A 56142-nucleotide genomic window follows, 5' to 3' on the forward strand; every position below is an offset into this window, starting at 1 on the left:
CGCATGGCGGTGCGAATGAAGCAGCGCTCAATATGCTTGCTGAAATCGGCTCTGTTGACCGCATTCCAGAATTCATCGCACGTGCGAAAGACAAAAACGATCCATTCCGTCTGATGGGCTTTGGTCATCGCGTTTACAAGAACTACGATCCACGCGCGAAGATCATGCAGAAGACCTGCCATGAAGTTCTCGGCGAACTCGGCATCAAGGATGATCCGCTTCTCGATGTTGCATTGGAACTGGAACGCATTGCTCTGACCGATGAATATTTCATCGAGAAGAAGCTCTATCCAAATATCGACTTCTACTCGGGCATTACACTGAAGGCTCTCGGCTTCCCAACCGAAATGTTCACCGTTCTGTTCGCACTCGCTCGCACCGTCGGCTGGGTCGCACAGTGGAAGGAAATGATCGAAGATCCTCAGCAGAAGATTGGCCGTCCGCGTCAGCTTTACACTGGTGCGCCAGAACGCGATTATGTACCAACTGCGAAGCGCAAATAGTCATTGAATAAAAGAAAACCCCGGCAAATCGCCGGGGTTTTTGTTTGCCCAAATTTTCTAACGCTTAGCGTTTCCTGCCGTTCTCAGCCAGATCAAGCAGCACTCCCGCTCCGATTTCACCAGAAGGCCGATCAGTTGCCATAATCTTCGTGACCTTATCAAATCCATCAATCTGAGCCTGTCGAGATGCACTCTTCAGCAAAAGCTGTTCGATATAACGCGCCAGATTGCCGGGCCGTACGGATTCATTGAAGAACTCCGGTACTACGGGCTGATCAGCAATAATATTCGGTAGAGCTGCGCTCCAGATCGTAATTCTGGAAATCAGAAACTGACGTGCGAACCAGTCAGCCTTATAGGAAAGAACCGTTGGAATATGCGACAAGGCCAGTTCCAGCGAAACGGTACCCGAAGCGGCCAAAGCCGCATCTGCGCGCGCAAAAGCATCCCACTTGGCTTCATCGCCTGTTACGATTAGCGGTTTAACAGCCCAATCCTTCGAAAGCTCCCGGACCATTTCCTCGATACGCGGCAATGTGGGCAGAATAATTTCGAGTTTTTCAAAGCGCGTGGAAAGCTCTGCAACGGCTTTACCGAATGGCTCCATGAGCATTTCGACTTCACCACGGCGCGAGCCAGGCATCACCAACAAACAGCGTGTATCATCACTCCAACGCGTCAGCTCGAGTGCACGTTGTGCCTCTTGAACCTTTAAAATAGGCTCATAGCTGCTCAAACGATGGCCGACATAAGTCGATTGTGGGCCGTTCAACCGCTTCATCACCTCAACTTCAAACGGCAAAACCGTCAGAACATGATCGACATAGGCACGCATGGCTTTGGCCCGTTGAGGACGCCATGCCCACACGCTCGGTGCGATATATTTGACAATTGGGATTGATGGATCGGCCGCACGAATTTTCTTCGCAACCCGATGTGTAAATTCAGGGCTATCAATCAGCAGCACGCAATCCGGCTTCTCAGCAACAATGCGCCTCGCCGTCTGTCGAATATGTAAAATCAGGCCGGGGAGATTCTTTAAAATTGCACCTAGGCCCATAAGTGCAATCTCATGCGGATCGAAAAACGTCTTCAGTCCGCGCTCACTTAGATGCGCACCGCCGACGCCAATAATATCGACAAGCCGCTCTGTCTGACCACGAAGCGCATCAATCAGATCAGCACCAAGAAGATCACCAGACTCTTCTCCGGCCACGATTGCTATTTTTAATGGCCGGTTTTTTTTGCTCACCCTGTCCTATCCTTTTTGCTTCGACTGATTGTTTCGATAAAGAGGCCCTTTTCATTGGCTGCGGCAATGGTTTCCCCAAGACCCAAAATGAAAGTTCGGCCTGCTTCAATCGCAATTCCCGAAAGTCCTGCTCGTGCAGCATTCTCCACCGTTGATATCCCGATAGCAGGCAAATCAGCGCGCTCATCTTGACGTGGCTTCGCCATTTTAACAAGCACACCACCGAGTTTGGAGATGCGACCGGCCTGACGAAGCTCGTGTACACGCTCGATCATCTGGTCGGTGCCTTCGGCACCTTCGAGAGCCACAACGCGCCCACCAGCAGCGATTGCGCCTTGCCCGACATCGAGCTCTCCGAGGCGAAGCGCTGCTTCCATTGCAAGCGCTATATTTCGTCGCTCGCGAGCGTCGGGCGTCCTACGCGTTATGTTGCGCGGAGGTGTCGGCGATAACAATTCTGGCACAACCTCGTGGGCGCCAATCATGCTAAAACCATAACGCTCAAGCAACCGCATGAAAGCGCGCAGCAGAGCATCATCGCCCTGCCCCAGTGCGATCAGAACGTAGCGCGCGGCCCTCAAAGTCGGAACATTGAGCTTCAAATCACTAAGATGCGGACGATTACGAAGTCCACCGGCAAGAACAACCTGGCTAACGCCAGCGGAACGCATGGCACGAATCAACATGCCAAAATCAATCGCCGCGATTTCCTGATGTTCGTACTCGTAAAGCGAAGCATCCGCTTCGCCCCGCAACGGAAGCACAAAAGGCGGATTTCCATCCGCCTTTAAAGCTTCAGCCACTTTGATTGGCAAAAGACCGTTACCAGCAATGATGGCAGTACGCTTGCTCGTTATAGGACCAGCCCTGCTATCAATCGTCGTCACCGTCATTCATCACTCCACCTACGGATGAACCAAGCGGTGGCGTGCAATAAGCGCGCTTATTTTCCACCATAATGAACGAAATAAGATCAGCTACACCATCGGAACCCGGAAATGCGTCGAGTACATCCTGCGCGCGCTCACGCACCGGCTTGCTGCGATCAAACAGCATATGCACGGCATGGCGCAGATTATGGATATCTTTGCGCTGCATGCCGGAGCGTTTCATACCGATAATATTCAAGCCGCCAAGATAAGCGTGATTTCCGATTGCGCTCCCGTAAGGAATAAGATCGTGCGCAAGAGCTGCCATGCCGCCAACAAACGCATGATGACCAACCCGCGTAAACTGGTGAACAGCGGAACCGCCACCCAGAATAGCGTGATGACCGATTTCGACGTGACCGCCGATCATGACGTTGTTTGCAAAGGTAACGTGATCGCCCACATCGCAATCATGTGCGACATGCGCATAAGCGAGAAACTGACAGTTATTGCCGACGCTTGTGTAGCCGCGACTGCTATCAGACCCACGGTGCATGGTGACACCTTCTCGGATGAGACAATTATCACCAACTGAAAGAGTGGTGGGACCACCCTTATGCTTGCCATTTTGCGGATCGCAACCAAGGACCGCATGCGGATAGACCTTAGCTTTCGCACCAAGACGAACAGCATCGCTGATCACGACATGGCTCATCAGTTCAGAATCATCGCCAATGACGGCGCCAGACTGAACATGACAAAAAGGACCGACGGAAACGCCCTGTCCAAGTTCCACACCCTGCTCCACAAGAGCGGTAGGGTGGATAAAAGTTTCCTTCATTGAGGTACTCACGCCTTTTCTTCGGCTACGCCAACCATAGCGGCGACTTCAGCCTCGGCTACCTTTACGCCATCAACTTCCGCTACGCATTCATATTTAGAAATATTTCCGCGCTGTTTAACCTTCTTCACGTGAAGGTGAAGCTGATCACCCGGAACCACCGGACGGCGGAACTTGGCTTTGTCGATTGTCATGAAATAAACAAGGCTCGGTGCGTCAGAACCTTTGTTAAGAACGGTGATAGCGCCAGCAGTCTGTGCCATCGCTTCAATGATCAGAACGCCCGGCATAATCGGCTTTTCCGGGAAATGACCGGTAAAGTGCGGTTCGTTGATCGTAACATTTTTGATGCCAGTAGCTGATTGATCACCATCAATATTAATGATGCGGTCGATCAACAAAAACGGATAACGATGCGGGAGCGCACGCAAAACAGCCTGAATGTCTGCGGTTTCCAGCTTCTGATTAGCTTCACTCATCAGAGGATTGCTCCTTTCTTGGTTTCCCGATGCTCCGAATATTTGCGATATCGCGGAACCATTGTTTAATAGGTCGAGCAGGGACGCCCCCCCAACGCTCACCATCGGGTATGTCATTCATTACGCCGCTTCCAGCAGCAATCTGCACACGTGAACCGATAACCACATGATCCGCAAGCCCAACGCTACCACCAATCATCGTCTGATCACCAATTACAACACTTCCTGAAATGCCGCAAAGAGCGGCAACAACACAAAAGCGGCCAAAGCGTACATTATGTGCGATCTGAACAAGATTATCGATCTTGGTGCCTTCACCGATGAAAGTGTCGCTTAAAGCACCACGATCAATCGTGGTGTTTGCACCAATTTCCACATCATCCTGAATGATAACGCGACCAAGCTGCGGCACTTTTTCAAGACCACGCGGTCCCGGCACATAGCCAAATCCATCCTGCCCAATGCGAACACCCGGATGCAAAGATACACGGTTTCCGATCATGGCAAACTGAACGGTTACGCCTGGCGCTATATAGCTATCGCGACCAATCTGGCAGCCGGCACCAATAACAGCCGTTGCCGCGATCAGGGTACCAGAGCCGATGGTTACATCTTTGCCAATCGAAGCGCCTGCTTCAATGGTAGCACCATCTTCAATCTTAGCTGTCGGATGAATGAAAGCAGCGGGTGAAACACCCGTTTCACCAAGCCAGCTTTGCGGACGTACCGAAATAGGAAACAGCATCCGGCCAACGGATGAGAAATCACGCTGAGGATATCGTGTAACGAGAACAGCAACATCGGAAGGAACGCTATCAGCGACATCTTCCGAGCATAAAACGGCGGCGGCTTTTTTGCCTGCCAGTGTTACTGCATTCTTCTTGCCATCAACAAAAACAAGCGCATCAGCACTCGCATCATTGACAGAAGACAAACGCGCAACAGCACGCGGTGCAAGCTTCGGGTTGCGAAGGCTTGCACCGGTGAAATCTGCTATATCGCCGATCGTGAGTTCACGAGAAGGCTTGAAGAAATTTGGATCTGCCATCTAAGCACTTTCTTGCCCGGGGCATGTCTGCCCCGGGAAAAGGCAAATCTATTAGAACTTGGTCGAAACGCCGAAGTTGAAATTCTGAACCTTATCGGAATCAGCCTTCGAAACAGGAATCGCATAGTCGAAACGCAGAGGACCAAATGGTGATGCCCACATCAGGCTGACACCGACAGAAGAACGAATCTTCTTGTCGTCGCCAAGAACGGGAACAGGTGTATTCGTACCAGGATATACACCCAAGTTTGAACTGTTCCCATATAACATCGCGGCATCCGCAAACAACGCTCCCCGGATACCAAGGCTATCCGGAATCACTGGCATCGGGAATTGTACTTCAGCTGTTGCATTAACGTAGGTCGTTCCACCAAGCCAATAACGGTTACCATCGGCAGAATCCTGATAAGGACCAATACCATTGAACTTGAAGCCGCGAATGATGTCCGAATTATTCTTGAACATATCGAAGATACGAACACCATCATTACCAAACTCATGGATATAACCACCGCCGACACCCAACATACCGACGATATCAGCTTCCTGAGCGAGTGTTTGATAGTAATTACCCTTGAAGGTCGTCTTGATGTACTTCGCATCACCGCCAAGACCAGCAAACTCCTGATTAAACTTCGCATAAATACCATCATGCGGGTTCTTCATGTCATCTATAGAATTATAGGTGAGGGAGTAACTGATCGATGAACGCAGCCAAGGGCTATTCTCAGCAGCTTCTATCAGCGCTGGCGCATAATAGCCAGCACTGACATCATTGTACAGCTTATACTTTTCCTGCACGAGGTTGTATGCAAGACCAGCCGAGAAGTTATCGGTAATTGGAAGGCCGAAACGAATCGTTCCACCCGTCTGCTCAACATCATAGCGACCACCACTGCTGACGCGGTATGAACGACGGAACACATCAAAACCGGCCGACATGCGGTAGCCGAGGAAGTAAGGCTCAGTGAACGACAGCGCGTAGTTACGCATTGCATCCTGACCAGCACCAGCACTGATACGAATAAATTGACCACGGCCGAGGAAGTTACGCTCGGTGATCGCAGCTTCAACCTGCGCACCCGGAGAATCACCACCAGTCGTATAGCCACCACCGATGGAGAATTCACCGGTCGACTTTTCGACTACATCAACAATCAGAACAACCTGATCAGGCTCTGCACCCGGAGCGGTTGAAACATTGACAGTCTGGAAGAAATCAAGCGCTTCAAGACGACGCTTTGCGCGCTGAACCATGACCTGATTGAAGGCATCACCTTCGTTCATATCGAATTCGCGACGGATGACGTAATCACGGGTCTTGTCGTTGCCACGGATTTCAATGCGCTCAACATAAGCGCGTGGACCCTGATCAACGCTATAAACGACCGAGATCGTGTTGTTTTCGAAGTTACGATCTCCGCGTGGTTCAACTTTCGCAAAAGCATAACCGCTGCCAGCTACACTTTCGGTCATCGCAGTAACCGAGTCTTCAACTTCCTTGGCGCTGTAAGCCTTGCCTGAGCGGGTCTTTACGAGGCCATTGAGCGCCTGCGTATCAACACCGTCAACGGTGCTTTCAACCGACACATCACCGAAGTTATAACGATTACCTTCATCAACATTGATGGTGATCGTGTATTCGTTGGTCGAAGGATCAAGCGTTGCATTTGAAGACAAGACGCGGAAATCTGCATAACCGCGATTGTAGTAGAAGCGACGCAGCGCTTCTTCGTCAGCCTGCAAACGACCTTCATCGTAAACGTCATTACGGGTCAACCACGACAGCGGGTTCGAACGCTTGGTGGAGATGACATCACGCAGACGGCGCGAACCGTAAGCATTATTACCGACAAAATTAATGTCGGCGATCTTGGTGCGGCCACCTTCGGTGATCTCATAGACCACATTAACGCGACCCTGACCCAGATCAACGGTACGTGCATTCACGATCGCATCGCTGCGTCCGATATGCGCATAAGCACCCTTGATGGCTTCCTTATCGGCTTCCATGGTTGCAGCATCATAAGGCGAACGCGCCTTGAGCTGAACAGCTCGTGCCAGATCAGGATCTTTAATCTTCTTGTTGCCCTGGAACAGGACGTTATTGACGACCGAACGCTCATCAACATGAACAACGAGCGTGCTGCCGGACTGGTTGATGCGAACATCAGAGAACAGGCCCATAGCGTAAAGACGCTTTACAGCTTCATCGATGTCATTAGCGTTGAAAGCTTTGCCCGGCTGAATGCCGATATTATCGCGGACCGTCTGCGCATCAACACGCGCGTTGCCACGCACTTCAATGCGATTGACAACAGCAGCATGAGCAGCAGTGACCGATGCAAGAGAAAGCGCAGCCGAACCTGAAGCTACCAGAGCAACTGACATGGCGAGCGCTGAAGCGGCACCAAAGAATTTAGAACTTGCCGTCATGGGCTTTCCGAACCTTCGTTTTTTCTGTCCCCGGGGCGAATTTCCCAGAAATGCACGTACAGATACAACCGTAATAGCCGGTTTTTCTATACAAGCAAGCGTCGCGGTTAAAATCTGTTTACTTAAGCAACCAGCGTGGCATCCGTGCCACGCGATTTAATACTTATGGTAAACAAAACACTACGCTTTTCCAGTCCTCACTCCAAAACTTCATTTCTGATTAACACCTCTACACAGCTTTTGGCCAAAGAGGTGCTTATGCGGTAGAGAGCCTCGCCAAATTGGCAGCGCGACCCGGTTTCCCGTCAATATCCGGGAAGTGATTTAGCAGGCAAAGAGGTCATTGAAAAGTACAAACCCCATGAAGCCCATAACTACGAGGAAACCTACGCGATAAAAAAGCTCCTGCGCACGAACCGATACTGGACTGCCCTTAATCGCTTCCACAGCATAGAAAACCAGATGCCCCCCATCGAGCGGCGGCAGTGGAAACAGGTTCAAAAGCCCGATACCAATGGAGAGCATGGCAGTCAGCTGGATAAGCCAGTCAAAGCCCTGACTAGCAGCCTTACCAGCCATATTAGCAATCTTCACCGGACCACCAAGCTGACACTTGTCTTCACGGCCAACTGCGAACCGCTTAAAAAATTCACCCGTGCGGCTAATAATGTGACCAGTTTCTATAATGGCCTGCCCCACTGATTCGAGCGGTCCATACTCAATACGTCGAAAATTACCGACCGCTTGCGTCGTTTCAACGCCGATAGCGCCCATTTTAATTTTGTTGCCAAGTGGGTCTGTGCGTTCGACAAGGGATGGCGTTGCCTTAAGGTCGACCATGTTACCATCACGCTCAACGGTAAAGTGCAACTCATCACCCGAGCGACCAGACACAATCCGCTGCACGTCTGAAAATGTCGTAACTTTCTGACCTTCCACGCTGATAAAACGGTCGCCCGGCTCAAAACCTGCTGCAGCCGCAGGGCTATTCGGCTGTACGCCAGCAACAAGCGGATCAGCAATCTGCCGACCATACATTGCGAAAAATACGCTGAAGATGACGACAGTAAGAATAATGTTGAATGCAGGGCCTGCAAAAACGGTCGCCGCACGCTTCCAGACGGGCTGTCCCGGGAACGCTCTGCTCTGCTCATCAGCAGAGAGCTTTGAAACATCAACGTCGACCGGCGAGCTTGTGGCGTCTTCATCGCCGATGAACTTCACGTAGCCACCAAGTGGAATCGCCGAAAGTTTCCAGCGCGTACCATGTTTATCGGTAAAGCCAATCAGCTCTGGGCCGAAACCAATGGAAAAAGCGCTTGCGCCAATGCCGCACCATCTACCAACCAGATAATGCCCCATCTCATGCACAAAGACGACAACTGTCAGAACAAACAGAAATGGAATTATGGTTCCCACAAGCAGACTTTCGCTGCCGATAAAAAAGGCGAGAGCCTCCTGCAAATTACCACTCCTACAAATTTACGCGCGGTCAAAAACTAAAGAAGATAGCTGATGGCACATCGGGTTCTGCCATAACTGCACCGAATAGATATAAAAGCGCTGCTGCTGCCACCAGCCCATCAACGCGATCCAGCACTCCGCCATGTCCCGGCAGGAGACGGCCCGAATCTTTTGCACCAAACTGTCGCTTTACCCACGATTCCGCCAAATCGCCGATCTGAGAAATGATGGACAACAACAATGCCAATAATGGCACAATCCAACTACCTGGCGCAGCAACAAGCGATGCAACCAGAATACCACCGGCAACTGCTGCAGCTGCTCCGCCAAGCGCACCGGACCATGTCTTATTCGGCGAAAAGCGTGGTGCAAGCTTAGGGCCACCTAAAGCGCGCCCATTGAAATAGGCTGCAATGTCGGTCGACCAGACAACGGCGAAAAGAAAACAGATAGCTGTAAAGCCAAACGGCTCATCGCCACGCAACAGCGAAAGCGAAATTGCAGAGAAACCCGCGTAGAAAAGACCTGTTGCAGGCCATCCGCGGCCATTCTTCCACTGTGTAACCAGGAGGACAATCGTACCTACGGCCAACACGCCAATCGTAAGCAAGGCACCGCGATCAAGAATCAGAAGAATAGACGTTAGGATTAACCAGCCCCAGCCAAACAGGCGGGAAAATGTCGTCTGTTTCGTCCCAGTCAGCTCCGTCCACTCGTAAAACATCGCAAAACCGATAGCGATTGCAAACAAGGTGAAACCCAGCCCGCCAACCCAAGTGAGCCACAGAGCAACAGTTCCAAGAACAATCGCGGTCAGAATACGAGTTTGCAGATTTGACATTGATACCTTTCGATAAAGCGGTCGAGCCGCATCACACAGCTGCACCATTGTTCGAAGGGCATGCATATTCTTCGGATTGTTCAAGGATGTCTACGCCACCAAAACGACGTTCGCGCTGGCGAAAGACTTCATAGGCGCCTTCAAGATCAGCTGGCCTGAAGTCGGGCCAATGTCCCGGAACAAAGAGAAACTCGGCATACGCCGCCTGCCAGAGCAAAAAATTCGATAACCGCATTTCACCGCTGGTGCGGATGATCAAATCAGGATCGGGAATGCCAGCCGTATCAAGATTGGCGGAAATCAAATCAGCCGAAATAGATGATGGGTCGAGCAAGCCCGCAGCGACATCGCGCGCCAGACTTTTGACGGCTCGTGTAATCTCATCACGCGAACCATAATTGAAGGCGATGATCAGGTTTAGTCCGGTGTTCTGCCGCGTGAGTGACTCGGCCTCACCAAGCAAGCCACAAATATCTTCCGCTAATCCATCGCGCTCACCAATAATCCGCACACGGACATTGTTGCGATGAAGTTCAGCAAGGTCGCGCCGGATGAAGAGCTTCAGCAATCCCATGAGATCGCCAACTTCACCGCTGGGGCGTGACCAATTTTCGGAAGAGAATGCAAAGAGAGTGAGATAGCCAAGGCCGCGATCACCCGCGCCCCTCACCGTCTCACGCAAAGCTTCGACGCCGGCCCTATGGCCAGCGCTACGCGGCAAACCACGCGCCTTAGCCCAACGGCCATTACCATCCATGATAATGGCTATGTGGCGCGGATCAGACATGTCGAAGCTCCCCTTGATGGAAAATCACGTCAGGCCTAAACCTGCATGATTTCTCCTTCTTTGACCGAAACGATCTTGTCCATTTCTGCAATGGTATCGTCAGTCAGCTTCTGTACCTTTTCCGAGAAGCCGCGGCTGTCATCCTGGCTGATCTCACCGTCTTTTTCGAGCTTCTTCAACGTATCCATACCATCACGGCGAACGTGACGCGCAGAAATACGGCCCTGCTCTGCATATTGGTGAGCAATCTTGACCAGCTCTTTACGGCGCTGTTCATTCAGCTCAGGAAGCGGAATACGCAGCGTCATACCATCGGTAATTGGGTTAAGACCAAGACCAGAATCACGAATCGCGCGTTCAACCGCACCAACCATTGTCTTGTCCCACACAGAGACTGACAGCATGCGCGCTTCAGGCACTGTAATATTGGCAACCTGATTGATCGGCATTTCTGAACCATAGGCCGTAATCGTGATTGGTTCGAGCAAGCTTGCAGAAGCGCGGCCCGTACGCAGACCACCAAGGTCGTGCTTAAGGGAATTGATCGCGCCTTCCATGCGTCGCTTCAGGTCGTTGATGTCAAAAACATCGCTCATGCAGATTCTCCTTCAGTGCTTGGCAAAAACAACGATCATTTATCGGAAACGATCGTGCAGCGTCCCTTACCTTGCAGAATTTCGGCCAAACCGCCGCTTTCATGGATAGAATAAACTATTATCGGAATGTTGTTCTCACGCGCAAGGGCAACTGCCGTGGTATCCATGACAGCCAGTCCGCGATCCAGAACTTCCTTATGGCTAAGCGCATCGAAACGCGTCGCTGTCGGGTCTTTCTTCGGATCGGCAGTGTAAATACCGTCAACCTGCGTACCCTTCAACAGCGCATCTGCACCAACTTCGGCCGCGCGCAGTGCAGCAGCAGAATCGGTCGTAAAGAACGGGTTGCCCGTGCCGCCTGCAAAGATCACAACCTTGCCCTCATCCATATAGGCAGTGGCCTGCCGTTGTGAGAAGCTCTCGCAGATTTCAGGCATCGCTATGGCAGAGAGAACAACAGCGTCCACGCCAATCTTGTGCAATGAGGTACGCAGCGCCAGCGAATTGATCACCGTTGCGAGCATGCCCATATGGTCGCCTGTCACGCGGTCACCGCCCTTGGAAGCCACCGCCACACCGCGGAAAATATTACCGCCACCGATGACAACGCCGACTTCAACCCCCAGTGCACGCGCCTGCTTAATATCATTGGCAATGCGGTCGGCAACGGAGACGTCGATACCAAACCCCTGATTGCCCATTAATGCCTCACCCGAGGCTTTTAGCAGAACGCGTTTATAGGCGACCTTAACGGACATGGAGAGTTCTCCGCAGATAGTGATCAATGAATAATAGAGGTTGCGATACACGAAGGGCACCGCGTTGTCACGCGATGCCCTTCATAATCAAAGCATTTTCAGGTGAAAAGACGAATTAGCCCTTGGCAGCAGCAGCAACTTCAGCAGCGAAGTCACTTTCTTCTTTTTCGATGCCTTCACCGAGAGCGATACGTGCAAAGCCAGTGATCTTTGCAGGCGCGCCAATCGACTTTTCGGCTTCTTTAAGAGCAGCTTCAACAGTCAGATCTGGGTTGATGACAAAAGCCTGCGAAAGAAGAACAACTTCTTCGTAGAACTTGCGCATACGGCCTTCGATCATCTTTTCGATGATTGCATCTGGCTTGCCCGATTCACGAGCCTGCTCGATGAAGATCGCCTTTTCGCGTTCTGCAGCAGCTGGATCAACGTCAGCAGCCGTCAGAGCGAGCGGGTTGATAGCAGCAACGTGCATTGCAACCTGACGACCGAATGCGCTTGCAGCTTCTGCGTCACCGTCGGTTTCGATAGCAACGAGAACGCCGAGCTTGCCGAGACCGTCAGCAACGCCGTTATGAACATAAGTAGCAACTGCACCCTTGGAAACTTCAAGAGCTGCCGAACGACGGAAGCTGATGTTTTCACCAATGGTTGCAACTGCGTCTTTTGCAGCCTGCGTAACGGTCTTGCCGTCAATGTCTGCTTCAGCAACTGCTTCGGACGAACCGTCAGTCTTGACAGCTGCGTTTGCGATCTGACGAACGAGTTCCTGAAACGCGTCGTTACGTGCAACGAAATCGGTTTCGGAGTTGACTTCAACAACAACAGCCTTGTTGCCGGAAGCTGCAACGCCAACCAGACCTTCAGCAGCCGTACGGCCCGCCTTCTTGTCAGCCTTTGCCATGCCCTTAGCGCGCAGATAATCAACAGCGGCTTCGATGTCGCCATTGGTTTCAGCAAGCGCTGCCTTGCAGTCCATCATGCCTGCGCCAGTCAGTTCGCGGAGTTCTTTAACCTGTGATGCGGAAATGCTCATTGTGTCGCCTTTCACGAAAGCGAAGGCACACCGGATGGGTGTGCCAACTTTTAACCGACGCTGATTGCGTCGGAATGAATGAAGTTATCCACCCGTCATGTGACGGATGGATGAAAATCATAAGCGCTGATTATGCGCCTGCAGCCGGAGCTTCGAGAGCTGGCTCAACAGGAGCCTCTACCTGCGCACCAACGTCGATACCCATAGCGCCCTGCTGACGTGCAATGCCGTCAAGAGCAGCACGAGCGATCAGATCGCAATAAAGCGAAATAGCGCGAGCAGCATCGTCGTTGCCTGGAATTGGGTAGTCGATCTGGTCTGGGTTACAATTCGAGTCGATGATCGCAACAACTGGAATGCCGAGACGCTTGGCTTCCTGAATAGCAATCGCTTCCTTGTTGGTATCAACGATGAACATAAGGTCAGGAACCGAGCCCATGTCCTTGATGCCGCCGAGAGCGCGGTCAAGCTTTTCGCGTTCGCGTTCGAGGTTCAGGCGTTCCTTCTTCGAGTAGCCCTGAGCGTCGCCAGCGAGAATTTCGTCGAGCTTGCGCAGACGCTGGATCGAGTTTGAAATCGTCTTCCAGTTGGTCATCATGCCGCCGAGCCAGCGTGCATTAACATAATACTGAGCCGAACGTGCTGCAGCATCAGCAATGATGTCAGAAGCCTGACGCTTCGTGCCAACGAACAGAACACGACCGCCGCGAGCAACAGTGTCTGAAACGAGCTTCAGAGCATTGTGCAACAGAGGAACGGTCTGCGACAGATCGAGAATGTGGATATTGTTGCGGTCGCCATAGATGTATGGAGCCATCTTTGGGTTCCAGCGGTGAGTCTGGTGACCGAAGTGAACACCAGCTTCAAGAAGCTGACGCATGCTGAATTCAGGCAATGCCATCTGTATTTTCCTTTTCCGGTTTAACCTCCACGGGCTGAGGCGATTGCTCGCCACCGGAGGCTGAGGCCGGATTTCTCCCGGCAAAAGCCCAATCCCGTGTGTGGAATAGGCGCGCTGTTAAACCAACACGCCGATAAATGCAAGTCTTTCGCTAATTATAACGCATTTGGCTCTGGCTAGTGCATCACTTGCAATCTGCATTTGTGGCATTGTCATCATAAAGATCAAGTTTAACCAGCTTGCCGCGCATCGAGAAATCACCATAGTCCATCGTCAGATCACGGGTGATGCCATTTTTGTAAAGCTTGAAGTTGATACGATAAATCGGCAGGCCATCCTGCTTTTCCTTGTCGTCGAAGTATGAAATCGTCACCGGCCAGACATTGTCCTTTGTGAACTTGCCCATTGCCTTGGTTTCGTCGTTCTTGGCTTCCTGCTCTTTACCGACAACAACAGTGGTCGCAACAACACGATCTGCATCTTCGGAAGCATCATAGAGTGTCGTCTGATAGAATTTTTCGCCAGCCGTCGCTTTCGCGATCAACTCTTCCATATGCGTTGTAGGGAACTGTGTGGCTTTTAGATCAAGCTTGTCTTCTTTGGGCTTTGACAATGCGACAACAGTTTTCCCGCCTTCAACCTTGGCATCACCACGCACTTCCTTAACCAGTTCCTTGTCAACAAAAGTCTTATTGGCAAAACGGAAGTCCTTTCCGTCAGCGCTCTCAAAACTTGTCGTCTGCTGATCGGTCACACGCTGTGGCTGCTCATCCATGTCAATACGCGTTACAAAACGGAAATTCGTCGTATAGCCTTCACATGCAGAACCATTGAACTCATAGACCATGCGCCCCGTCAGTCCACTAATCCCCGACTTCTCATCCGCACGATCCAATGTGAGATCATAAACGGCGCGATGCGGAATCAGCGACACCGTCGAGGCAGCATTGGCAACGCCACCCCAAACACAAACTGCCGCTCCACTTGCCACAAACGCCATTCTGAAAAAATGCATATAAGAATCTCCCGAACTGTTGAGCAGCATGATAAAAAAACTCGTGGCGGAAGCGAGGCAAAAAACGCACCTTTCCCAAAAGCTTCACCGATTCTATCTATTACGGCACTAAGTTAGCAAGGATTAATGGAATGACCGACACCATCGACAGCCGCCTGCAAAATTTGGGTATAACTTTGCCGGAAGCTGCGGCACCGGCTGCGAACTACGTACCTTTCGCACAAACAGGCTCGCTGCTGCTGACTTCAGGTCAGCTTCCATTGGAAAATGGCAAGCTTGTTCATACCGGCCAAATCGGCGATGCGCTTACGGTCGCCCATGGTCAGGCTGCGGCACGCGCCTGCGCAGTCAACATTCTCGCACAAGCGAAAGCAGCGCTTGGTGATCTGAACAAGATCAAGCGCATCGTAAAGATCACCGTGTTCGTTTCCTCGACAGCTGATTTCGTTGAACAGCATCTGGTTGCCAATGGCGCATCTGACCTGCTCGTTGCCGTTCTTGGCGATGCTGGCAAGCACGCACGTTCGGCGGTCGGCGTCGCAAGCTTGCCGCTCAACGCCCCAGTTGAGATCGAAGCCATCATCGAGGTTGCATAATGTCATCCCCTGAATGGCTCAAAAAACAGCCGATTGCACATCGCGGCCTCCACGACCTCAACAATACACGCTGGGAAAACACGCTTGCTGCATTTGCAGCAGCTGCAAAGGCGGGCTTTGCCATTGAGTGTGATGTTCACCTGACCAAAGACGGCGGCGTGATCGTTTTTCACGATGACGATCTTGAACGCCTCACAGGTCAGAAGGGCCGCATCAGCGATCTGACGCTTGCAGAAGCAACCGCTCTGAAAATTGGCGGTACAAATGACCACGCGCCATCGTTGCGCGAAATGCTTGATCTGGTTGCCGGTCGTGTTCCGGTTGTGATTGAGCTAAAAGGCATCGAAGGTCGCGATGACGGTCTTGTCGCAGCAGTTGCCAATGAATTAGCCGGTTACAAGGGCGAAGCTGCAATCATGTCATTCGACCATCATCTGGTTCGACTGTTTGCAAGCGATGCACCGGGTATTCCGGGCGGACTGACAGCCGAAGGCACACAGATGAAGCACTTCGAAGCGCATTTCTCAATGCTCGCGCATCAGATTTCCTTCGTATCCTATAATGTGCATCACCTGCCAAACCCATTCGTCAGTTTTGTGCGCGAAAAGCTCAATCTTCCGGTCATCAGCTGGACAGTACGCAATCCTGAAATGAAAACGCATAGCGATCAGAACGTGGATCAGATCACCTTCGAAGGCTTTGATCCACGCACATTGGTCTCCTAGCAGGATACTTCGCCATGAATGACGACGAAAGGCAGACTGAACAAAGCTTCGCTCTCCGGATCGTTGAAAGCGTTGGCGAATTTTCTGAATACGAATGGAACCGCCTTGCGGGAGCTTGCCCGCAAGGCGGAAATTACAATCCGTTTATTTCCCGCGCATTTCTTCTGGCTCTGGAACAATCAGGCTCAGTCTCTCAACAGGCTGGCTGGTTACCGCACTTTCTGCGGTTGGAAGATCATGAAGGCTATTTGATCGGCGCTGTTCCCAACTACTTAAAAGGCCATAGTCAGGGCGAATATGTCTTCGATCATGGCTGGGCAGATGCTTTTGAACGCGCAGGCGGACGTTACTACCCCAAGTTTCAAGCCTCTATTCCGTTTACGCCTGCAACCGGTCCGCGTTTGCTTCATCATCGGGAGTTTGAGCCAGAAGCTATTCAGGTTGCGCTCGCGACGGGGCTGCGGCAACTCACTGATCAAACAGGCGCTTCTTCTGCTCACGTTACATTCGCGCCTCAGACCGAGATTTCATCGCTCGAAGCAGCCGGATATCTGCATCGAACGGATCAGCAGTTTCACTTTATAAACAATGGCTTTTCTAATTATGATGATTTTCTGAACGAGCTTGTGTCAAGAAAACGAAAAGCGCTCAAAAAAGAACGCCGAGAAGCGGTTTCAGAAGGCATCGAAATCGACTGGCTGACGAGCAAGGAGCTGACGGAATCGGTTTGGGATGACTTTTATGAATTCTATATAGATACAGGGAGCCGCAAGTGGGGCCGCCCCTATCTCAACCGCAAGTTTTTCTCGCTGATTGGCGAGAGCATGGCCGACGATATTCTGCTGGTCATGGCGAAGCGTAATGGTCGTTACATTGCAGGCGCGATCAACTTCATCGGCAGTGACACGCTTTACGGTCGTCACTGGGGCTGCATTGAGGATCACCCCTATCTGCATTTCGAGGTTTGCTACCACCAAGCAATCGATTTTGCGATTGATCGGAAACTGAGTGTTGTCGAAGCCGGAGCGCAAGGTGAACACAAACTTGCGCGTGGCTATGTGCCTGTTACGACCCATTCCGCGCATTACATTGCGCATGAAGGTTTCCGCCGCGCTGTCAGCGAATATCTGGTACGTGAGCGACGAGAGGTCGATTATATCCATGCAGCACTCGAAGAGCACTCGCCTTTCAAGCACACATGAATACCCTGATAATTGATTGAAATGGAGAACAGCATGTCCGCCACCTATGATGACAACAACATCTTCGCAAAAATCCTGCGCGGCGAGATTCCTTCAACGCGCGTCTATGAAACGGATGATGTTGTGGCATTCATGGATGTCATGCCGCAAGGAACCGGCCATACGCTTGTTGTTCCAAAAGCACCGTCACGCAACCTACTTGATGCAAAGCCGGAAGCGCTCGCAGAAGCCATCAAAGCCGTGCAGAAAATAGCCAATGCCGTCAAGAAGGCTTTTGTCGCGGATGGCGTCACTGTCATTCAGTTCAATGAACCGGCAGCAGGACAAACCGTTTACCACCTGCATTTCCACGTCATTCCGCGTTTTGAAGGCGTGGAACTGAAACCGCACACCGGAAAAATGGAAGACACCGCTGTTCTTACAGCAAATGCTGAGAAAATCCGCGCAGCACTTTGATAAGAAACCGCTTTATAAGCTTAGAAGCCCTGTGACGAGCAGGGCTTCAGTCACGACAATTCCGACAAGTAAACGCTTTCCAGCAATGAGATAAGCAAAAAAGCCCGCCGCTGCCGATCCGACACGCAGCCACATGGGCGAGTTGGCAAGCTCCCCGTTCGGATAAAGAATGAGCTGCGCAATAACGCCCGCAACAAGTGCCGTAGCGACACAGCGCACGAATACCAGCGCTTCAGAATCTTCGCGGACCCTGCCCCCGACAATCACGCCCATCACGCGGAAAACATATGTTGGAAGAGCGCCTGCAAGCAGGATAAACAGAAGCGGCCACCACCAATCGGAGTAACTATCCCAATTCATAGAACAGGCTCCTTTGGATTGCGCGTACGGTGAAAGGCAAATGCGATTACGCCCCCACAACGCCAGTCATCAGAAGGTCATAGCCCGGCGCAAACTGGTGGAAGATCGGGAAAAGCACGATGCCCGAAACCATGGCAATCTGCCCTGCCCGCTCACGCGCCGAACGCCAAAGTGAAGTGAGAAAATACATCGGCGTGAGCATGAAAAGAGCCGCAAACACCACCGGTGGAAATGACGCCGACAGCGTATATACCAAGGCGACCACAAGCGCGTTCGTACCGACGAGTACTGTGCCAATTCCTGCAAAATAGCTGGTTCGCATATTGCGCGGCACATTACGCAGCTCTTCCATTGCCATAACCCAGGCCGTCACCGCCACAAAATGACAAAGGGCAGCAAGTGTCAGCTTGCGTGTTTTTGGGCCTTTTAACTCCGGTAAGAGCGCCACCACCATTGGCATCAGACGAACAGACGACAAGCCGACAGCCAAGGCCGCTGCGGGGATTGATGCCCCGGCACTGATCGCACCAATGAGTACCACCTTGGCGGGTAGAGCCCAGATGGTCAGGGTCATGAAGACAGCCTGTCCAACCGTTATGCCGCTTTCAATCGCCAGGCCGGAAAAGCCGATAAACGAACTCATCAGCAAAATGGCAGGTACGCTCACAATCCGGCGTGTACCACGCAAAAACCAGCCAAGATGGCCAGACTGTTCAGGCGATGATAATCCGGAAATAGATGAGCGACTCGCAGACATGATTGAGATTAGGCCATTTGCACGCAAACTTGCACCATGAAAAAGGCCCTTCTTGCGAAGGGCCTTTTGCAGTCCTTATTTTTTCCGCGGCACTTTAGGAACCGACGATTTCGCCGTCGAAGCCTTGGCGGCAGGCTTTGGCGCGGCCTCGTCCTTGCCAGCCAGAACCTTTTCCTTTTCAGCCTTCTTCGGTGCTGCCTTCTTGCGCACAGGCTGCTTCTTCTCAGCCGGAATATCCTTCTTAGGCGTAACCGGCTTGTCGGAAACAGTCTCGAGAGCAAGATCGGTCTTGCCGTCATCCTTCGTAATCACATCGACGCGAACCGTGCCGCCATGCTTGAGCTTGCCGAACAATACTTCATTGGCCAATGGCTTCTTGATGTGCTCCTGAATGACGCGAGCCAGCGGACGCGCGCCCATGCGCTCATCATAACCCTTGTCAGCAAGCCATGCGATAGCAGGCTCAGTCAGTTCGAATGTCACGCCACGTTCTGCCAGCTGTGCTTCGAGCTGCAGCACGAACTTCTGGACGACCTGATGAATGACCGGAACCGGCAGTGGTCCGAATGGAACGATCGCATCGAGACGGTTACGGAATTCCGGCGTGAACAGCCGGTTGATCGCTTCCATGTCGTCGCCTTCGCGCCGGGTCGAACCGAAACCAATCGCGGCCTTTGCCATATCGGCAGCACCGGCATTGGTGGTCATGATCAAAATCACGTTGCGGAAATCGATCTTCTTCCCGTTGTGATCGGTAAGCGAGCCATGATCCATAACCTGCAACAGAATGTTGTAGAGGTCTGGATGCGCCTTTTCGATTTCGTCAAGCAACAGCACGCAATGCGGATGCTGATCAACTCCATCGGTCAGAAGGCCACCCTGATCAAAGCCGACATATCCTGGAGGGGCACCGATCAAACGCGATACCGTATGGCGCTCCATGTATTCTGACATATCGAAACGAAGCAGTTCAACGCCCAGCGAAGAAGCAAGTTGCTTGGCAACTTCCGTTTTACCGACACCTGTTGGGCCGGAGAACAGATAGGAGCCGATTGGCTTGTCTGCTTCACGAAGGCCAGCACGCGCGAGTTTGATTGCAGACGAAAGCGCTTCAATCGCCAAGTCCTGACCATAGACCACACGCTTCAACTCGGCATCAAGATGTGCAAGCACCTGCTCGTCATCCTTCGAAACCGATTTCGGCGGAATCCGTGCCATGGTGGCGATTGTTGCTTCGATTTCCTTGACGCCAATGGTCTTCTTGCGCTTGTTCTCCGGCAGAAGCATCTGGCTCGCACCAGTTTCATCGATCACATCGATGGCTTTATCAGGCAACTTGCGGTCAGAGATATAGCGTGCGGAAAGCTCTACAGCCGACTTGATGGCATCAACAGTATATTTGACTTTATGGAAGTCTTCAAAATACGGCTTCAGACCCTTCATGATCTCAATCGCATCCGGGATCGATGGCTCATTGACATCAATCTTCTGGAAACGACGCACCAGAGCGCGGTCCTTCTCGAAGAACTGACGATACTCCTTATAGGTCGTCGAACCAATGCAACGGATCGCACCCGAAGAAAGCGCTGGCTTCAACAGGTTCGATGCGTCCATCGCACCGCCCGAAGTGGCACCTGCACCGATGACCGTGTGAATTTCATCGATGAACAGAACCGCACCCGGATATTCTTCGAGTTCTTTCACAACCTGTTTCAGGCGCTCTTCAAAATCACCCCGATAACGGGTGCCTGCAAGCAGTGTACCCATATCGAGCGAAAAGATCGTCGCGTCAGCAAGCGCTTCCGGCACATCGCCTTCCACGATTCGCTTTGCCAAACCTTCAGCAATCGCCGTTTTACCAACACCCGGATCACCCACATAAAGCGGATTGTTCTTGGAGCGTCGGCAAAGAACCTGAATCGTGCGACTGATCTCAGTGTCGCGTCCGATCAACGGATCAATACGACCCGCTTTGGCCTTTTCATTCAGATTGACGCAATAAGCAGTCAATGCATCCTGCTTTTTCTTTGCGCCTTCTTCCGGCTCCACGCTGGTGCGTTCTTCGCTCGCACTTTCAGCACCACGCGGCGTGCGCGGTTCGCTGCCCTGCGTGCGCTTGGAAATGCCATGCGAAATATAGTTCACAGCATCATAACGCGTCATCTGCTGCTCTTGCAGGAAGTAGGCAGCATGGCTTTCGCGTTCAGCGAAAATGGCAACCAAAACATTGGCGCCGGTCACTTCTTCTCGATTTGACGACTGAACATGAATGACAGCGCGCTGAATCACGCGCTGGAAAGCCGCCGTCGGCTTCGAATCTTCATCATAGCCAGTGACGAGATTGTCCAGTTCACGGTCAATATAATCGGTAACGATCTTCTTAAGATGCTCAAGATCGACGTTACAGGCGCGCATCACTGCGCCCGCATCCTGATCGTCGATCAGGGCAAGTAAAAGATGTTCGAGCGTGGCATATTCGTGATGCCGCTCGTTCGCGATGGTAAGCGCCTGATGCAGCGCCCTTTCAAGGCTGGGAGAAAACGATGGCATATGACCTCACTTTTTCTCCATTACACATTGTAATGGATGCTGGTTTTGGCGGGCAAAATCCATGACCTGACTAACCTTAGTCTCAGCAACTTCGTATGTGAATACGCCGCACTCACCGACACCATGATTATGGACATGCAACATGATACGCGTCGCGTCGTCCATGTCTTTTTGGAAAAAACGTTGCAGGACATGAATGACAAACTCCATAGGAGTATAGTCATCATTGAGAAGCAAAACGCGATAGAGACTTGGCTTCTTGGTTTTGGTCTGCGTGCGCGTGACCACAACGGTCCCATTATCGGGTCCGTTCCCGCCATTTGCCTTGCTTTGCATGACTGGATTTAAATGCCGCATGTAACCTATCACCCGATGCCCAACTCTATCGCCTGCTTGCCCCTTTATGTAGGGCGTCATACGGTGATTTTAAGCCCTTCCTTGCGACTTGCAACCGAGACTTCTTGCAAGTTGGCGCATTGACACATTTATCCGGGTCACTTCGTCGGAGTAACGAAAATTTGACCCCCCACTTACATGAGGCCTTACTCACAGAATTACGTATTTCTTGCGCACAACTTCACAGCTTGCCCATCAACTTTTTTTTAGAAATTATGAATAATGCGGTTACCATAAACGGATTGGTAACGCTGATGACATTAAGGTTCCCGAATTAGATTGCTGTGTGCCCTTTGTGCCGCAGCTCAAAAACCGGGATACAGGCAGGTCATTATCGTGCGTATAGCATTCAGTAACGTAGCATATGCCTTGAAAAGAGCGGCGCAAGCCACACTTCTTCTAGCTGTTGTAACAGGCTGCTCTACGGCCTCAACGACCGTTCCAGCTCTAGCCAATGACAGATATGCTGCCATTGTTGTCGATGCCAACACAGGTAAAACGCTGTTTGCATCAAACCCGGATGCAAAACGCTACCCTGCGTCGTTAACAAAGATGATGACGATCTATATGCTGCTTGAAGCTATTCAGACCGGTCGCATCAATAAAGATACACGTATTCCAGTCTCAGCCTATGCCGCAGCTCGCCCGCCGACAAAAATAGGCTTCAAAAAAGGCCAGACTATTCGCGTTGAAGATGCAATTCTTGCAATGGTGACAAAATCTGCCAATGACGTTGCAGCAGCATCGGGCGAATTCCTCGGCGGCTCAGAAGAGCGTTTTGCCCAGATGATGACTGCAAAAGCCCGTCGCCTTGGCATGAGCAACACCACATTCCGCAATGCATCCGGTCTACCAAACATGCAGCAGGTCACAACTGCGCGTGACATGGCGATTCTCAGTATCGCCCTTCGTCAGCATTTCCCACGCGACTTTGCATATTTTTCGCGTAGCAGCTTCGATTATCGCGGTCAGACCATTCGCGGTCACAACCGTCTTCTTGGCCGCATTGAAGGCGTTGATGGAATCAAGACCGGTTATACCAATGCATCCGGCTATAACCTTGCTTCGTCAGTCAATCTCGATGGACGTCGTATCGTAGCAGTCGTTATGGGTGGCAATACTGGCGCGAGCCGCGATGCACACATGGCGCAGCTTATTAAGAAGTACTTGCCAGCAGCAACGCGTGGCCGTGTATCTGAACCGCTTATTGCAATGCGTAGTGAAGTGCCTCAGGTCGTCGCCTCTGCGGCATTGCCAAAGGCTCGCAACGCGCCAGTTCCGGTTGCTCGTCAAGTTGCTGAGGTTGCGGACGTCATCAACAATGAATCGGGCGAAGGCGACGTCGAGCAGCCACAGGTGCTGGCGCTTGCAGCCCCTACCCAGCGCCCGGCAGCAATGGCCGCACAGGCAGCGGTTCGCCCAACGCCAAAGGCAGTAGTTCCTTCCGCACCAGTGCCACATGAAATTGACCCGGTCACAACAGCATCTGCACCAGCAGCATCTGGTGGCTGGGCCATTCAGGTCGGATCGCTGCCCAGCGAAGGTCAGGCCCGCGATATGCTGACCAAGGTTTCGTCGTCCGTTGGCGCTCCTCTGCGTTCGGCATCCCCCTACACCGAGACATTTGTGAAGGGTAACGCGACTTTCTACCGTGCCCGCTTTGTTGGCTTTTCTTCAAAGCAAGCCGCATGGGATGCATGCGCATCACTGAAAAAGAAGAACTTTGGCTGTTACGCGGTCGCAAACTAATGAACGCGGGAGAGTTCGCTCTCCCGCATAGCTTTAAACCCGAAATTTGTATTGCGTAGAGGGTTTCGAGATGTCGAATATGAACGAGACACTGACACAACATGCTTTGGCACCCAACCTGTGGACAGATGAGGCACACCGCCCGTCGGCACTCGGATCGCTGTTTTCAGTGCAAGCCTTGAAGCAAGCTGCACTTCGTATTGCCGACGTGCGCCACGGCAAGGCGTTTCATACGCGTGATCTGGTGGGCGTGCTGGTTAGCCACGCTGCCCGCAACCGCCGCATGGTTAAGCCACGCACGATGATGCGTATGACCTTACCCGTGACGGCTGATAAGGTGGCGGTTCGCCTCATAATCGAAAATTGATTTTAAAATTTTTCATCAAAAAAGCCTGCCAGTTCGGCAGGCTTTTTTATTTGGTCAGAGCAAACCCAAGGCCGCTAGTTCTTGTCGCAATTCGGATGGCAAAGCGGCTCTTCCCGACTTGCCTGACGCCTCATCAAGCGGAACTTCATTGTCATTGAGATAGCGCCAGCCCTGAAAAGCGCGGCGCGGCTGCCAATCCGTCGGATGGATTTTAGGTTCCAGCACCAAATGACAGCGATTGATGCCCTGCTCATCCGTAAACGGTCGTATATCCAGAAGACGCTGGCGGCATTGCACATTGCCTTTGATAACCCAATAGAGCGAACCGCCGTCGAGCAACTCTTCAGCGCGCTTGGGAACCATGCGTGTTGTGTGAAACTGTTCCGGGACCAGCCCAGCAGCACGCTGCTCCGCGAGCCGGAAATCGATCCAGGCTGCGAGATCTTCGATACTGTCGCAACCGACGCAAAGTTTTACGAGATTGAGTGCCATGGCGATGATTTAGCCAAGCAGAATGCAGTCTTCAAGTCATAAGAATTTTATCTTCAGCAGGCGACCACATTCACGGCCAAGCCACCCTGACTGGTTTCCTTATAACGCTCGCTCATATCGTGTCCGGTCTGGCGCATGGTTTCGATACAGGCGTCGAGCGGCACGAAATGTTGCCCATCGCCCTTTACGGCAAGCGAGGCAGCGGTGACGGCCTTCACGGCGCCTAGCGCATTGCGTTCAATACATGGCACCTGCACAAGACCGGCAACCGGATCACATGTCATGCCAAGATGATGCTCTAGGGCAATTTCGGCTGCATTCTCGATCTGCTCAGGTGTGCCGCCCATGACAGCAGCGAGACCCGCAGCAGCCATAGCAGAAGCCGAGCCGACCTCACCCTGACAACCAACTTCCGCACCCGAAATTGAGGCATTGTGTTTGATCACGCCACCAATCGCAGCAGAGGTGAGCAGAAAATCGCGAATACCCTTCGCGTCTGCATCATCATGGAAATGCAGATAATACCGCAAAACCGCAGGCACGACGCCAGCAGCGCCATTGGTTGGTGCCGTAACAACGCGCCCGCCCGAAGCGTTCTCTTCATTGACCGCCATTGCATAGACAGAGAGCCAGTCATTGGCGAGAAGCGGGTTAAGCTTGTTATTACGCCAATCGTCTTCAAGTCGCTCAAAAAGCTGGCGCGCCCGACGACGCACTTTCAGGCCACCCGGCATAATACCATCGCGGCTCAAACCGCGGTCGATACAGCCCCGCATAGCCCCCCAGATGCGATCCAGACCTTCATCAAGATCAAAGCACGACATATGGCATTCTTCGTTTGCGCGTTTCATATCAGCAATCGAGAGGCCGCTTTTTCGCGCCATTGTCAGCATTTCGGCAGCATTGTTAAACGGATAAGGTACATCAGCCTTTTCCTCACGCTTGCCGCCGCTGGTCTGCACGCGGCTTAGTTCTTCAGCAGTGACGACGAAGCCGCCGCCAATTGAGAAATAAACACGACGCAGCAACAGCCGATCACTTTTATCGTAAGCTTCAAACGCCATACCATTGGCGTGGCCGGGCAATGGCGTCTTGCGATCCAGAACCAGATCGGTTTTTGGATCAAACTGATAGGCAGGATGGCCAGCGGGCTGCACCGTTCTTGCGCGAGAAACCTTTTCGACTTCAGAATCCATGATATCAGGATCAATCGAATCAGGTGTGAAGCCGCAAAGGCCAAGAATCACTGCGCGATCTGTGGCGTGCCCAACACCGGTATAGGCCAGCGAGCCGTGAAGGCTTGCTTTCAATCGATAAACTTTAGCATTGGCAGGCTTTGGCCAATCACCACCAATAAGCTCCTTGAGGAACATATGCGCGGCAGTCATCGGGCCCATCGTGTGTGAACTCGAAGGACCAATGCCAATTTTATACAGATCGAATACCGACAGAAACATTCTACACCTATCCAACCCAAATCGGGCTGTGCAACTTCATATGCCAACCACGCAAAGCAGGCAGCAAAATGATATTACACCATTATAGATAGTTTAAGTGCCGAACAACGCAAACAGATTGCCGAAATGCGGCATCAAGTTTCCGCTTTACGCATCCCTTTCGGCATCAGACCGAGAAGAGATAAGCCATAAGAATGATTGTAGCGAGGCCAACGACTGCCCAGAGCGTAACGCCCCAGCAGGATTTTGGAACGGTTTCGTCCATGGAGATTTTTTTACAACCTTGTTGTGCAACTCTTATAAACAGCGTCCTTCACAACGCTGTTAACTGAGATATAGCCCTGACACATATTAAACGCAACTGTGAAAAATGGCAGAAATACGGCGCGTAAATCCACCCCATCGCAGCACGTTTCAAAAATCTATTTAGTATCAAAACGTTAATAAGGCGTATGTTTAACAAAAGCTTTAAAGTCACGGCAGAATTGGGGCATCAGGGTTGTGGAAGGAGCATATCTGTCTTGCCGGTCAGCCAGTAAGCGGTAAGGCCAACCCATTCCCGCATGGCGACGCTAAAGCGTGACAGGCCTTCATTGGGCGATTCAAAATAAAGTGAGAAACTCTGTTTTGCTGGCGTTTTATAATCTACTGGCCAAGCAACCACATCAAAACCCGCTTTACGGAAACAGCCGATTGAGCGCGGCATATGATAGGCGGATGTGACAAGCAGCCATGTCTCACCCGGTTTCGGTTGAGCCAGTTCTTTCGAAAATTCAGCATTTTCAACGGTGTTGCGCGACTTATTCTCAAAAATGAACCGATCACCCGAAAAGCCGAGATCAGCGAGCATCATGCGTGTGCTCTCAGCTTCGGATATAGCTTCTTCAAAAAAAGCACCATCACCGCCGGATACAATCACTTTTGCGTCTGGGTAAAGCTTAGCAAGCCGCATGGTTTCAAAGATACGATCTGCGGCGCTGTTTAGCTCAAAGCCTGGTCTCCCCGCATTAATATCGCCATTCATATAGCCGCCCAACACCACAATACCATCGACATGGGACGGCAATTCTGCCTGTTTCGGAAAGCGATCCTCCAGCGGCACCAGAAGCAAGCTTCCAAGTGTTGTATAAGCACTGAAAAACAGAACAATCGCGGCGCTTATCATCGCGGCAAGACCAAGCTTTCTGAAACCAGTCCATACCAATATCAGTGCGAGTAGCAGAAATACAAAGATGATCGTCAGTGGCTGAAAAAACAGCCAGAAAAGTTTTGAAACACTAAAAAACAAACTGATCTCCAAGAAGCGCTGCTGATTTCACACAGACCGGACGAATCCGGTTCTGTGACATACTATAGCCATGCAATGGCATGTGATAAGAATCTTCGCGACTCTCACTGTCAAAGCCTAGGACGCATTATGCAGACTAACGCCGAAATTAATCTGACCCCACCAAGCCGCCCGCGTCTCGAAAGAATTGACATAGCGCGCGGTTTGGCGTTGGTCGCCATGGCAATTTATCATTTTGGCTGGGATCTCGAGTTTTTTGGCTACATGGCAGCGGGAACAACCGGCCACGGCGGCTGGAAACTCTTCGCGCGCTGCATCGCGTCGAGCTTCCTGTTTCTGGTCGGTTTCAGTTTGGTTCTGGCGCATGGCCGCGCTATTCGCTGGAATGCGGTGGGAAAACGCTTTCTACAGATAGCCGCTGCCGCCGCTGCGATTTCCGCCGTCACCTATTACATGTCGCCGGATAACTTCATTTTCTTTGGTATTCTGCACCAAATCGCGCTGGCGAGTTTGCTCGGCCTTTTATTCCTACGCGTCCCGCCAGTGATCACGCTGATCGTGGCGGCATTCGTCATCACCGCACCGCTTTATGCACAGGCCGATATTTTCAATCAGATGTGGCTCGCCTGGGTTGGGCTTTCAACAATCCCGCCGCGCTCCAATGATTATGTTCCATTGTTTCCGTGGTTTGGCGCAGTGCTCATTGGCATTGCAACAGCCCGTATCTTTGAGCGATTCAACTGGATGCCAATACTTGCAGGCGGCATTCAACCGCGTCTACTGCAAAAGCCATTAACCTTCATTGGACGCCGTAGTCTGGCATTCTATCTGATCCACCAGCCTGTGTTGATTGCGCTTGTTTATTGCTTTGCACAAATCTCGCCGCCCGACCAGCGCCCCGTCTTTACACAATCGTGCGTCGCATCATGCCTGCCAAGCGGCAGCGAGACGCTGTGCCAGGCATTCTGCGGCTGCGTGGTCAGTGAGCTTGATAAAGCCAAACTGTTTGATGATGTCTTTAGCGGCAAGGCTGATCAGAACAACAACAGTACGGTTCAGCAGATCGCGCAGATGTGCTCACCCGTACCGGATAATCAATAAAATCAGGTAGAAACGCCGAGTTCCGCTAGACGTTCGATGCAAGCTTCTTCCACCTGATCAAGTTCGGTGAGCGTCTCGTCAATGTCACGGCGCTTCTGACGAAGATCGGCGCGCTTTTCTTCGACGCGCTTCATCAAAAGCTTGAGCTGCCCGGTTTCACCCGGAGGCTCACGATACATCTGCACGATCTCATGAATTTCTGCGATTGAGAACCCAAGGCGCTTGCCACGCATGATTTGCTTGAGGAGATGCCTGTCGGAAGGCCTGAACAAGCGTGTGCGACCACGCCTTACAGGCGCAATCAAACCCTCATCCTCGTAGAAACGCAAAGTCCGGGTAGAAATCCCGAATTCCCGTGTCAGCTCTGTGATCGTATAATATTCGCGCACAACTATATCCCTGCCTTGCAGTATGCAGGCGATTGTTGTGCAGCCGGACTTACGTAAAAGTCAATATTAAACCGTCACAATCAGTCATAATGATTATAAGTTGCAGGTACTTTTGGTGATGCACTTGCCATTATCGTGCCGCTCATGCGTTATAAAATGATAACAGTATCAATAATTGACAGCGATTCATGCGGCGTTCCATTAAATTTACGATCATCGGACTGGTCATTATTGCACTTGGCGGTGCTGCACCTTTTGCGATTGAGCCAATTGTTAAAAAGATCGGCGAAGGTTCGATACGCCAATTGGCGAAAGACGGCAATTTCTGCACAACGGATGATTGCGAAGAAGGCATAACTTATGCGATTGGCTTCCTCGAAACCAATTACGGCCTCTCTCCAGACAATGTGAAATGGTGCATGGGTGTCGATGTTATCGCGAATTATGAATTGCCATTTGGCAATGCACTCAAAAAGTCGATAACCGACCAGATGTATTCTCGTTGTGGCGATCCGGCTCAGGATGAACCTGTCGGCAACTATACGGCAGAATAAAAGGTCATACCGAATGAAACGACTTTTTCGTCTTGCCGCATGGCTGGTATTGGCCTTCATCTTCATCGTAACCATCAGCCCGATACAGTTTCGTCCAATAACGGGTGAACCCGCCGATCTTGAGCGCTTTGCAGCCTTCTTCCTCGTGGGGTTTCTATTTGCACTTGCTTATCCCCGGTACTGGATCGCTGTGTTGCTGCTTACAATCGGATGCGCTGGCATGTTTGAACTGATGCAACGGCTGGCACCCGGACGCCATGGAGAATTTGCCGATTTTGTCTTCAAAGCAGTTGGCGCGATGGCTGGCGTGTGTATCGGGCGCGGCCTCAGCTTACTTCCCATCTTTATAGAAAAGTCGAAATAAAAACTTTTCCTCCAACGGAACCAAAAGGTTGCATTATCGTTTTACGTTCATCAATTCCAATGGAGGTTTGAAATGGCCGATAACAAGACAGCTAATGACGTTCAGCAGGCTTTGGAACAGCAGGTTGCTGATTTGCGCGGTGAGCTGAAGCGCCTGTCTAAGTCTTTGGCTTCCCGCTCTAACGATCTGCGCGATAGTGCGGAAGATGCCTTTGATGATGCATCGGGTCGTTTCCGTCATGCAGCACAGGTCGTTCGCGAACGCGGACAGGCAGTCGCAGAGACCGTAAAAGAAAATCCTGGCACAGCGACCACTCTGTTTGGCACAGCCGGTCTTATCGGCATTGCGATTGGCGTAGCGATTGGCTGCGTGTTGTCAGACCGCCGCTAAAGACTTTTAGCGTTACATAAAGCCCGCGCCCTCCCAGCGCGGGTTTTTCTATTGCCTTTACCTAATTGTCCAAGACTGCTAATCGGAGCCATTGGCAATCTGCCACCGGTCGCAGCCTACCCGGTCAAAACAAGGACAAGCGTTTAATAGTTAGGCGTTAAGACTGCACCGTGGCTTTAAGTAAAGGCACGTAAATGTCTGAAAAGACGATATATTTTGATCTTAAACAACTTGGTTCAAACACCGCTGCCCCGCAATCTCCTGAAGAAGCAGTTCTTGAACGAGTTGCAAACCCACAAGCGGGAACGCCTTACTGCGTTCGCTTCACCGCACCCGAATTCACTTCTCTTTGCCCAATGACCGGACAACCGGACTTCGCCCATCTGATGATTGACTATGTACCGGGCAAGTGGCTGGTGGAAAGCAAGTCGCTCAAGCTCTTCCTGTTTTCATTCCGCAATCATGGCGCATTCCATGAAGATTGCACAGTCACCATCGCTAAGCGGCTTGTTGAACTGCTTGAGCCAGAATGGCTGCGTATTGGCGGCTATTGGTATCCGCGTGGCGGCATTCCGATTGATGTGTTTTACCAGACAGGTGAAACGCCCAAAAATGTCTGGATCCCTGAACAGTCTGTACCCAATTATCGCGGTCGCGGCTGATTGCAAAAACCGCTATCTATTGCCGCACAAATCACATTGCCTATATCCAAACCACACACCCAACAGGAAACCCAGATGAACAAAGTTATCCTACTTATATCGCTGGCCATTCTTTCGGGTTGCGGAGCAGGCAAAGCGGCGATGGATGCAGGCAAAGGCTTTGACCGATTTGGCTGCATGTCACGCAATATGAAGGGCGAAACGCCCTGCCCTTCACCAGACAATCCGAACCAGAACCCGTAAACAAAGCGAGCCGCTATGACCATTCAACCAAAAGACGTCCTTGATTTCTGGTTTTCAGCAAAAATGCGCGAAAACTGGTTCAGCAAGAGCGATGAGATCGATGCGGAAATTCGCGACAAGTTTCTGGCAGCCTATGAAGATGCGCGTGCCGACAAATTTGAAGATTGGAAGCAGCAGCCAGAAACCGCACTCGCACTGACAATTCTGTTTGACCAGTTTCCGCGCAACATGTTCCGCGGTTCGCCACGTTCATTTGAAAGCGACGGTCTTGCCCGTGATGTGACGACACGGGCGCTGGATCACGATTTTGATCGCAATCTGTCTGCTGATGAGCGCCAGTTCTTCTATCTGCCTTTCATGCACAGCGAAAATCTGAGCGATCAGAAGCGCTGCCTTGATCTTTATGAAAAGCTCGGCAACGAGTTTTCATTAGGCTTTGCGCGCCAGCACCACGACATAGTCGAACGTTTCGGTCGCTTCCCGCACCGCAACAAGGTTTTGGGCCGCGAAACAACAGCGGAAGAAGCCGAATTTCTCAAAGAGCATTCCGGCTTCTGATATTTAAAGCAGCCTGTAAGGCAAGATTCCACGGCGGTCGTGATCGACCGCCAACCTGCTTTTCAACGGCGGCACGGCACGCTGGACACATTCCGCCCGCTCGCAAATTCGGCAGGAAACACCAATTGGGTCGAATGCTGAACGTGTGGCAATATCAAGCCCATCCGCATAGACAAAATCCTGCGCATGCGTGACTTCACAGCCAAGAGCAATCGCATAGCGGCGCTGCGGCGCGTGGAAACCACCCTCGCTCTTGGTGAGCTCAGTTGCAACGCAGAGATAGCGCGCACCATCCGGCGTTTCGGCAAGCTGGCGGATAATCCGCCCCGGCGTCTCAAACGCCTGATGCACATTCCACAACGGACAGGCAGCACCATAACGCGCAAATTGCAGCTTGGCGGCACTATGCCGCTTGGTGATGTTCCCAGCACGATCAATACGCGCAAAAAACACCGGAACACCGCGCTGACCGGAGCGCTGTAATGTGCTCAAACGATGCGCGACCTGCTCCAGACTGGCCCCAAAGCGCGATGCCAGCAATTCCAGATCATGCCGCAACTCTTTGGCCGCGGACAGAAACGTCTGATAGGGCAAGACCAGCGCACCAGCGAAATAATTGCGCAGGCCGATTTTGCAAATCTCGACCGCCTCGGCTGAACGAAAATCGGCACGCTTTGCAATTGCTGTGACAAGCTCCTCCATTTCGAGTTCAGCAATCTGAAACGCAATCTGGAAATTGCGCGTCGAAGCTGGTGAATATGGATTGAGATAAAGCACCCGCGCAACAGGATCGAATCGCCGCAGAATGGCTTCATCCGGATCAGCACGTGCCACTCGTACGCGATAGCGTTCTTCCATGTATTGCGGCAGCGCCACGCCGATATCGCGAAATGGAATCCTCAGCTCGTCTGCAAGTTTTTCAGCTGCAATATCAAGCTCGTGCACATAATTGTCGATAAAATGAAAAAAATCGCGCACTTCTTCATAAGGCGCTGGTTCTGCAACCGAAGGCGCGCGCCCAAGTTGGTGATCGAGGCTTGCAATTTGTTCACTGTTCCGTCGATAAGCCTGATGACAGGCAATCAGCGCATGCGCCAATCCCGGCGCATTCTGCGTGATCAGCTTTAATTCCTGCAAATTCGGTTTGTAATTATCGAACACCGGATCGGCCAACGCTTCCGATACTGCTGATAACAACCGATCATCATCGCCCAGCGAAATGGCACCAATATCAATCTGATAATTTTCAGCCAATGCCAGCAGTACAGCGGCAGATACAGGCCGCTGATTGTTTTCAATCTGATTGAGATAACTCGTTGAAATACCTAAGCGTTCAGCAAAACCAGACTGGGTTGCCTTGTGCTGCTCGCGTATGTCGCGGATCTTCCTGCCAACATAGAGTTTTTTGGGTGCCATAACAGGGTGCCATATTTGCAAATTTGCATTTCGCTATTTGCAAATTTATAAGTTACACAATCGCACCTTTTCAAGCTTTCAGAATGCGGCATACTGGCTCTAAGCATTGAGACAATAATTCCGTAATTTCTTAGCTTTCCAAGGTCATAGCGAATGCAGGAACTTCTCGAACAGCTTGAAGCCCGTCGTGCCGAAGCACGTCTTGGCGGCGGACAGAAGCGCATCGATGCGCAACACGGCAAGGGCAAGCTCACCGCCCGTGAAAGAATAGATGTGCTTCTCGACGAGGGATCGTTCGAAGAGTTCGATATGTATGTCACACACCGCTGCACCGACTTCGGTATGGAAAAGCAGAAGATCGCAGGCGATGGCGTGGTGACTGGCTGGGGTACGATCAATGGCCGGCATGTCTATGTGTTCAGTCAGGATTTTACTGTTCTTGGCGGCTCGCTTTCAGAAACCCACGCACAAAAAATCTGCAAGATCATGGATATGGCGATGCAAAATGGCGCGCCAGTCATTGGGCTAAATGATTCTGGTGGCGCACGCATTCAGGAAGGCGTCGCGTCCCTTGCAGGCTATGCCGATGTTTTCAAACGCAATGCCGATGCTTCCGGCGTCATTCCGCAGATTTCCGTCATCATGGGCCCATGTGCGGGCGGCGCAGTCTACTCGCCAGCCATGACCGATTTTATCTTCATGGTGCGCGACAGTTCCTACATGTTTGTCACCGGCCCTGACGTGGTGAAAACCGTCACCAATGAAATTGTCACGGCAGAAGAATTGGGCGGCGCGTCAACCCATACGAAGAAATCATCTGTAGCCGATGGCGCCTATGAAAACGACATCGAAACGCTTGAGCAAGTTCGCATTCTTTTCGACTTCCTGCCACTGAACAATCGCGAGAAAGCGCCGATGCGTCCGTTCCATGACGACCCGGCTCGCCTTGAAATGCGGCTTGATACTTTGATCCCGGACAGCGCCAACAAGCCCTACGACATGAAAGAGCTGATTCTCGCTCTGGCCGATGAAGGCGACTTCTTTGAAATTCAGGAAGCTTTTGCCAAAAACATTATCACCGGCTTCATCCGTATAGAAGGGCAGACAATCGGCGTGGTCGCCAATCAGCCGATGGTGCTCGCCGGTTGTCTCGATATTGATTCATCACGCAAGGCAGCACGCTTCGTTCGCTTCTGCGACGCTTTCAGCATTCCGATCCTGACACTTGTGGATGTTCCGGGCTTCTTGCCGGGAACAGCACAGGAATATGGCGGCGTGATCAAACATGGTGCCAAGCTGCTTTTCGCCTATTCGCAATCAACCGTTCCCATGGTGACACTCATCACCCGCAAAGCCTATGGCGGCGCATATGACGTGATGGCGTCAAAGCACATCGGCGCAGACATCAACTATGCATGGCCGACGGCAGAAATCGCCGTCATGGGTGCCAAAGGAGCGACTGAAATTCTTTATCGCTCGGAGCTTAGCGACGCGGAAAAAATTGCGGCCCGCACGCAAGAATATGAAGAGCGCTTTGCCAATCCATTCGTTGCTGCCGAACGCGGCTTTATTGACGAAGTGATCATGCCGCACTCTTCCCGCCGCCGTATCGCCCGTGCGTTCTCTGCGCTTCGCAATAAGAGCCAGAACACGCCCTGGAAGAAACACGACACTATACCGCTCTGATAGCCACGGGTACGATACAGATGATCAAGAAAATCCTCATTGCCAATCGCGGCGAAATCGCATGCCGGGTTATCAAAACGGCGAAGAAAATGGGCATTGCCACCGTCGCAGTCTACTCAGATGCGGACCGCAATGCGCTGCATGTCAAAATGGCTGACGAAGCTGTCCACATCGGACCAGCGCCCTCGAACCAATCTTATATTGTAATTGATAAAATTCTCACAGCAATCAAAGAGACTGGCGCAGATGCGGTGCATCCAGGCTATGGTTTCTTGTCTGAAAATTCACGTTTTGCCGAAGCGCTAAAAGCCGCCAATGTGACCTTCATTGGCCCACCAGTGAATGCCATTGAAGCCATGGGCGACAAGATCACATCCAAGAAGCTGGCAAGCGAAGCCGGTGTCTCGACCGTTCCCGGTCATATGGGGCTAATAGAGAATGCGGACGAGGCAGTCCGCATTTCGACATCTATCGGCTATCCGGTGATGATCAAGGCTTCCGCTGGCGGCGGCGGCAAAGGCATGCGTATCGCATGGAATGACGACGAAGCCCGCGAAGGCTTCCAGCTTTCCCGCAACGAAGCGAAATCCTCCTTCGGAGATGATCGCATCTTTATCGAAAAATTCGTCACCCAACCGCGCCATATCGAAATTCAGGTACTCGGCGATCAGCACGGCAACGTGATCTATCTTGGCGAACGTGAATGCTCGATTCAGCGTCGCAATCAGAAAGTGATTGAGGAAGCGCCCTCGCCGTTTCTGGATGAAGCAACGCGCAGAGCCATGGGCGAACAGGCCGTAACTCTCAGCAAGGCGGTTGGCTATTTCTCCGCAGGTACTGTCGAATTCATCGTTGATGGTGATCGCAATTTCTATTTCCTCGAAATGAACACACGCTTGCAGGTTGAGCATCCAGTGACTGAACTCATCACTGGCATTGATCTGGTCGAGGAAATGATCCGCGTGGCTGCTGGTGAAAAGCTGCGCCTTAGCCAAGCCGATGTAAAACTCAACGGCTGGGCTATCGAAAGCCGCCTTTATGCCGAAGACCCCTATCGCAACTTCCTGCCATCCATTGGCAGGCTAACGCGCTATCGCCCTCCGGTCGAAGGGCACAATGCTAACGGCACCATCGTCCGCAATGATACCGGTGTCTTTGAGGGCGGTGAAATCTCGATGTATTATGATCCGATGATTGCAAAATTGTGCACATGGGGCCAGGATCGGACCAGCGCAATTATTGAGATGAGCAGAGCTCTCGATGCATTTGAAGTGGAAGGAATCGGCCACAATCTGCCATTCCTTTCCGCCGTAATGGAGCATCCTCGTTTTCGCGCGGGCGCGCTGACCACTGCCTTCATTGCCGAAGAATATCCCGATGGCTTTGCAGGCGTTTCCGTTTCGGAAGATGATGCACATGTACTCGCCACTGTCGTCGCACAGATCAACATGGTTGTCGAACAACGCAACGCCCAAATTTCTGGTCGGATTTCATCACAGACACAATCGGTTGCGACCGAATGGGTAGTCACGCTTGGCGGCCACAGCCTGCCGATCAAAATCTCAGAAGGCGAAGGCGGCACAGTCATCAACTTCGACAATGGTCAGAGCCTGCCCGTTGCCAGCGACTGGCACCCCGGCAATCAGCTTGGCTCGTTCACGGTTGACGGCAAGTCAATCGCAGTCAAGGTTTTGCGTTTAGGAACAGGCTGGCGACTGCGCTGGCGCGGCATTGATGTGATCGCTCATGTCCGAAGGCCACGTGTAGCGGAATTGGCAAAGCTCATGCCGGTTAAGCTGCCACCAGACACATCAAAAATGCTGCTCTGCCCTATGCCTGGCGTGATTACATCCGTTCTCGTGAAAGATGGCGATACGGTCGAGGCTGGTCAGCCATTAGCAACCGTAGAAGCCATGAAAATGGAAAATGTTTTGCGCGCCGAGCGTCGTTCGACAGTGAAGCGCATCGCTGCGGAAGAAGGTGCAAGCCTCGCGGTTGATGAACTTATCATGGAATTTGAGTGAGGACGGATATGAGCGAGCGCCCCACAAAAAACGATTGGTCGAAACTGGCCGAAAAGGAACTGAAGCGCCCTGCCGATAGCCTTGTCTGGCACACACCCGAAGGCATTGACGTGAAGCCGCTTTACACGGCTGACGATTTGGCTCCAATCGATCATCTCGACACCCTGCCCGGTTTTGAACCGTTCCTGCGCGGTCCGCGTGCAACCATGTATGCCGGTCGCCCATGGACCATCCGGCAATATGCAGGATTTTCGACAGCCGAAGAATCGAACAACTTCTACCGCAAAGCACTTGCAGCCGGTCAGCAAGGCGTATCGGTTGCTTTTGATCTTGCGACGCATCGCGGCTATGACAGCGATCATCCGCGCGTTGAAGGCGATGTGGGTAAGGCAGGTGTGGCGATTGATTCTGTCGAGGATATGAAAATCCTCTTTGATGGCATCCCGCTTGACAAGATCTCTGTCTCCATGACGATGAATGGCGCCGTAATCCCGATCCTCGCCAATTTTATCGTGGCTGGTGAAGAACAGGGCGTTTCGCGCGACCTGCTTTCCGGCACTATTCAGAATGATATTCTCAAAGAGTTTATGGTCCGCAACACCTATATCTATCCGCCGGAACCCTCCATGCGGATTATTGCGGACATCATCGCCTATACCGCAACGGAAATGCCGAAATTCAATTCGATTTCTATCTCCGGCTATCACATGCAGGAAGCTGGTGCGACGCTGGTGCAGGAACTGGCTTTCACGCTGGCCGATGGTCGCGAATATGTGCGCGCGGCGCTCAAAAAGGGCCTCAATGTCGATGAATTTGCTGGGCGTCTGTCGTTCTTCTTCGCCATTGGCATGAACTTCTTCATGGAAATCGCCAAGCTGCGCGCAGCCCGCATGCTCTGGTCACGCATCATGAAGGAATTCGACCCAAAGAAGCCGGGCTCGCTGATGCTGCGCACCCATTGCCAAACATCCGGCGTGTCTTTGCAGGAACAAGACCCTTACAATAACATCGTACGAACGGCCTTTGAGGCTATGTCGGCGGCGCTTGGCGGCACGCAATCGCTGCACACCAATTCTTTTGACGAAGCTATTGCTTTGCCGACAGAATTTTCTGCCCGTATTGCCCGCAACACGCAGCTTATTCTGCAAAACGAAACCGGCGTTACCAAAGTTGTCGATCCGCTGGCGGGCTCCTACTACATTGAAAGCCTGACCAACGAACTCGCGGGAAAAGCTTGGGCGCTGATTGAAGAAGTCGAAGGCTTAGGCGGCATGACCAAGGCCGTTGAAAGCGGCCTGCCAAAACGATTGATCGAAGAAGCCGCCACACGCCGACAGGCTGCCGTCGACAAGGGCGAAGAGGTGATTGTCGGCGTCAACAAGTTCCGTCTGGAGCAGGAAGACAATATCGACATTCTCGAAATCGATAATACTGCCGTGCGTAATTCGCAGATCGCACGCCTCAACCGCATCAAAGAAACCCGCAACAAGGCCAAAGTCGAAGCAGCTCTCTCAGAACTGGAAAAGGTCGCAAAGACTGGTGAAGGCAATATCTTGGCGGCAGCGGTGGAGGCCTCGCGTGCACGCGCAACCGTCGGCGAAATTTCAGACGCCATGCGCAGCGCTTTCGGCGATCATGCGGCAGTGCCAAAAGTCGTAAAAGACGTCTACGGCACAGCCTATGAGAATGAGCCGGAATATTCAACGCTTGTGGAGCGCCTCGAAGAGTTCTCCAAGAACACAGGCGACAAGCCGCGTCTGATGGTGGCAAAGCTTGGTCAGGATGGACACGACCGTGGCGCAAAAATCATCGCATCTGCCTTTGGCGACATTGGTTTTGAGGTACTGGCCGGGCCTTTGTTCCAGACGCCCGATGAAGCAGCCGATATGGCAATTAAGGCAAAGGTGCATGTGCTCGGGGTGTCGTCACTCGCAGCCGGGCATAAAACTCTTCTGCCGCAGCTTGTCGAAACTCTACGCAAAAAAGGTGCTGAAAATATCATCGTCGTTTGTGGAGGCGTTGTTCCGCGTCAAGACTACCAATATCTGTTCGATCATGGTGTGTCGGCAGTCTTCGGCCCCGGAACAAATGTGCTTGATTGCGCACGAGCAGTGCTTGATCTGATGGAAGGAAAACGTCGTAATCTCTGAATAAGATCAGACGGATACGGTGCAAACAAGACTCATTTTATCAACGACTTGAGAAGCCGGACGAACTGTCCGGCTTTATTGCTTCGAGACCAATCAGTTCTTTGGCCCTGCAAACCCGGCAATGGTGGAAGATGTTACTGAAACCGGATCACTTGCCGGAAAACTATCTTCCAAGCCCTCATCAAGCTGCCGCTCCAATTCTGTTCGGTCACCGGCGCGGCGAGCACTTGGTAGCGTAATCTGGGTTTCGGGCTCAATGCCACATTCAAGACATGCCACACCAAGCGCCTCACCGAGCTTCAAAGCCGCCTTACGTATTACCGCATCACGTGGAAGCTCAGCTCCTGTATCATTCTCGACCTTAACAGTAATGCGCTCTTCGCCTTCAGTTATGAACTCCACCAGATAGGTGGCAAATCCACCAAGCGAACTGATGCGGGTTTCAATAATATCCATGATTTCACCTCCGCTTTTATCACTATGAAAACGGAACTTTGCATGGATGGTTCCGTCTAAAACTGCGGTATCTGCCTTTTCCTGCAACTTCTGATGCCTATATCCAAAAGTGTAGAAATTCATCAGAACCAGAAAGGACATCTCATGGCCATCACACGAAAGGAAGAAGCCCGTGCGCTGAATGCAGAAGAACGCGAACTGGTAGAAAAATCCCACCACCCAATTCTTCAGGAAGTTCCCGATGCCGAACTTTCGCAGCTTGCAAAGCTTTTGCGCGACCGCCGCAGCAAAGCCCGCGATCAGGCCCATCAGCGCCGCCGCGAAATGCGCGGAAAAGGAGCCGCACGAGGCGCATCGGCATCAAAAGCTGACGAAGGCTCGCATCTTAAAGTTTCAGTTCTGGCCATGGCCATGCGCCGCATCAATGCAGAAGTCGATCGCCGCCGCAGTATGTCGGCAAGCAATGATCTGGTTACAAATGCAAAAAAGGCATTGGCAACGAAAAAAGCCAATGAAAAGCCGGACAACACTTTTAACACCCGACATGCGCGCCACGGAATGCGCAATATTCCCAATGAAAAAGCAGACAGCCTCATCCGGCCAATGGAGCGTGGACGCTTGAAAAAAGCTGCTAGTGTCGCACAGGCAAAACGCGATACACGACAGGAAGCAGCAAGCTAATCAGCTTGTACCATCACCCGGAAATGAATTTCATTTTCGGGTGATTCCTATTCAAAAACAATACGTTAAATTATTTTATTAAACAATTGAGTTATAATTTTTATTCCGAGAAATGTAATCCAAAACCCTGCATTAGACGACGAATGGCATAATCCGGCTTATTCGATGTGAAGACAGCACGATCATCATGATGATGAAGTCTCTCATCAAGCTCGCGTGGCTGCAAAAGCGAAACCGTACGTCGTGCTATCGCCTCGGCAGGATCGAGCCAATCGACCGGCCAAGGTGCAAGTCGGCGAAACACATTGGCAAGGAACGGGTAATGCGTGCAGGCCAGCACGACAATGTCCGTGCGCTCACCGTCCTTTTTCACAAAGCACGGCATGATCTGCTCAACGACCAGCGCCTCATCGATTTTCTCGCCGCGAATATGTGCTTCCGCTACACCTGCAAGCTGGTCAGCTCCAACGAGCCGCACATGGCATTGCGTCGCGAAAGACTGGATAAGATCACGCGTATAGGCACGCTTGACCGTACCGGGCGTTGCAAGCACGGAGACAAGTCCCGACGAAGTGCGTTCGGCAGCAGGCTTGATCGCCGGAACAGTTCCGACAAAAGGCACCAAAGGATAAGCGCGACGCAGATCATCAAGTACCAGTGTCGAGGCTGTGTTGCAGGCGATTACCGCGATTTCAGGATCATGCTCTGCGATAAACTTGCCAAAAAGTTCGACAATGCGCGCGCGCAGCGCTTCTTCTTCCCAGTCCCCATAGGGAAAGCCGGCATCATCGGCGATATATACAAACCGCCGATCTGGCATCATAACCCGCAACTCGCGCAAAACCGTCAGACCGCCGATACCGCTGTCGAAAACCAGAACTGGTCTTTCAATCGCGATAGAAGAGTTACCGAAACGCTCTGCTGCGGATGCTGGTTTCATTCAGCCTTGTCCTCTGTTGCCGGTTTGCGCGCACGGCTTTCTGGTGCAGCCGAACCACGCGGCTTCTTGGGTGTAAACACATCAAGCGATGTGATCACGCCGCGCAGAAGCTTGAGTTCTGCCGATGCAAAACCCGCGCGCGTCAACACCGACCGCAGATTATTGACCATGATTTCTTTTTTGGCCTCAGGGCGGAAATAACCCCGAATATCAAGCGCCTCTTCCAGATGGTTGAAAAGACTCTGCAATTCCTGCTTGGGCGCTGCTTCCATTTCTGGACCACGGAATACCGTATCCGTCTCGCTCTCAAGGCCTGACTTCATCCACTCGTAGGACATGAGCAGAACAGCCTGCGCGATATTGAGCGATGCAAAGGCTGGATTAACCGGGAACGTCACCAGTTCATCCGCAAGACCAACTTCCTCATTGCTAAGGCCAAAACGCTCGCGACCGAACATAATGCCAGTCTTCTCACCGGCCCTGAAACGACGACGCAATTCGCCATTAGCTTCCACCGGGCTACGCACCTGTTTGAAGCCATCACGCTCACGCGCTGTGGTGGCATAAACGAAATTGAGATCGGCAAGTGCTGATGGGAGATCATCATAAACAACCGCATTATCGATGATATGATCCGCCTTGCTTGCAGCAGCGCGGGCTTTCTCGCTTGGAAACTCTTCACGCGGCTGCACAAGACGCAATTCGGCAAGACCAAAATTTGCCATGGCGCGCGCCACCATGCCGATGTTCTCCGGCAATTGCGGATTAACCAGAATGATCGCCGGACCTTCGGTGATCAAAGGGCGCTGTTTGTCTGTACCTGCCATGATAATTTCCGTCACTACTATATCAACACGGCGCTTCCCTGACATGTTTGACAGAGAATCGCAAAGATTCCCCTTACAAACAGGATCGAAAAATCACGTGTAGTAGCGGAATAACACCAGTCTTCGGCCCTTCCATGGCAGACTGCGCCAACCGACATCGAGTTTAACAGGGAGGACAATCATGTCCGGCAAAAAGATTCTCATGATCTGCGGTGATTTCTGCGAAGATTACGAAACCATGGTGCCGTTCCAGACGCTTCTCGCCGTTGGGCACAAGGTCCATGCGGTTTGCCCCGGTAAAAAGGCGGGCGACACCATTGCAACCGCTATTCACGACTTCGAAGGGCACCAGACCTATACTGAAAAGCCCGGCCATAATTTCACGCTCAATGCGACATTTGCCGATGTGAGGGCCGAGAGCTACGACGCGCTGGTTATTCCCGGCGGACGTGGACCAGAATATCTGCGCCTTGATGACAAAGTTATTGCAATCGTTGAGCATTTCTTTGAAGCCAACAAGCCAGTTGCAGCTGTCTGCCATGGCGCACAACTACTCGCCGCCGCGCGTGTTCTCGAAGGCCGTACCTGCTCCGCTTATCCGGCCTGCCGCCCTGAAGTTGAGCTCGCAGGCGGAACCTACGCCGATATCCCAGTCGATCAGGCAGTGACTGACGGAAACCTTGTGACGGCTCCCGCATGGCCTGCCCATCCGGCATGGCTTTCGCAGTTCCTCGCAGTTCTCGGCACAAAAATCACGCATAGCTGAGAGAGGGTCTAAACCACAGCTTTCATCATGCATGGCATTTCATTAAAAATGCCAAATCAGAGCCTTTCCGGTAAATATGCTGGAAAGGCTTTCTTGAAATGAGATGGAAGACCACATGAAACCCGCCAAAACTGTCGCTCTCTCGTTTGCTGTAAGCATCAGCGCAATTCTCTTCGGCCCAGCAAATCTCGCCAATGCGCAGGAAGCCGCTAGCGCAGAAGTGGCGGTCATTTCTGAACAATATCCGGCTCCGTCGCCGGACACCTTCGGTCAGACGCAGTTCGTGCTGTCCGGCAATCCTATTGTTCCGCCGCGCGACTACAGCAAAGGGACCATGCTTCCGTCCAAAGACGATTACCAGGCCAAAGAAAGCGGACGTATCTATGATGTTGTCTTTGCCGGCATTGAAGCAGGCAAGATGCAATTTGAAGTCAGAGGTTATTCAATTGATAGCTTGGATTTTCCGGCGAGTGGCCAGACCATAGAATTTCCCGCTGATCAACGGCAGGTAACAATCAGCGACCTCACATTCAACATTGATGAAGCAACAGCCGGAAGCATCACTTATACGGTTCAACCACTCAAGTAAGTTGCAGCCAACAGCAATCTGCGCGACACTGCCCCTCGGGAAAAACGGGAGAAAGTCATGTGCAGATTGTTCATAGGGGCGGAGCAGCAACTCTGGCAAAGCGTAACGCGTTCACTGCGTATTGATGGCGTCGTAACAAGTGTACGGCTGGAGAACTTCTTCTGGTCAGCGCTGGAAGATATTGCCGCACGTGATGACATGAGCGTCAGCCGTCTGCTCGGCAAACTCTATGAAGAATCACGCGCAGACGGTCACGACCTCGATAATTTTGCATCATTTCTGCGCGTATGCTGCGGGCGCTATCTTGCGCTTCAGGTCAATGGATTGATCCCGTCCGACAGAAAAACTGCAATCTCCACACTTGATGCAGAAGAAATCTTGCGGCGCGAAAAAGAAACTTATCGTGATCCGCACTCCGCGTGGCAAAAATCTGCGCATCACGCGGCCTGAAAAATCGCCTATAGGCCAAAGAATAAGCCTCTGACACTTTGCCTTAGCGCTTACCGATGCTATACGGGCGCGACGCATTCAATGAGAGGCATTATCAATGGCAAAAATCAAGGTTGCAAACCCGGTCGTTGAACTTGACGGCGATGAGATGACCCGCATCATCTGGCAGTTCATCAAGGACAAGCTGATCCATCCTTACCTCGACATCGATCTAAAATATTACGATCTTTCGGTCGAGCACCGCGATGCGACCAACGATCAGGTCACCATTGACGCAGCAAACGCCATCAAAGAACACGGCGTTGGCGTAAAGTGCGCAACCATAACGCCAGACGAAGCTCGCGTTGAAGAATTCAAGCTTAAGAAGATGTGGAAGTCGCCAAACGGCACCATCCGTAACATCCTCGGCGGCGTTATTTTCCGCGAACCAATCATTTGCAAAAACGTCCCTCGCCTGGTTCCAGGCTGGACACAGCCAATCATCGTTGGCCGTCATGCTTTCGGTGACCAGTACCGCGCGACCGATTTCAAATTCCCGGGCAAAGGCACGCTGTCGATCAAGTTCGTCGGTGAAGATGGCGAAACCATCGAGCACGAAGTCTATCAGGCTCCGGCTGCTGGCGTGGCAATGGCCATGTACAACCTCGACGAATCGATCCGTGAATTTGCGCGCGCTTCGCTGAACTACGGCTTGCAGCGCAACTATCCGGTTTATCTCTCGACCAAGAACACCATTCTCAAGGCTTATGACGGTCGCTTCAAGGATATCTTCGAAGAAGTCTATCAGGCTGAATTCGCTGATAAGTTCAAAGAAGTAAAGATCTGGTACGAACATCGCCTGATCGACGACATGGTTGCATCGGCTCTCAAGTGGTCGGGCGGTTATGTCTGGGCTTGTAAGAACTACGACGGCGACGTGCAGTCCGACATCGTAGCACAGGGCTTCGGCTCACTCGGCCTGATGACCTCGGTTCTGATGACGCCAGATGGCAAGACCGTTGAAGCAGAAGCTGCACACGGCACAGTGACCCGTCACTATCGCCAGCATCAGAAGGGCGAGCAAACCTCGACCAACTCAATCGCTTCGATCTTCGCATGGACCCGCGGCCTCGCACATCGTGCAAAGCTAGACGATAATGCAGAACTGAAGCGCTTTGCTGACACGCTGGAAAAGGTCTGCGTGGACACTGTCGAAAGCGGCTACATGACCAAGGATCTGGCGCTGCTTATCGGTCCAGATCAGCCATGGCTCTCGACCACTGGCTTCCTCGACAAGATCGATGAAAACCTTCAGAAGGCAATGGCTGCTTAAGCCGACCTGAATGAACAAAAAAAGCGGCGGGAATTTCCCGCCGTTTTTTATTTGTGCGTCACTATTTATCCCTCGCAAGCACAATTAGTCCTCGATAATCTGTTGTTACAGAAACAGGGAGGATTGATATGTCGACAATTCGGGCATTAACGCCGCAAGACCGCGCTGCATGGGAACCTTTATGGAAAGCCTATCAGGTCTTTTACGAAGTCGATATTCCTGCTGAAACCACCAACATTACATGGCAACGCTTCCACGATACATCAGAACCCATGCATGCTTTGGGCGCTTTCGATGACGACGGAAAACTCGTTGGTATCGTGCATGTGATTTTTCATCGCTCGTGCTGGCTGCGAAAATGGACGTGCTATCTGCAAGACCTCTATGTTGAAAACAGTCAGCGCGGAAAAGGTACAGGCGCTGCTCTGATTGAAGCTGTGGCTGATCTCGCTCGCGCCGAGGGTGCAGGCCGCCTCTATTGGCTCACACATGAAAGCAACGCCACCGCACGTCGTCTATACGATAACATCGCGCAGGCATCCGGCTTCATCCAGTATCGAAAAGCGCTTTAACGCCGAGAGACCTTCACATCAAAGCTGAAAAGCCTTTGCAAAAGCCTGCGCACCACTGGGCGAGAAGGCGATAACTCGGCCCTCTTCCCGGCGCGCCCAGCCACTATCGATGAAGTTTTTCAGAATTGCTGCACCAAGCGCACCGCCTAAGTGATTGCGTCTCTCGCTCCAGTCGAGACAATGGCGGCAGAGCGGTCGCTTGCCTTTCTGCAGCGCATCGACATCAATGCCAAGGCACGAGAAGAATGTCTTTCCTTCATCAGTAAGGAGTGGCTCGTTAGCGTCGCCCATAAGACCAAGCCTGTAAGAGGCGTCCAGCATTTCCACGCCGCGCTCGCCCGCCAGATGATCATAACAAATGCGCGCCTTACGCAGTGCATGATCTTTCGGACCTGTGCGAACACGCACGGCCCCGGTGCGCTGTGCAAGCCCCATCAGCCCTTCTAGCACCTGCGCCACATCAGTCCCTGATAGCCTGAAATACCGATGCCTGCCCTGCTTTTCAGCCACCAGCAAATTGGCAGCATCAAGTTTTGAGAGATGTCCGCTCGCAGTCTGGATCGTCACACCAGCCGCGGCAGCGAGTTCGCTTACCGTCAAAGCGCGCCCATCCATCAGCGCCGTCAACATATTTGCGCGCGCAGGATCGCCCAATAGGGCCGCAACAGAAGCTATGATTGGTCCGTCTTTCATACTTCGATGCTAACCGAAGCATGGACAACGTTCAATAAGCTAAAACCATCTCCAGAAACTTCAAAAATCAGGAGATAAAATGATTACCTGCTTCATCCGCTATCAAATCGATCCGTTCAAAGCCGACGCCTTCGCTGAATATGCGCGCAATTGGGGCCAAGCAAGCCCACGTTGCGGCGCAAACCTCATTGGCTATTTCGGTCCGCATGAAGGCTCGACCACGACCGCTTATGGTGTCTACTCCGTCGAAAATCTCGCCGCCTACGAACAATTTCGCGCACGTCTGGCCGCTGACCCAATCGGCCGGGCTAACTATGAATTCGCAAAACGTGAGCAGTTTATCCGCTCCGAAGAACGCATCTTTCTGAAGCTTCAATCAGCTCCACATGCGGAGTTTATCAAACCATGATCGCTGTCATCTTTGAAGTCTGGCCGGCAGATGAAGAACGGCGCGACCAATATCTCGATATTGCTTCTAGCCTGCGCGCTGATCTGGCAAAAATTGATGGCTTCATATCCATAGAACGTTTTCAAAGTCTGGTTGAGCCAGAAAAGCTACTGTCTCTCTCCTTCTGGCGCGACGAAGAGGCCGTGAAACAGTGGCGCAATCTTCCAACTCATCGAATAGCGCAGACGAAGGGACGTGGCGGAGTTTTTGAAAACTACCGCCTGCGTGTTGCCAATGTCGCTCGCGATTATGGGTTGGATCAACGCGAAGAAGCACCGGACGATAGCCGCAAGATGCATGCAGCATAAAAAAGGCCGGGAAAATCCCGGCCTTTTCATTCTTATATGTAATTTATCAGACGATCAGCGCTTTAACCGCTGCGACTGCATCATTTGCCTTGGTGCCATCGGGACCACCCGCCTGTGCCATATCAGGGCGACCGCCGCCACCTGCGCCACCAAGAGCGCTGGATGCCACACGCACGAGATCAACCGCACTGAAACGACCAACCAGATCTTCGGTTACAGCAGCAACAGCACTTGCTTTACCGTCTTCACCAACACCAACGAAGAGAACAACACCGGAGCCAACCTGCTTCTTGCCTTCGTCAGCAAGTGGCTTGAGATCACGTGGCGAAACGCCAGTTACAACCTTGCCGAGGAAATTGACTCCATTGACTGTTTCAACTGCGCTGCCACCATCGGAAGAACCGCCACTTAGCGCTAGCTGTCTGCGTGCTTCGGTGAGTTCGCGTTCCAGTTTCTTGCGTTCGTCAATAAGTGCGTTCACGCGATCCAGAGCTTCCGATGGCGAGGTTTTCAACACACCAGCGATTGCCTTGACGCGCTCGTCCTGTTCTTCGAGGTAAAGGCGAGCCGCCTCACCCGTTAGCGCTTCCATACGACGAACACCGGCAGCAACACCGCTGTCGGACAGAATACGGACGAGACCAATATCACCGGTCTGGCGCACATGAGTACCGCCGCAAAGTTCAACCGAATAAGCCTTACCAGCCTTTTCACCGTGCTTGGCTGTGCCCATCGAAACAACACGGACTTCATCGCCGTATTTTTCGCCAAACAGCGCCATTGCACCTTCAGCAATCGCATCATCCACCGCCATCAAGCGTGTGGTAACTTGCGCATTCTGCAGAATGATTTCGTTGGCGAGATTTTCAACAGCAGTCAGTTCCTCAGCCGAAATCGGCTTTGGATGCGAGAAGTCGAAACGCAAACGATCAGGTGCAACGAGCGAACCCTTCTGCGCAACATGCGAGCCGAGCGTTTCACGCAGCGCTTCATGCAGCAGATGGGTTGCAGAGTGGTTGGAACGAATGCGTGTACGGCGCTCACCGTCAACCTTCAGCTCAACCGCATCGCCGACCTTAGCCGAACCCTTGGTGACTTCGCCAATATGGACAAAGAGGCCTTCGCCTTTTTTGAGCGTTTCGCGAACAGCAATGACAAAACCTTCGCCGGAGATCGTACCCGTATCGCCTTGCTGACCACCGGATTCGCCATAGAATGGCGTCTGGTTGACAACGACGGATACGGTTTCACCTTCAGCAGCCGATGATACTTCTGCACCATCGCGCACGAGAGCGGAAATAACGCCTTCAGCACTTTCGGTTTCATAGCCGAGGAATTCGGTCGCGCCGACCTTATCCTTGATACCAAACCAGATGGTTTCGGCTGCAGCTTCGCCCGAACCCGTCCAGTTGGCGCGTGCTTCCGCCTTCTGTCGCTGCATAGCAGTGTTGAAGCCATTGGTGTCAACGGTTACACCGCGCTGGCGCAAAGCGTCCTGCGTCAGATCAAGTGGGAAACCATAAGTATCGTAAAGCTTGAACGCGGTTTCGCCATCGAGACGATCACCTTCAACCAGATTTTCCGAAGCATCAGAAAGCAGGCCGAGACCGCGTTCCAATGTCTTGCGGAAACGGGTTTCTTCCAGCTTAAGCGTTTCTGAAATCAGCGCTTCTGCGCGGATGAGTTCCGGATAAGCCTGACCCATTTCACGGATCAGCGCTGGCAGCAGACGCCACATCAATGGCTGGCTGGCACCGAGCAGTTGCGCATGACGCATGGCGCGGCGCATAATGCGGCGCAGCACATAACCGCGACCTTCATTCGACGGCAAAACACCATCGGCAATCAGGAAGCTTGATGCACGCAGATGGTCTGCAATCACGCGATGGCTGGCGCGGAAATCACCTTCAGCCTTAACGCCTGTTGCTTCTTCGGAAGCACGGATCAGCGCCTTGAAAAGATCAATGTCGTAATTGTCGTGTACGCCCTGAAGTACGGCCGCAACACGCTCAAGACCCATGCCCGTATCAATCGACGGACGTGGCAAATCAATGCGCTGATCAGGTGTAACCTGCTCGAACTGCATGAAAACGAGGTTCCAGATTTCAATGAAACGATCGCCATCTTCATCAGCCGATCCTGGAGGTCCACCCCAGATATGATCCCCATGATCGTAGAAAATTTCCGAGCAAGGACCGCAAGGGCCGGTATCGCCCATCGCCCAGAAATTATCATTCGTGGCAATGCGGATGATACGACCATCCGAAAGACCGGCAATCTTCTTCCAGAAATTCGCTGCGTCATCATCCGTATGATAAACTGTGACCAGCAGTTTGTCCTTGTTAAGGCCAAACTCCTTGGTGATCAGATTCCATGCATGCGCGATCGCCTCTTCCTTGAAGTAATCGCCGAAAGAAAAGTTACCCAGCATTTCAAAGAATGTGTGGTGGCGTGCTGTATAGCCCACATTATCCAGATCGTTATGCTTGCCGCCAGCACGCACACATTTCTGCGACGTAGTTGCGCGGCTGTAAGGGCGCTGTTCAAGACCAGTGAAAACATTCTTGAACTGCACCATGCCCGCATTGGTGAACATCAGCGTCGGGTCGTTTCGAGGAACGAGCGGACTTGATGAAACGACTTCATGTCCGTTCTTACGGAAATAGTCGAGGAATGTGGACCTTATCTCGTTGACGCCAGCCATAATTCACCCTTGGACATTTTCTGCCCTGCATGAGATGCGCAATCGAAAACGCATCAATTATATAATCTCCACCCGCAGGAATACGGCATTTAACGGCTTGATCTGCCGCCACGCTTCGACTGCCCGATAATGGAAAGTCCTTGAGGTGGAATTTCGGTTGTCCGCTTTTAACGGGGCACTGCTTTTCTGTCCAGATAAGCAGTGTGCGCTATAAAAGCAATTTCTGCCGCAAATGCAGAAAACGGCAACTATGCAACAGTATTGGGCTTAAAAAGCAAAAGCCCCACACTTTAGTGCAGGGCTTTCTCTATTTCATATCAACGCAAAGCTTATGCTTCAGCTGCATCCGGACCATCATCAGATTCCGGACCACCATCTTCAATGAACTTCTCAGCGATGAGACCTGCATTTTGACGAAGTGTCGTTTCAATCTCTTTTGCGACTTCCGGATTGTCTTTCAGGTACTGCTTGGCGTTTTCACGGCCCTGCCCCAGACGCTGCGAATTATAAGAGAACCAAGCGCCCGACTTTTCGACAATACCAGCCTTCACACCAAGATCGACCAATTCGCCTGTCTTAGAAACACCGGCACCATACATGATGTCGAACTCTACCTGCTTGAAAGGAGGGGCAAGCTTGTTCTTGACCACCTTGACGCGGGTTTGGTTGCCAACAACTTCATCACGCTCCTTGATAGAACCGATGCGCCGAATATCAAGACGCACCGAAGCATAGAACTTGAGCGCATTACCGCCGGTTGTCGTTTCAGGCGATCCGAACATCACGCCGATCTTCATGCGAATCTGATTGATGAAGATGACCATGCAATTCGAACGCGAGATCGAAGCTGTGAGCTTACGCAGTGCCTGACTCATCAGGCGGGCCTGAAGCCCTGGCAGAGAATCACCCATTTCGCCTTCAATTTCAGCGCGCGGTGTAAGAGCCGCAACCGAGTCGACGACGAGAACGTCAATCGCACCAGAACGCACCAGCGTATCGGTGATTTCGAGCGCCTGCTCGCCCGTATCGGGCTGCGAAATCAGGAGGTTTTCTAGATCAACGCCGAGCTTGCGTGCATAAACAGGATCAAGTGCATGTTCCGCGTCAACGAATGCGCAGATACCGCCTTTTCTCTGTGCTTCTGCAATCGTATGCAGCGCTAGCGTCGTCTTACCCGAGCTTTCAGGGCCATAAATTTCTACGATACGTCCCTTGGGCAGACCGCCGACGCCCAATGCAATATCCAAAGAAAGCGAGCCTGTTGGCACAGTCTCAATATCAACGACCTCGTTCTGACCGAGCCGCATGATAGAGCCCTTGCCGAACGCACGTTCAATTTGCGACAACGCCGCATCCAGAGCCTTAGTCTTATCCACTGAATTATCCTCAACGAGTCGCAATGATTTCTGAGACATCTTACACCATCCTCTTGTCTCGCTAGAAGCCCATCGGGCTTATCGCCAATATCTATTTGTATCTGTTTTGTTCTCATTTTGCAATAAGCTCAAGTTATTGTTTTTAAACAAATAAGATTTTTTGTTCTTTTATTGTTCTTATATATTAGAAAGCTATAATCTTAAAAACTGTCCACGCTTTAGTTGCAAAAAGCATGGAAATTTACTGCTCGATTCGCTGCTCACAAATGAAAACGCAGCCCTTCTTTCGAAAGACTGCGCCAAATCGCTTAAAAATACTAACTTCGAATTACTGCTGTACGCCGCGCAGCGGAGAAATCTGAATTTCCACACGACGATTCTGTGCACGGCCTTCCGGCGTTGCGTTGCTGGCGACTGGCTGACTTGCGCCATAGCCGATAACTGCGAAGCGGCGTGGATCAATGCCCTGCGAGCCGAGATAGCTTGCAACGGAGGCTGCACGGCGCTGCGACAGGCCCTGATTGTAGCTCGCGCTACCGGTCGAGTCGGTAAAGCCATATACATCAACCAGTGTCTGATTGAATTTGCGCAAGACAATCGCGACCGAGTTCAGAGTTGGATAAAACTGGCTTTTCACCTGATCCTGATCGGTATCAAATGTAATCGCTGAAGGCATGTTGAGGATAATCTGATCGCCATTACGGGTCACGGAAACACCAGTACCCTGCAACTGATTACGCAACTCGGATTCCTGACGATCCATGTAATTACCGATAGCACCGCCACCAAGCGCACCAATACCGGCACCGATCAGAACCGCATTACGCTGTGCGCGGCTGGAACCACCAACCATCAGGCCGCCGAGCGCACCAACGGCAGCACCGATAGCCGCGCCTCCAGCAGTGTTCGACATCTTTTCCTGGCCCGTATATGGGTCAGTCGATGTACAGCCTGCCAGAAATGTGGCCCCGATAAAGACAATTCCAAGTTTCTTCAGCATAAAAAACGTCATCCTCAATGTTAGATTCGCCGCGAATGATAACTTCGAATACGGCTGGATGGTGGCCTTAAATCCCTTTATCGCCAATTTTACAGCACATTCCAAGCCATTTTAGCCCATACGCCCACAAGAACGCAGCTGGGTCGCATAGCGGCTGGCCATGTTCTGAGCGCGTTTGGCTCCGTTCAGGGCTGTCGAGTTATTACGCCAGACACCGCGGGGATAACCGCCATGGCCCGAATAATAGGCGAGATAGAGCCTGTAAGCATCATTACGGTTAATGCCATTTCTCCGGCTACTTTCATTATGATACCAGCCGATGAAATGAATAGCGTCACCAAAATTGCTGCGCGATGCAGTCCAGCGCCCTGTTTCGCGCTTGTAGCGATCCCAAGTTCCATTGAGCGCCTGCGAATAGCCATAGGCGCTTGAAGCGCGCTTCCATGGAATAAAGCCGAACAGCTTTGTGCGTGGCGGACGCGCATACGGACGGAAACCAGATTCGGTATAAATCGTCGCCATTAAAACATGCACCGGAACGCCAAATTCACGCGAAACCCGCGTTGCATCCGATTGCCAGTTATTAATCCAGCCGTCGCGCTGGTCAAAAACAGCGCAAACATTGCTGACCTGCCGAGGCGCAGTTGCACAACCACCAAGAATAACGAGCGCAACGAGCATCAATACGCGCGTCATGGACAAACCTCGTAGAAATTATAAATTTTGATGAATTTTAAACATTAAGTACAACTTAAGCTAAGTGTCTGATCTGTATATGGTTACCAGATTGTTTAAGCATACCGCTTTGAGTTGCCGGATCGTTGTATTTATTGGAAAATAAATGAAGGACGCGACCTGTGGAATAAAGCCATAGGTTGCAATCTTCTTCGCTCTAAGCTGATAGATGAAGGCCGAAATGTGACTATAAGGCCGCGCGAATAGTTTTAAATGTAGCGGTCGGCGTTCATCGGCGCCCCTGACGCTCAGCTCTTAAACGCGACCAGTAATCGAGACGCTTACGAATTTCACGCTCAAAGCCACGCTCCGGTGGATCGTAGAAAACCTGTCGCCCCATAGCCTCCGGGAAATAGTCTTGCCCAGAGAAAGCGTCAGGCTGATCATGGTCATAAGCATAGCCATCACCATAACCTTCACTTTTCATAAGCTTGGTCGGCGCATTAAGAATGTGCTTTGGTGGTAAGAGAGAACCATTCTCCTTTGCCGCACGCATCGAAGCTTTATAGGCCATATAAACAGCATTGGATTTTGGAGCGGTTGCCAGATAAACGCAGGCCTGTGCCAAGGCCAGCTCGCCTTCCGGAGAGCCGAGATAATCGTAAGCATCCTTCGCCGCATTGCAGATCGCAAGCGCTTGCGGATCGGCAAGACCGATGTCCTCCACTGCCATGCGAACCAGCCGACGCCCCAGATAAAGCGGATCTTCTCCTGCATCAAACATGCGGCAGAGATAATAGAGTGCTGCGTCAGGGTCAGACCCACGCACGGATTTATGCAGCGCGGAAATAAGGTTGTAATGGCCGTCCTGTCCTTTGTCATAAACGGGCGCACGGCGCTGCACGACATCCTGCAACTTTTCCGCATCAAATATCTCGCCCGGTCGGGCAGCCCGCCATACTTCTTCTGCAAGTGTTAAAGATGCGCGGCCATCGCCATCCGCCATGCGAATAAGGCTAGCGCGTGCTTCTTCATCAAGCGGTAAGGGACGCTCTTCCTGCTCTTCAGCGCGTGTCAGAAGTGTCGCAATACTCAATGCGTCATGCGGATGAAAAGTTAGCACCCTCGCCCGAGACAGCAAAGCGGCGTTGAGTTCAAAGGATGGATTTTCTGTCGTCGCACCAATCAGAATAACGGTGCCATCTTCCATCACAGGAAGAAAACTATCCTGTTGCGCACGATTGAAACGATGAATCTCGTCCACAAACAACAGAGTTTGGCGACCAGACATGCGGCGCGCACGCGCAGCCTCAAAGACTTTCTTAAGATCAGCTACACCGGAAAAAATCGCTGAAATCTGCTCGAACGCAAGCTCGGTTTCGCCTGCGAGCAATCGTGCAACAGTGGTTTTGCCAGTTCCAGGAGGGCCCCAGAAAATCATAGACCCGAGCGAGCCAGAGGCGATCATCCGTGTGAGAATGCCTTCTGGACCAGTTAGATGTTCCTGCCCCGTTACTTCCGACAGTTCGCGCGGACGAAGGCGATCGGCAAGCGGCCTGTTACGGTCGGCATTCGGATCAGCCGCAGTGGAAAATAGATCGCTCATTTCGCTTCGCTCGATGCCATAAAAACAAATGTCGTTTCAGGCATAGTCCCGCCTGAAACGACATGCAACTTTAAATGCTTAGCGATGAGGTCAGCGAACGAACTGGCGGATCAAAGCACCATTGCGCTCAACTTCAAGCCGCCATGCCAGACCCCGTCCGCCATTAAGCGCCGAGGTCAAATCATTGATCGTACGGATCGGATTGCCATTGATTCCGCGAATAATATCGCGCTGGCGCAAACCAAGCTGAGCTGCTTGCGAATTAACAATCACATCAGTGACGATTACACCGCGCGAACCGTCACGCAGTCGCATCTTCGAGGCCATTGCGGGAGTGATTTCCTCAACGACTGCTCCTTCAAACGGATTATCGCCCTTAATTGTCTGCTTCTGCTGTGGTTTGGCTTCTGGCTCTTTTGCCAGTTTTACAGGCAGCTTGCTGTCCTTTCCATTACGCACAATATCAAGCATAACCGTATTGCCAATGCCTGCGGTTGAGAGGCGATAACCGAGAACGTCGATATTGTCGGCACGCACATCCTGGACGGAAAGAACAACGTCACCGACTTTCAATCCTGCCTTTTCTGCTGGTCCGCCCTTGGTAACAGCCGTCACCAGCACACCAAACGACTTATCCATACCAAGACTTTCAGCGACATCAGGTGTGATGTTCTGGAAAGTCGCACCAATGAAAGGACGCTCAAAACTGGTGCTGCCGCTCAACGCAGCATCAACAACTGCGCGAACCATATTCGATGGAATTGCAAACCCGATACCCACCGAACCGCCAGAGCGTGAATAAATAGCTGTGTTGATACCGATAAGGCGACCGCGCATATCGATCAGACCACCACCCGAATTACCCGGATTGATGGCGGCGTCTGTCTGAATGAAGAAGTCGAAATCAGAGACGCCGACCTGTGTGCGCGACTGCGCTGACACGATACCGCTCGTAACAGTTTGCCCGACAGCAAATGGATTGCCGATCGCGAGAACCAGATCGCCAACTTCAACATCGTCAGAGTTACCAAGCGAAACGACTGGGAATTTCTCTTTTGCTTCAATCTTAAGAACCGCAAGATCAGTGGTCTCGTCGCGAAGCAAAACTTTGCTCTCAAGTTGACGACCATCAGACAGAGCGACCTTGATCTCGTCTGCATCCTTGATAACGTGATTGTTGGTCACGACAATGCCCGATGAATCGACGATCACACCCGAACCGAGCGATTGTTCCGTGCGTGGCTTGCCTGTACCGCCAAATTGTTTGCCGAAAAACTGCTCAAAAAATGGATCACCCGCAAAAGGTGATGGGCGTTGCTGCACTTGCCGCGCTGCATAGACATTCACCACAGCCGGCGCAGTCTGTTTAACAAGCGGCGCAAAAGACAGCTGCATGTCGCCTCGGCTCAGCGGGATCTGCTTTCCTTGAACCGGCGCAGGATTGTCCTGCGCAAATGTCGGCAACACCATCATACTGACAGAAGCTAGAACAACACCCGTAATTCCCAATCGCCGCAAATTCATCCGCTCACTCCAGCTTTCTTTCCGAAACCCGATTCATCGGGTTGAGAACAATATGGAGGCAACAAGGCCAAGGATAAAGGGCTGTATTGTGGCAAACAGCATTACAGCTTTGTAATGCTTGGTGGAACCAAAGCTTAAAACAAAAAGGGCCGCACGAGGCGACCCTTCTTAATCATTACAAAGCGTGAATTACGCTGCGGCTGCTTCAGCAGCGGCTTCAGCTTCAACGCGTGCGCGATCAGCTTTGCCCTTCGCATCGACATCGCGTTCAACGAATTCGACAACTGCCATCGGTGCATTGTCACCGGTGCGGAAGCCTGCCTTCATGATGCGGATGTAGCCGCCGTTACGGGTTGCGTAACGTGTAGCAAGTGTGTCGAACAGCTTAGCAACCAGCTGTACGTCACGGATAGCGGAAATCGCCTGACGACGTGCATGCAGATCACCGCGCTTGCCGAGT

General features: G+C 52.0%; 58 protein-coding genes and 1 pseudogene (2 of these 59 only partly in view). 25 read left to right on the forward strand and 34 right to left on the reverse strand.

Annotated features, from left to right (window positions below):
• Nucleotides 1-503, forward strand: partial view of a citrate synthase gene (gene gltA, locus RI570_RS01095; protein ID WP_313826574.1) — the end only. The gene continues 790 nt to the left of window position 1, outside the view; only the last 503 of its 1293 coding nucleotides appear in the window; the start codon falls outside the window, past its left edge; it ends in the stop codon at nucleotides 501-503.
• A gap of 64 nt (nucleotides 504-567) precedes the next feature.
• Here the strand turns inward: gltA and lpxB are convergent, their stop codons facing one another.
• The 14 genes from lpxB to eipB all read right to left on the reverse strand — a co-directional run bounded on the left by lpxB (nucleotide 568) and on the right by eipB (nucleotide 14823).
• On the reverse strand, nucleotides 568-1755 hold the full coding sequence (gene lpxB / locus RI570_RS01100; protein WP_313826575.1) for a lipid-A-disaccharide synthase: 1188 nt from the start codon (nucleotides 1753-1755) through the stop codon (nucleotides 568-570).
• Nucleotides 1752-2648 carry an LpxI family protein gene (locus RI570_RS01105; protein WP_313826576.1) on the reverse strand — a complete coding sequence of 299 codons (897 nt, stop codon included), beginning with the start codon at nucleotides 2646-2648 and terminating at the stop codon, nucleotides 1752-1754. Before RI570_RS01105 ends, lpxB begins: the two co-directional genes overlap by 4 nt.
• The gene (lpxA, locus tag RI570_RS01110) at nucleotides 2629-3465 is read right to left on the reverse strand and encodes an acyl-ACP--UDP-N-acetylglucosamine O-acyltransferase (RefSeq protein WP_313826577.1); all 837 of its coding nucleotides are present in this window, start codon (nucleotides 3463-3465) and stop codon (nucleotides 2629-2631) included. The genes RI570_RS01105 and lpxA overlap by 20 nt, the downstream gene beginning before the upstream one ends.
• Before the next feature lie 8 nt (nucleotides 3466-3473).
• On the reverse strand, nucleotides 3474-3944 hold the full coding sequence (fabZ, locus tag RI570_RS01115; protein ID WP_310010015.1) for a 3-hydroxyacyl-ACP dehydratase FabZ: 471 nt from the start codon (nucleotides 3942-3944) through the stop codon (nucleotides 3474-3476).
• Nucleotides 3937-4992, reverse strand: a complete 1056-nt coding sequence (lpxD, locus tag RI570_RS01120; RefSeq protein WP_313826578.1) for a UDP-3-O-(3-hydroxymyristoyl)glucosamine N-acyltransferase — start codon at nucleotides 4990-4992, stop codon at nucleotides 3937-3939. The genes fabZ and lpxD overlap by 8 nt, the downstream gene beginning before the upstream one ends.
• A 51-nt stretch (nucleotides 4993-5043) precedes the next feature.
• Nucleotides 5044-7428, reverse strand: a complete 2385-nt coding sequence (bamA, locus tag RI570_RS01125) for an outer membrane protein assembly factor BamA (protein WP_313826579.1) — start codon at nucleotides 7426-7428, stop codon at nucleotides 5044-5046.
• 324 nt (nucleotides 7429-7752) lie between these two features.
• Nucleotides 7753-8892, reverse strand: coding sequence for an RIP metalloprotease RseP (gene rseP / locus RI570_RS01130; protein ID WP_313826580.1), 1140 nt, complete (start codon nucleotides 8890-8892; stop codon nucleotides 7753-7755).
• A gap of 28 nt (nucleotides 8893-8920) precedes the next feature.
• Entirely contained in the window at nucleotides 8921-9733 is an 813-nt protein-coding gene (locus tag RI570_RS01135; RefSeq protein ID WP_313826581.1) for a phosphatidate cytidylyltransferase, read from the reverse strand.
• 31 nt (nucleotides 9734-9764) lie between these two features.
• Nucleotides 9765-10520: an isoprenyl transferase gene (locus RI570_RS01140; protein WP_313826582.1), complete on the reverse strand. Its 756-nt coding sequence runs from the start codon at nucleotides 10518-10520 to the stop codon at nucleotides 9765-9767.
• A gap of 35 nt (nucleotides 10521-10555) precedes the next feature.
• A complete protein-coding gene (gene frr, locus RI570_RS01145) occupies nucleotides 10556-11116 on the reverse strand; it encodes a ribosome recycling factor (protein WP_313826583.1) in 561 nt (186 codons plus the stop codon).
• 35 nt (nucleotides 11117-11151) lie between these two features.
• A complete protein-coding gene (gene pyrH, locus RI570_RS01150; protein ID WP_313826584.1) occupies nucleotides 11152-11874 on the reverse strand; it encodes a UMP kinase in 723 nt (240 codons plus the stop codon).
• A 115-nt stretch (nucleotides 11875-11989) separates the two neighbouring features.
• On the reverse strand, nucleotides 11990-12907 hold the full coding sequence (tsf, locus tag RI570_RS01155; protein WP_313826585.1) for a translation elongation factor Ts: 918 nt from the start codon (nucleotides 12905-12907) through the stop codon (nucleotides 11990-11992).
• A 130-nt stretch (nucleotides 12908-13037) separates the two neighbouring features.
• On the reverse strand, nucleotides 13038-13808 hold the full coding sequence (gene rpsB, locus RI570_RS01160; protein WP_313826586.1) for a 30S ribosomal protein S2: 771 nt from the start codon (nucleotides 13806-13808) through the stop codon (nucleotides 13038-13040).
• A 184-nt stretch (nucleotides 13809-13992) separates the two neighbouring features.
• A complete protein-coding gene (gene eipB, locus RI570_RS01165) occupies nucleotides 13993-14823 on the reverse strand; it encodes a cell envelope integrity protein EipB (RefSeq protein WP_313826587.1) in 831 nt (276 codons plus the stop codon).
• Between the two features lie 131 nt (nucleotides 14824-14954).
• Here eipB and RI570_RS01170 point away from each other — a divergent pair, with 131 nt between their 5' ends.
• From RI570_RS01170 to RI570_RS01185, 4 genes are read left to right on the forward strand one after another with little or no spacing between them, the layout of a single operon-like run.
• Entirely contained in the window at nucleotides 14955-15419 is a 465-nt protein-coding gene (locus tag RI570_RS01170) for a RidA family protein (protein ID WP_313826588.1), read from the forward strand.
• Nucleotides 15419-16144 carry a glycerophosphodiester phosphodiesterase gene (locus RI570_RS01175; RefSeq protein WP_313826589.1) on the forward strand — a complete coding sequence of 242 codons (726 nt, stop codon included), beginning with the start codon at nucleotides 15419-15421 and terminating at the stop codon, nucleotides 16142-16144. Before RI570_RS01170 ends, RI570_RS01175 begins: the two co-directional genes overlap by 1 nt.
• A 14-nt stretch (nucleotides 16145-16158) precedes the next feature.
• Nucleotides 16159-17346, forward strand: a complete 1188-nt coding sequence (locus tag RI570_RS01180; RefSeq protein ID WP_313826590.1) for a GNAT family N-acetyltransferase — start codon at nucleotides 16159-16161, stop codon at nucleotides 17344-17346.
• 33 nt (nucleotides 17347-17379) lie between these two features.
• Nucleotides 17380-17802: an HIT family protein gene (locus RI570_RS01185; protein WP_313826591.1), complete on the forward strand. Its 423-nt coding sequence runs from the start codon at nucleotides 17380-17382 to the stop codon at nucleotides 17800-17802.
• A gap of 12 nt (nucleotides 17803-17814) precedes the next feature.
• Here the strand turns inward: RI570_RS01185 and RI570_RS01190 are convergent, their stop codons facing one another.
• From RI570_RS01190 to clpS, 4 genes and pseudogenes are all read right to left on the reverse strand, one after another.
• Entirely contained in the window at nucleotides 17815-18162 is a 348-nt protein-coding gene (locus RI570_RS01190; RefSeq protein ID WP_313826592.1) for an AzlD domain-containing protein, read from the reverse strand.
• A pseudogene (locus RI570_RS01195) lies at nucleotides 18159-18805 on the reverse strand (AzlC family ABC transporter permease). Before RI570_RS01195 ends, RI570_RS01190 begins: the two are co-directional and overlap by 4 nt.
• 189 nt (nucleotides 18806-18994) lie before the next feature.
• On the reverse strand, nucleotides 18995-21469 hold the full coding sequence (clpA, locus tag RI570_RS01200; RefSeq protein WP_250040924.1) for an ATP-dependent Clp protease ATP-binding subunit ClpA: 2475 nt from the start codon (nucleotides 21467-21469) through the stop codon (nucleotides 18995-18997).
• A gap of 6 nt (nucleotides 21470-21475) precedes the next feature.
• Nucleotides 21476-21826 carry an ATP-dependent Clp protease adapter ClpS gene (gene clpS, locus RI570_RS01205; RefSeq protein ID WP_250040925.1) on the reverse strand — a complete coding sequence of 117 codons (351 nt, stop codon included), beginning with the start codon at nucleotides 21824-21826 and terminating at the stop codon, nucleotides 21476-21478.
• Nucleotides 21827-22201: 375 nt separating this feature from the next.
• On the opposite strand from clpS, the gene RI570_RS01210 reads away from it, so the two are divergent.
• Nucleotides 22202-23614, forward strand: a complete 1413-nt coding sequence (locus RI570_RS01210; protein ID WP_313826593.1) for a D-alanyl-D-alanine carboxypeptidase — start codon at nucleotides 22202-22204, stop codon at nucleotides 23612-23614.
• A 70-nt stretch (nucleotides 23615-23684) separates the two neighbouring features.
• Entirely contained in the window at nucleotides 23685-23981 is a 297-nt protein-coding gene (locus tag RI570_RS01215) for a hypothetical protein (RefSeq protein WP_313826594.1), read from the forward strand.
• A gap of 54 nt (nucleotides 23982-24035) precedes the next feature.
• On the opposite strand, the gene RI570_RS01220 is transcribed toward RI570_RS01215, so the two are convergent.
• From RI570_RS01220 to RI570_RS01230, 3 genes are all read right to left on the reverse strand, one after another.
• Nucleotides 24036-24473, reverse strand: a complete 438-nt coding sequence (locus RI570_RS01220; protein ID WP_313826595.1) for a DUF1489 family protein — start codon at nucleotides 24471-24473, stop codon at nucleotides 24036-24038.
• Between the two features lie 53 nt (nucleotides 24474-24526).
• The gene (locus RI570_RS01225; RefSeq protein ID WP_313826596.1) at nucleotides 24527-25930 is read right to left on the reverse strand and encodes an L-serine ammonia-lyase; all 1404 of its coding nucleotides are present in this window, start codon (nucleotides 25928-25930) and stop codon (nucleotides 24527-24529) included.
• Between the two features lie 493 nt (nucleotides 25931-26423).
• Nucleotides 26424-27218 (reverse strand): YdcF family protein, encoded by a 795-nt coding sequence (locus tag RI570_RS01230; RefSeq protein ID WP_313826597.1) that lies wholly within the window; start codon nucleotides 27216-27218, stop codon nucleotides 26424-26426.
• A gap of 129 nt (nucleotides 27219-27347) precedes the next feature.
• Between RI570_RS01230 and RI570_RS01235 the strand changes: the two genes are divergently transcribed.
• Entirely contained in the window at nucleotides 27348-28319 is a 972-nt protein-coding gene (locus tag RI570_RS01235) for a DUF1624 domain-containing protein (protein ID WP_313826598.1), read from the forward strand.
• Nucleotides 28320-28321: 2 nt separating this feature from the next.
• Here RI570_RS01235 and RI570_RS01240 read toward each other — a convergent pair whose 3' ends face one another.
• The gene (locus RI570_RS01240; RefSeq protein WP_094507367.1) at nucleotides 28322-28708 is read right to left on the reverse strand and encodes a MerR family transcriptional regulator; all 387 of its coding nucleotides are present in this window, start codon (nucleotides 28706-28708) and stop codon (nucleotides 28322-28324) included.
• 188 nt (nucleotides 28709-28896) lie between these two features.
• Here RI570_RS01240 and RI570_RS01245 point away from each other — a divergent pair, with 188 nt between their 5' ends.
• The 6 genes from RI570_RS01245 to RI570_RS01270 all read left to right on the forward strand — a co-directional run bounded on the left by RI570_RS01245 (nucleotide 28897) and on the right by RI570_RS01270 (nucleotide 31479).
• On the forward strand, nucleotides 28897-29262 hold the full coding sequence (locus tag RI570_RS01245; RefSeq protein ID WP_313826599.1) for a hypothetical protein: 366 nt from the start codon (nucleotides 28897-28899) through the stop codon (nucleotides 29260-29262).
• 13 nt (nucleotides 29263-29275) lie between these two features.
• The gene (locus RI570_RS01250) at nucleotides 29276-29626 is read left to right on the forward strand and encodes a VanZ family protein (RefSeq protein ID WP_313826600.1); all 351 of its coding nucleotides are present in this window, start codon (nucleotides 29276-29278) and stop codon (nucleotides 29624-29626) included.
• A 72-nt stretch (nucleotides 29627-29698) separates the two neighbouring features.
• Entirely contained in the window at nucleotides 29699-30016 is a 318-nt protein-coding gene (locus RI570_RS01255) for a YqjD family protein (protein WP_250040939.1), read from the forward strand.
• A gap of 194 nt (nucleotides 30017-30210) precedes the next feature.
• Nucleotides 30211-30678, forward strand: coding sequence for a preQ(1) synthase (queF, locus tag RI570_RS01260; protein ID WP_313826601.1), 468 nt, complete (start codon nucleotides 30211-30213; stop codon nucleotides 30676-30678).
• Between the two features lie 75 nt (nucleotides 30679-30753).
• Nucleotides 30754-30921, forward strand: a complete 168-nt coding sequence (locus RI570_RS01265) for a hypothetical protein (protein WP_313826602.1) — start codon at nucleotides 30754-30756, stop codon at nucleotides 30919-30921.
• A 15-nt stretch (nucleotides 30922-30936) separates the two neighbouring features.
• Complete coding sequence (locus RI570_RS01270) at nucleotides 30937-31479, forward strand: DUF924 family protein (RefSeq protein ID WP_313826603.1); 543 nt, start codon at nucleotides 30937-30939, stop codon at nucleotides 31477-31479.
• A 3-nt stretch (nucleotides 31480-31482) separates the two neighbouring features.
• Here the strand turns inward: RI570_RS01270 and RI570_RS01275 are convergent, their stop codons facing one another.
• Nucleotides 31483-32895: an XRE family transcriptional regulator gene (locus RI570_RS01275; protein WP_313826604.1), complete on the reverse strand. Its 1413-nt coding sequence runs from the start codon at nucleotides 32893-32895 to the stop codon at nucleotides 31483-31485.
• A gap of 153 nt (nucleotides 32896-33048) precedes the next feature.
• Between RI570_RS01275 and RI570_RS01280 the strand changes: the two genes are divergently transcribed.
• From RI570_RS01280 to scpA, 3 genes are read left to right on the forward strand one after another with little or no spacing between them, the layout of a single operon-like run.
• On the forward strand, nucleotides 33049-34581 hold the full coding sequence (locus RI570_RS01280; RefSeq protein WP_313826605.1) for an acyl-CoA carboxylase subunit beta: 1533 nt from the start codon (nucleotides 33049-33051) through the stop codon (nucleotides 34579-34581).
• Nucleotides 34582-34601: 20 nt separating this feature from the next.
• Complete coding sequence (locus tag RI570_RS01285) at nucleotides 34602-36605, forward strand: acetyl/propionyl/methylcrotonyl-CoA carboxylase subunit alpha (RefSeq protein ID WP_313826606.1); 2004 nt, start codon at nucleotides 34602-34604, stop codon at nucleotides 36603-36605.
• Between the two features lie 8 nt (nucleotides 36606-36613).
• Nucleotides 36614-38755, forward strand: coding sequence for a methylmalonyl-CoA mutase (gene scpA, locus RI570_RS01290; protein ID WP_313826607.1), 2142 nt, complete (start codon nucleotides 36614-36616; stop codon nucleotides 38753-38755).
• Between the two features lie 93 nt (nucleotides 38756-38848).
• Here the strand turns inward: scpA and RI570_RS01295 are convergent, their stop codons facing one another.
• Nucleotides 38849-39211, reverse strand: coding sequence for a hypothetical protein (locus tag RI570_RS01295; protein ID WP_313826608.1), 363 nt, complete (start codon nucleotides 39209-39211; stop codon nucleotides 38849-38851).
• A 144-nt stretch (nucleotides 39212-39355) separates the two neighbouring features.
• On the opposite strand from RI570_RS01295, the gene RI570_RS01300 reads away from it, so the two are divergent.
• A complete protein-coding gene (locus RI570_RS01300; RefSeq protein ID WP_313826609.1) occupies nucleotides 39356-39892 on the forward strand; it encodes a hypothetical protein in 537 nt (178 codons plus the stop codon).
• 100 nt (nucleotides 39893-39992) lie between these two features.
• Here RI570_RS01300 and murI read toward each other — a convergent pair whose 3' ends face one another.
• Both murI and RI570_RS01310 read right to left on the reverse strand, forming a co-directional pair.
• On the reverse strand, nucleotides 39993-40832 hold the full coding sequence (gene murI / locus RI570_RS01305) for a glutamate racemase (RefSeq protein WP_313826610.1): 840 nt from the start codon (nucleotides 40830-40832) through the stop codon (nucleotides 39993-39995).
• Nucleotides 40829-41659: an RNA methyltransferase gene (locus RI570_RS01310; RefSeq protein WP_313826611.1), complete on the reverse strand. Its 831-nt coding sequence runs from the start codon at nucleotides 41657-41659 to the stop codon at nucleotides 40829-40831. Before RI570_RS01310 ends, murI begins: the two co-directional genes overlap by 4 nt.
• 181 nt (nucleotides 41660-41840) lie before the next feature.
• On the opposite strand from RI570_RS01310, the gene RI570_RS01315 reads away from it, so the two are divergent.
• From RI570_RS01315 to RI570_RS01335, 5 genes are all read left to right on the forward strand, one after another.
• On the forward strand, nucleotides 41841-42425 hold the full coding sequence (locus RI570_RS01315; RefSeq protein ID WP_313826612.1) for a DJ-1/PfpI family protein: 585 nt from the start codon (nucleotides 41841-41843) through the stop codon (nucleotides 42423-42425).
• A gap of 115 nt (nucleotides 42426-42540) precedes the next feature.
• Nucleotides 42541-43014, forward strand: a complete 474-nt coding sequence (locus RI570_RS01320; RefSeq protein ID WP_313826613.1) for a hypothetical protein — start codon at nucleotides 42541-42543, stop codon at nucleotides 43012-43014.
• Nucleotides 43015-43071: 57 nt separating this feature from the next.
• Complete coding sequence (locus RI570_RS01325; RefSeq protein WP_313826614.1) at nucleotides 43072-43464, forward strand: ribbon-helix-helix domain-containing protein; 393 nt, start codon at nucleotides 43072-43074, stop codon at nucleotides 43462-43464.
• Nucleotides 43465-43561: 97 nt separating this feature from the next.
• Complete coding sequence (locus RI570_RS01330) at nucleotides 43562-44776, forward strand: NADP-dependent isocitrate dehydrogenase (protein WP_313826615.1); 1215 nt, start codon at nucleotides 43562-43564, stop codon at nucleotides 44774-44776.
• 128 nt (nucleotides 44777-44904) lie between these two features.
• On the forward strand, nucleotides 44905-45348 hold the full coding sequence (locus RI570_RS01335) for a GNAT family N-acetyltransferase (protein ID WP_313826616.1): 444 nt from the start codon (nucleotides 44905-44907) through the stop codon (nucleotides 45346-45348).
• 18 nt (nucleotides 45349-45366) lie between these two features.
• On the opposite strand, the gene RI570_RS01340 is transcribed toward RI570_RS01335, so the two are convergent.
• Nucleotides 45367-46041: a helix-turn-helix transcriptional regulator gene (locus RI570_RS01340; protein WP_313826617.1), complete on the reverse strand. Its 675-nt coding sequence runs from the start codon at nucleotides 46039-46041 to the stop codon at nucleotides 45367-45369.
• Nucleotides 46042-46120: 79 nt separating this feature from the next.
• Here RI570_RS01340 and RI570_RS01345 point away from each other — a divergent pair, with 79 nt between their 5' ends.
• Nucleotides 46121-46450: an NIPSNAP family protein gene (locus tag RI570_RS01345; RefSeq protein ID WP_250040966.1), complete on the forward strand. Its 330-nt coding sequence runs from the start codon at nucleotides 46121-46123 to the stop codon at nucleotides 46448-46450.
• Nucleotides 46447-46797 carry an antibiotic biosynthesis monooxygenase gene (locus RI570_RS01350; protein ID WP_313826618.1) on the forward strand — a complete coding sequence of 117 codons (351 nt, stop codon included), beginning with the start codon at nucleotides 46447-46449 and terminating at the stop codon, nucleotides 46795-46797. The genes RI570_RS01345 and RI570_RS01350 overlap by 4 nt, the downstream gene beginning before the upstream one ends.
• 46 nt (nucleotides 46798-46843) lie before the next feature.
• On the opposite strand, the gene alaS is transcribed toward RI570_RS01350, so the two are convergent.
• From alaS to rplQ, 7 genes are all read right to left on the reverse strand, one after another.
• Complete coding sequence (alaS, locus tag RI570_RS01355; RefSeq protein ID WP_313826619.1) at nucleotides 46844-49501, reverse strand: alanine--tRNA ligase; 2658 nt, start codon at nucleotides 49499-49501, stop codon at nucleotides 46844-46846.
• A gap of 329 nt (nucleotides 49502-49830) precedes the next feature.
• Nucleotides 49831-50916: a recombinase RecA gene (gene recA / locus RI570_RS01360; RefSeq protein WP_313826620.1), complete on the reverse strand. Its 1086-nt coding sequence runs from the start codon at nucleotides 50914-50916 to the stop codon at nucleotides 49831-49833.
• A gap of 289 nt (nucleotides 50917-51205) precedes the next feature.
• Nucleotides 51206-51877: an OmpA family protein gene (locus RI570_RS01365; RefSeq protein WP_250040970.1), complete on the reverse strand. Its 672-nt coding sequence runs from the start codon at nucleotides 51875-51877 to the stop codon at nucleotides 51206-51208.
• Between the two features lie 111 nt (nucleotides 51878-51988).
• A complete protein-coding gene (locus RI570_RS01370; RefSeq protein ID WP_313826621.1) occupies nucleotides 51989-52573 on the reverse strand; it encodes a hypothetical protein in 585 nt (194 codons plus the stop codon).
• Between the two features lie 268 nt (nucleotides 52574-52841).
• Nucleotides 52842-54158 carry a replication-associated recombination protein A gene (locus tag RI570_RS01375; protein WP_313826622.1) on the reverse strand — a complete coding sequence of 439 codons (1317 nt, stop codon included), beginning with the start codon at nucleotides 54156-54158 and terminating at the stop codon, nucleotides 52842-52844.
• A 90-nt stretch (nucleotides 54159-54248) separates the two neighbouring features.
• The gene (locus tag RI570_RS01380; protein ID WP_313826623.1) at nucleotides 54249-55682 is read right to left on the reverse strand and encodes a DegQ family serine endoprotease; all 1434 of its coding nucleotides are present in this window, start codon (nucleotides 55680-55682) and stop codon (nucleotides 54249-54251) included.
• A gap of 189 nt (nucleotides 55683-55871) precedes the next feature.
• On the reverse strand, nucleotides 55872-56142 hold the 3' portion of the coding sequence (gene rplQ, locus RI570_RS01385) for a 50S ribosomal protein L17 (protein WP_313826624.1). 158 nt of this gene lie beyond the right edge of the window; only the last 271 of its 429 coding nucleotides appear in the window; its start codon lies beyond the right edge, outside the window; its stop codon occupies nucleotides 55872-55874.

Origin of the sequence: Brucella pseudogrignonensis (genome assembly GCF_032190615.1) — a bacterium.
Taxonomy (GTDB): domain Bacteria; phylum Pseudomonadota; class Alphaproteobacteria; order Rhizobiales; family Rhizobiaceae; genus Brucella; species Brucella pseudogrignonensis_B.

What these genes read in the sequence shown, in the direction of transcription:
- RI570_RS01170 (WP_313826588.1), top strand. Translation starts at nt 14,955, where the DNA reads ATGACCGACACCATCGACAGCCGCCTGCAAAATTTGGGTATAACTTTG.
- RI570_RS01315 (WP_313826612.1), top strand. Translation starts at nt 41,841, where the DNA reads ATGTCCGGCAAAAAGATTCTCATGATCTGCGGTGATTTCTGCGAAGAT.
- RI570_RS01140 (WP_313826582.1), bottom strand. Translation starts at nt 10,520, where the DNA reads ATGTCTGATCCGCGCCACATAGCCATTATCATGGATGGTAATGGCCGT.
- RI570_RS01275 (WP_313826604.1), bottom strand. Translation starts at nt 32,895, where the DNA reads ATGGCACCCAAAAAACTCTATGTTGGCAGGAAGATCCGCGACATACGC.
- RI570_RS01185 (WP_313826591.1), top strand. Translation starts at nt 17,380, where the DNA reads ATGTCCGCCACCTATGATGACAACAACATCTTCGCAAAAATCCTGCGC.
- bamA (WP_313826579.1), bottom strand. Translation starts at nt 7,428, where the DNA reads ATGACGGCAAGTTCTAAATTCTTTGGTGCCGCTTCAGCGCTCGCCATG.
- RI570_RS01350 (WP_313826618.1), top strand. Translation starts at nt 46,447, where the DNA reads ATGATCGCTGTCATCTTTGAAGTCTGGCCGGCAGATGAAGAACGGCGC.
- RI570_RS01265 (WP_313826602.1), top strand. Translation starts at nt 30,754, where the DNA reads ATGAACAAAGTTATCCTACTTATATCGCTGGCCATTCTTTCGGGTTGC.
- RI570_RS01215 (WP_313826594.1), top strand. Translation starts at nt 23,685, where the DNA reads ATGTCGAATATGAACGAGACACTGACACAACATGCTTTGGCACCCAAC.
- RI570_RS01105 (WP_313826576.1), bottom strand. Translation starts at nt 2,648, where the DNA reads ATGACGGTGACGACGATTGATAGCAGGGCTGGTCCTATAACGAGCAAG.
- RI570_RS01280 (WP_313826605.1), top strand. Translation starts at nt 33,049, where the DNA reads ATGCAGGAACTTCTCGAACAGCTTGAAGCCCGTCGTGCCGAAGCACGT.
- queF (WP_313826601.1), top strand. Translation starts at nt 30,211, where the DNA reads ATGTCTGAAAAGACGATATATTTTGATCTTAAACAACTTGGTTCAAAC.
- RI570_RS01135 (WP_313826581.1), bottom strand. Translation starts at nt 9,733, where the DNA reads ATGTCAAATCTGCAAACTCGTATTCTGACCGCGATTGTTCTTGGAACT.
- eipB (WP_313826587.1), bottom strand. Translation starts at nt 14,823, where the DNA reads ATGCATTTTTTCAGAATGGCGTTTGTGGCAAGTGGAGCGGCAGTTTGT.
- RI570_RS01255 (WP_250040939.1), top strand. Translation starts at nt 29,699, where the DNA reads ATGGCCGATAACAAGACAGCTAATGACGTTCAGCAGGCTTTGGAACAG.
- RI570_RS01330 (WP_313826615.1), top strand. Translation starts at nt 43,562, where the DNA reads ATGGCAAAAATCAAGGTTGCAAACCCGGTCGTTGAACTTGACGGCGAT.
- RI570_RS01180 (WP_313826590.1), top strand. Translation starts at nt 16,159, where the DNA reads ATGAATGACGACGAAAGGCAGACTGAACAAAGCTTCGCTCTCCGGATC.
- clpS (WP_250040925.1), bottom strand. Translation starts at nt 21,826, where the DNA reads ATGCGGCATTTAAATCCAGTCATGCAAAGCAAGGCAAATGGCGGGAAC.
- RI570_RS01335 (WP_313826616.1), top strand. Translation starts at nt 44,905, where the DNA reads ATGTCGACAATTCGGGCATTAACGCCGCAAGACCGCGCTGCATGGGAA.
- RI570_RS01190 (WP_313826592.1), bottom strand. Translation starts at nt 18,162, where the DNA reads ATGAATTGGGATAGTTACTCCGATTGGTGGTGGCCGCTTCTGTTTATC.
- RI570_RS01365 (WP_250040970.1), bottom strand. Translation starts at nt 51,877, where the DNA reads ATGCTGAAGAAACTTGGAATTGTCTTTATCGGGGCCACATTTCTGGCA.
- fabZ (WP_310010015.1), bottom strand. Translation starts at nt 3,944, where the DNA reads ATGAGTGAAGCTAATCAGAAGCTGGAAACCGCAGACATTCAGGCTGTT.
- RI570_RS01380 (WP_313826623.1), bottom strand. Translation starts at nt 55,682, where the DNA reads ATGAATTTGCGGCGATTGGGAATTACGGGTGTTGTTCTAGCTTCTGTC.
- RI570_RS01300 (WP_313826609.1), top strand. Translation starts at nt 39,356, where the DNA reads ATGGCCATCACACGAAAGGAAGAAGCCCGTGCGCTGAATGCAGAAGAA.
- RI570_RS01340 (WP_313826617.1), bottom strand. Translation starts at nt 46,041, where the DNA reads ATGAAAGACGGACCAATCATAGCTTCTGTTGCGGCCCTATTGGGCGAT.
- tsf (WP_313826585.1), bottom strand. Translation starts at nt 12,907, where the DNA reads ATGAGCATTTCCGCATCACAGGTTAAAGAACTCCGCGAACTGACTGGC.
- frr (WP_313826583.1), bottom strand. Translation starts at nt 11,116, where the DNA reads ATGAGCGATGTTTTTGACATCAACGACCTGAAGCGACGCATGGAAGGC.
- clpA (WP_250040924.1), bottom strand. Translation starts at nt 21,469, where the DNA reads ATGCCATCGTTTTCTCCCAGCCTTGAAAGGGCGCTGCATCAGGCGCTT.
- scpA (WP_313826607.1), top strand. Translation starts at nt 36,614, where the DNA reads ATGAGCGAGCGCCCCACAAAAAACGATTGGTCGAAACTGGCCGAAAAG.
- RI570_RS01270 (WP_313826603.1), top strand. Translation starts at nt 30,937, where the DNA reads ATGACCATTCAACCAAAAGACGTCCTTGATTTCTGGTTTTCAGCAAAA.
- RI570_RS01225 (WP_313826596.1), bottom strand. Translation starts at nt 25,930, where the DNA reads ATGTTTCTGTCGGTATTCGATCTGTATAAAATTGGCATTGGTCCTTCG.
- RI570_RS01250 (WP_313826600.1), top strand. Translation starts at nt 29,276, where the DNA reads ATGAAACGACTTTTTCGTCTTGCCGCATGGCTGGTATTGGCCTTCATC.
- RI570_RS01310 (WP_313826611.1), bottom strand. Translation starts at nt 41,659, where the DNA reads ATGGCAGGTACAGACAAACAGCGCCCTTTGATCACCGAAGGTCCGGCG.
- RI570_RS01375 (WP_313826622.1), bottom strand. Translation starts at nt 54,158, where the DNA reads ATGAGCGATCTATTTTCCACTGCGGCTGATCCGAATGCCGACCGTAAC.
- lpxA (WP_313826577.1), bottom strand. Translation starts at nt 3,465, where the DNA reads ATGAAGGAAACTTTTATCCACCCTACCGCTCTTGTGGAGCAGGGTGTG.
- lpxD (WP_313826578.1), bottom strand. Translation starts at nt 4,992, where the DNA reads ATGGCAGATCCAAATTTCTTCAAGCCTTCTCGTGAACTCACGATCGGC.
- alaS (WP_313826619.1), bottom strand. Translation starts at nt 49,501, where the DNA reads ATGGCTGGCGTCAACGAGATAAGGTCCACATTCCTCGACTATTTCCGT.
- RI570_RS01320 (WP_313826613.1), top strand. Translation starts at nt 42,541, where the DNA reads ATGAAACCCGCCAAAACTGTCGCTCTCTCGTTTGCTGTAAGCATCAGC.
- RI570_RS01325 (WP_313826614.1), top strand. Translation starts at nt 43,072, where the DNA reads ATGTGCAGATTGTTCATAGGGGCGGAGCAGCAACTCTGGCAAAGCGTA.
- murI (WP_313826610.1), bottom strand. Translation starts at nt 40,832, where the DNA reads ATGAAACCAGCATCCGCAGCAGAGCGTTTCGGTAACTCTTCTATCGCG.
- RI570_RS01235 (WP_313826598.1), top strand. Translation starts at nt 27,348, where the DNA reads ATGCAGACTAACGCCGAAATTAATCTGACCCCACCAAGCCGCCCGCGT.
- pyrH (WP_313826584.1), bottom strand. Translation starts at nt 11,874, where the DNA reads ATGTCCGTTAAGGTCGCCTATAAACGCGTTCTGCTAAAAGCCTCGGGT.
- RI570_RS01370 (WP_313826621.1), bottom strand. Translation starts at nt 52,573, where the DNA reads ATGACGCGCGTATTGATGCTCGTTGCGCTCGTTATTCTTGGTGGTTGT.
- recA (WP_313826620.1), bottom strand. Translation starts at nt 50,916, where the DNA reads ATGTCTCAGAAATCATTGCGACTCGTTGAGGATAATTCAGTGGATAAG.
- rpsB (WP_313826586.1), bottom strand. Translation starts at nt 13,808, where the DNA reads ATGGCATTGCCTGAATTCAGCATGCGTCAGCTTCTTGAAGCTGGTGTT.
- RI570_RS01345 (WP_250040966.1), top strand. Translation starts at nt 46,121, where the DNA reads ATGATTACCTGCTTCATCCGCTATCAAATCGATCCGTTCAAAGCCGAC.
- RI570_RS01285 (WP_313826606.1), top strand. Translation starts at nt 34,602, where the DNA reads ATGATCAAGAAAATCCTCATTGCCAATCGCGGCGAAATCGCATGCCGG.
- RI570_RS01245 (WP_313826599.1), top strand. Translation starts at nt 28,897, where the DNA reads ATGCGGCGTTCCATTAAATTTACGATCATCGGACTGGTCATTATTGCA.
- RI570_RS01295 (WP_313826608.1), bottom strand. Translation starts at nt 39,211, where the DNA reads ATGGATATTATTGAAACCCGCATCAGTTCGCTTGGTGGATTTGCCACC.
- RI570_RS01175 (WP_313826589.1), top strand. Translation starts at nt 15,419, where the DNA reads ATGTCATCCCCTGAATGGCTCAAAAAACAGCCGATTGCACATCGCGGC.
- RI570_RS01220 (WP_313826595.1), bottom strand. Translation starts at nt 24,473, where the DNA reads ATGGCACTCAATCTCGTAAAACTTTGCGTCGGTTGCGACAGTATCGAA.